This is a genomic window from Staphylococcus sp. HMSC34G04, assembly GCF_001838765.1.
Taxonomy (GTDB): Bacteria; Bacillota; Bacilli; order Staphylococcales; family Staphylococcaceae; genus Staphylococcus; species Staphylococcus epidermidis.
This window is the reverse complement of the sequence record NZ_KV838719.1, coordinates 142,412-199,591: the sequence shown is the minus strand read 5'-3', so window position 1 is coordinate 199,591 and position 57,180 is coordinate 142,412. Positions and strand designations below refer to the sequence as shown.

The 57,180-nt window shown below is 32.0% G+C and carries 53 protein-coding genes, 1 other RNA gene, 1 pseudogene, 1 riboswitch and 3 other annotated features; of the genes and pseudogenes, 3 read left to right on the top strand and 52 right to left on the bottom strand.

Translation table 11 applies throughout. The annotated features are described in order from the left end of the window. Positions 1-63 precede the first annotated feature (63 nt). Together HMPREF3241_RS04445 and cymR are read right to left on the bottom strand one after the other, a co-directional pair. On the bottom strand, positions 64-207 hold the full coding sequence (locus HMPREF3241_RS04445) for an SAS049 family protein (RefSeq protein ID WP_002468519.1): 144 nt from the start codon (positions 205-207) through the stop codon (positions 64-66). A gap of 186 nt (positions 208-393) precedes the next feature. After that, a complete protein-coding gene (gene cymR / locus HMPREF3241_RS04440; protein WP_001830806.1) occupies positions 394-816 on the bottom strand; it encodes a cysteine metabolism transcriptional regulator CymR in 423 nt (140 codons plus the stop codon). A gap of 85 nt (positions 817-901) precedes the next feature. On the opposite strand from cymR, the gene HMPREF3241_RS04435 reads away from it, so the two are divergent. Continuing rightward, positions 902-2,173, top strand: a complete 1,272-nt coding sequence (locus HMPREF3241_RS04435; RefSeq protein WP_002446610.1) for a replication-associated recombination protein A — start codon at positions 902-904, stop codon at positions 2,171-2,173. Positions 2,174-2,344: 171 nt separating this feature from the next. On the opposite strand, the gene HMPREF3241_RS04430 is transcribed toward HMPREF3241_RS04435, so the two are convergent. From HMPREF3241_RS04430 to HMPREF3241_RS04315, 24 genes are all read right to left on the bottom strand, one after another. Next, positions 2,345-3,121 (bottom strand): tRNA threonylcarbamoyladenosine dehydratase, encoded by a 777-nt coding sequence (locus HMPREF3241_RS04430; RefSeq protein ID WP_002475155.1) that lies wholly within the window; start codon positions 3,119-3,121, stop codon positions 2,345-2,347. An 89-nt stretch (positions 3,122-3,210) separates the two neighbouring features. After that, positions 3,211-3,401, bottom strand: a non-coding RNA gene (gene ssrS / locus HMPREF3241_RS04425) — 6S RNA. A gap of 274 nt (positions 3,402-3,675) precedes the next feature. Continuing rightward, on the bottom strand, positions 3,676-5,442 hold the full coding sequence (gene aspS / locus HMPREF3241_RS04420; RefSeq protein WP_002457778.1) for an aspartate--tRNA ligase: 1,767 nt from the start codon (positions 5,440-5,442) through the stop codon (positions 3,676-3,678). 2 nt (positions 5,443-5,444) lie between these two features. Further along, complete coding sequence (gene hisS, locus HMPREF3241_RS04415; protein WP_002446613.1) at positions 5,445-6,719, bottom strand: histidine--tRNA ligase; 1,275 nt, start codon at positions 6,717-6,719, stop codon at positions 5,445-5,447. Positions 6,720-7,090: 371 nt separating this feature from the next. Then, on the bottom strand, positions 7,091-7,966 hold the full coding sequence (locus HMPREF3241_RS04410) for an N-acetylmuramoyl-L-alanine amidase family protein (RefSeq protein ID WP_002446614.1): 876 nt from the start codon (positions 7,964-7,966) through the stop codon (positions 7,091-7,093). Continuing rightward, positions 7,963-8,415 (bottom strand): D-aminoacyl-tRNA deacylase, encoded by a 453-nt coding sequence (gene dtd, locus HMPREF3241_RS04405; RefSeq protein ID WP_002457781.1) that lies wholly within the window; start codon positions 8,413-8,415, stop codon positions 7,963-7,965. The genes HMPREF3241_RS04410 and dtd overlap by 4 nt, the downstream gene beginning before the upstream one ends. Positions 8,416-8,428: 13 nt before the next feature. Next, positions 8,429-10,618: a RelA/SpoT family protein gene (locus HMPREF3241_RS04400; RefSeq protein ID WP_001832683.1), complete on the bottom strand. Its 2,190-nt coding sequence runs from the start codon at positions 10,616-10,618 to the stop codon at positions 8,429-8,431. 513 nt (positions 10,619-11,131) lie between these two features. Then, positions 11,132-11,650: an adenine phosphoribosyltransferase gene (locus HMPREF3241_RS04395; RefSeq protein WP_001832698.1), complete on the bottom strand. Its 519-nt coding sequence runs from the start codon at positions 11,648-11,650 to the stop codon at positions 11,132-11,134. An 18-nt stretch (positions 11,651-11,668) separates the two neighbouring features. Beyond that, positions 11,669-13,942 (bottom strand): single-stranded-DNA-specific exonuclease RecJ, encoded by a 2,274-nt coding sequence (recJ, locus tag HMPREF3241_RS04390; RefSeq protein WP_002446616.1) that lies wholly within the window; start codon positions 13,940-13,942, stop codon positions 11,669-11,671. A 235-nt stretch (positions 13,943-14,177) separates the two neighbouring features. After that, a complete protein-coding gene (secDF, locus tag HMPREF3241_RS04385; protein WP_002446617.1) occupies positions 14,178-16,469 on the bottom strand; it encodes a protein translocase subunit SecDF in 2,292 nt (763 codons plus the stop codon). 349 nt (positions 16,470-16,818) lie between these two features. Beyond that, complete coding sequence (gene yajC / locus HMPREF3241_RS04380; protein ID WP_001830800.1) at positions 16,819-17,079, bottom strand: preprotein translocase subunit YajC; 261 nt, start codon at positions 17,077-17,079, stop codon at positions 16,819-16,821. Positions 17,080-17,094: 15 nt separating this feature from the next. Beyond that, entirely contained in the window at positions 17,095-18,234 is a 1,140-nt protein-coding gene (gene tgt, locus HMPREF3241_RS04375; RefSeq protein WP_070845600.1) for a tRNA guanosine(34) transglycosylase Tgt, read from the bottom strand. A gap of 20 nt (positions 18,235-18,254) precedes the next feature. Then, a complete protein-coding gene (gene queA, locus HMPREF3241_RS04370; RefSeq protein ID WP_002487446.1) occupies positions 18,255-19,280 on the bottom strand; it encodes a tRNA preQ1(34) S-adenosylmethionine ribosyltransferase-isomerase QueA in 1,026 nt (341 codons plus the stop codon). 1 nt (position 19,281) lies between these two features. After that, the gene (ruvB, locus tag HMPREF3241_RS04365) at positions 19,282-20,286 is read right to left on the bottom strand and encodes a Holliday junction branch migration DNA helicase RuvB (RefSeq protein WP_002446621.1); all 1,005 of its coding nucleotides are present in this window, start codon (positions 20,284-20,286) and stop codon (positions 19,282-19,284) included. 13 nt (positions 20,287-20,299) lie between these two features. Beyond that, the gene (gene ruvA / locus HMPREF3241_RS04360; protein ID WP_002446622.1) at positions 20,300-20,902 is read right to left on the bottom strand and encodes a Holliday junction branch migration protein RuvA; all 603 of its coding nucleotides are present in this window, start codon (positions 20,900-20,902) and stop codon (positions 20,300-20,302) included. Positions 20,903-20,914: 12 nt separating this feature from the next. Beyond that, positions 20,915-21,370 (bottom strand): ACT domain-containing protein, encoded by a 456-nt coding sequence (locus tag HMPREF3241_RS04355; protein WP_002457789.1) that lies wholly within the window; start codon positions 21,368-21,370, stop codon positions 20,915-20,917. An 11-nt stretch (positions 21,371-21,381) separates the two neighbouring features. Then, entirely contained in the window at positions 21,382-22,674 is a 1,293-nt protein-coding gene (gene obgE / locus HMPREF3241_RS04350) for a GTPase ObgE (RefSeq protein ID WP_002446624.1), read from the bottom strand. Positions 22,675-22,819: 145 nt separating this feature from the next. Beyond that, on the bottom strand, positions 22,820-23,104 hold the full coding sequence (gene rpmA, locus HMPREF3241_RS04345; protein ID WP_001830822.1) for a 50S ribosomal protein L27: 285 nt from the start codon (positions 23,102-23,104) through the stop codon (positions 22,820-22,822). An 11-nt stretch (positions 23,105-23,115) separates the two neighbouring features. Beyond that, a complete protein-coding gene (locus HMPREF3241_RS04340) occupies positions 23,116-23,436 on the bottom strand; it encodes a ribosomal-processing cysteine protease Prp (RefSeq protein WP_001830797.1) in 321 nt (106 codons plus the stop codon). A gap of 4 nt (positions 23,437-23,440) precedes the next feature. Next, a complete protein-coding gene (rplU, locus tag HMPREF3241_RS04335; RefSeq protein ID WP_001830820.1) occupies positions 23,441-23,749 on the bottom strand; it encodes a 50S ribosomal protein L21 in 309 nt (102 codons plus the stop codon). Positions 23,750-23,761: 12 nt separating this feature from the next. Then, positions 23,762-23,838: a sequence feature (ribosomal protein L21 leader region), on the bottom strand. A gap of 32 nt (positions 23,839-23,870) precedes the next feature. Continuing rightward, positions 23,871-24,392, bottom strand: a complete 522-nt coding sequence (gene mreD, locus HMPREF3241_RS04330) for a rod shape-determining protein MreD (protein WP_002446625.1) — start codon at positions 24,390-24,392, stop codon at positions 23,871-23,873. Further along, the gene (gene mreC / locus HMPREF3241_RS04325) at positions 24,392-25,231 is read right to left on the bottom strand and encodes a rod shape-determining protein MreC (protein ID WP_002446626.1); all 840 of its coding nucleotides are present in this window, start codon (positions 25,229-25,231) and stop codon (positions 24,392-24,394) included. The genes mreD and mreC overlap by 1 nt, the downstream gene beginning before the upstream one ends. Before the next feature lie 391 nt (positions 25,232-25,622). After that, positions 25,623-25,763, bottom strand: a complete 141-nt coding sequence (locus HMPREF3241_RS04320) for a hypothetical protein (RefSeq protein WP_002446627.1) — start codon at positions 25,761-25,763, stop codon at positions 25,623-25,625. An 83-nt stretch (positions 25,764-25,846) separates the two neighbouring features. Continuing rightward, positions 25,847-26,332 (bottom strand): DUF4930 family protein, encoded by a 486-nt coding sequence (locus tag HMPREF3241_RS04315; protein WP_002446628.1) that lies wholly within the window; start codon positions 26,330-26,332, stop codon positions 25,847-25,849. Between the two features lie 163 nt (positions 26,333-26,495). On the opposite strand from HMPREF3241_RS04315, the gene HMPREF3241_RS04310 reads away from it, so the two are divergent. After that, on the top strand, positions 26,496-26,675 hold the full coding sequence (locus HMPREF3241_RS04310) for a hypothetical protein (protein ID WP_002446629.1): 180 nt from the start codon (positions 26,496-26,498) through the stop codon (positions 26,673-26,675). 63 nt (positions 26,676-26,738) lie between these two features. Here HMPREF3241_RS04310 and radC read toward each other — a convergent pair whose 3' ends face one another. The 4 genes from radC to HMPREF3241_RS04290 all read right to left on the bottom strand — a co-directional run bounded on the left by radC (position 26,739) and on the right by HMPREF3241_RS04290 (position 32,216). After that, a complete protein-coding gene (gene radC, locus HMPREF3241_RS04305; RefSeq protein WP_002446630.1) occupies positions 26,739-27,419 on the bottom strand; it encodes a RadC family protein in 681 nt (226 codons plus the stop codon). Then, positions 27,416-28,126, bottom strand: coding sequence for a prepilin peptidase (locus tag HMPREF3241_RS04300; RefSeq protein ID WP_002446631.1), 711 nt, complete (start codon positions 28,124-28,126; stop codon positions 27,416-27,418). The genes radC and HMPREF3241_RS04300 overlap by 4 nt, the downstream gene beginning before the upstream one ends. A gap of 183 nt (positions 28,127-28,309) precedes the next feature. After that, positions 28,310-29,575 (bottom strand): bifunctional folylpolyglutamate synthase/dihydrofolate synthase, encoded by a 1,266-nt coding sequence (locus tag HMPREF3241_RS04295; RefSeq protein ID WP_002446632.1) that lies wholly within the window; start codon positions 29,573-29,575, stop codon positions 28,310-28,312. A gap of 10 nt (positions 29,576-29,585) precedes the next feature. After that, positions 29,586-32,216 (bottom strand): valine--tRNA ligase, encoded by a 2,631-nt coding sequence (locus HMPREF3241_RS04290; protein WP_002490142.1) that lies wholly within the window; start codon positions 32,214-32,216, stop codon positions 29,586-29,588. Positions 32,217-32,258: 42 nt separating this feature from the next. After that, positions 32,259-32,500: a binding site (T-box leader), on the bottom strand. Positions 32,501-32,557: 57 nt separating this feature from the next. Between HMPREF3241_RS04290 and HMPREF3241_RS04285 the strand changes: the two genes are divergently transcribed. Further along, entirely contained in the window at positions 32,558-33,118 is a 561-nt protein-coding gene (locus tag HMPREF3241_RS04285) for a DNA-3-methyladenine glycosylase I (RefSeq protein WP_002457795.1), read from the top strand. Between the two features lie 168 nt (positions 33,119-33,286). On the opposite strand, the gene HMPREF3241_RS04280 is transcribed toward HMPREF3241_RS04285, so the two are convergent. From HMPREF3241_RS04280 to HMPREF3241_RS12075, 22 genes and pseudogenes are all read right to left on the bottom strand, one after another. Then, positions 33,287-34,354, bottom strand: a complete 1,068-nt coding sequence (locus tag HMPREF3241_RS04280) for an AbrB family transcriptional regulator (protein ID WP_070853485.1) — start codon at positions 34,352-34,354, stop codon at positions 33,287-33,289. A 289-nt stretch (positions 34,355-34,643) separates the two neighbouring features. Further along, positions 34,644-35,927: a glutamate-1-semialdehyde 2,1-aminomutase gene (hemL, locus tag HMPREF3241_RS04275; RefSeq protein ID WP_002499444.1), complete on the bottom strand. Its 1,284-nt coding sequence runs from the start codon at positions 35,925-35,927 to the stop codon at positions 34,644-34,646. A 23-nt stretch (positions 35,928-35,950) separates the two neighbouring features. Then, positions 35,951-36,925: a porphobilinogen synthase gene (gene hemB, locus HMPREF3241_RS04270; RefSeq protein WP_002446637.1), complete on the bottom strand. Its 975-nt coding sequence runs from the start codon at positions 36,923-36,925 to the stop codon at positions 35,951-35,953. Beyond that, a complete protein-coding gene (locus HMPREF3241_RS04265; protein ID WP_002457798.1) occupies positions 36,915-37,595 on the bottom strand; it encodes a uroporphyrinogen-III synthase in 681 nt (226 codons plus the stop codon). Before HMPREF3241_RS04265 ends, hemB begins: the two co-directional genes overlap by 11 nt. A 33-nt stretch (positions 37,596-37,628) precedes the next feature. After that, the gene (gene hemC, locus HMPREF3241_RS04260; protein WP_002457799.1) at positions 37,629-38,555 is read right to left on the bottom strand and encodes a hydroxymethylbilane synthase; all 927 of its coding nucleotides are present in this window, start codon (positions 38,553-38,555) and stop codon (positions 37,629-37,631) included. 51 nt (positions 38,556-38,606) lie between these two features. Beyond that, on the bottom strand, positions 38,607-39,419 hold the full coding sequence (gene ccsA, locus HMPREF3241_RS04255) for a cytochrome c biogenesis protein (protein WP_002457800.1): 813 nt from the start codon (positions 39,417-39,419) through the stop codon (positions 38,607-38,609). A gap of 21 nt (positions 39,420-39,440) precedes the next feature. Next, a complete protein-coding gene (hemA, locus tag HMPREF3241_RS04250; protein ID WP_002457801.1) occupies positions 39,441-40,787 on the bottom strand; it encodes a glutamyl-tRNA reductase in 1,347 nt (448 codons plus the stop codon). A gap of 169 nt (positions 40,788-40,956) precedes the next feature. Beyond that, positions 40,957-41,544, bottom strand: a complete 588-nt coding sequence (gene yihA / locus HMPREF3241_RS04245; protein ID WP_002446642.1) for a ribosome biogenesis GTP-binding protein YihA/YsxC — start codon at positions 41,542-41,544, stop codon at positions 40,957-40,959. A gap of 111 nt (positions 41,545-41,655) precedes the next feature. Further along, on the bottom strand, positions 41,656-42,918 hold the full coding sequence (clpX, locus tag HMPREF3241_RS04240; protein ID WP_001830765.1) for an ATP-dependent Clp protease ATP-binding subunit ClpX: 1,263 nt from the start codon (positions 42,916-42,918) through the stop codon (positions 41,656-41,658). Positions 42,919-43,204: 286 nt separating this feature from the next. Further along, positions 43,205-44,506, bottom strand: a complete 1,302-nt coding sequence (gene tig, locus HMPREF3241_RS04235) for a trigger factor (RefSeq protein ID WP_070853484.1) — start codon at positions 44,504-44,506, stop codon at positions 43,205-43,207. Between the two features lie 160 nt (positions 44,507-44,666). Further along, entirely contained in the window at positions 44,667-45,590 is a 924-nt protein-coding gene (locus tag HMPREF3241_RS04230; protein WP_070853483.1) for a pseudouridine synthase family protein, read from the bottom strand. A gap of 16 nt (positions 45,591-45,606) precedes the next feature. Continuing rightward, positions 45,607-46,218: an NUDIX domain-containing protein gene (locus tag HMPREF3241_RS04225; RefSeq protein WP_002476900.1), complete on the bottom strand. Its 612-nt coding sequence runs from the start codon at positions 46,216-46,218 to the stop codon at positions 45,607-45,609. Between the two features lie 418 nt (positions 46,219-46,636). Then, positions 46,637-46,993 (bottom strand): 50S ribosomal protein L20, encoded by a 357-nt coding sequence (rplT, locus tag HMPREF3241_RS04220; RefSeq protein WP_001830839.1) that lies wholly within the window; start codon positions 46,991-46,993, stop codon positions 46,637-46,639. Positions 46,994-47,042: 49 nt separating this feature from the next. After that, entirely contained in the window at positions 47,043-47,243 is a 201-nt protein-coding gene (gene rpmI / locus HMPREF3241_RS04215) for a 50S ribosomal protein L35 (protein ID WP_001830767.1), read from the bottom strand. Positions 47,244-47,270: 27 nt separating this feature from the next. Further along, positions 47,271-47,798 (bottom strand): translation initiation factor IF-3, encoded by a 528-nt coding sequence (gene infC, locus HMPREF3241_RS04210; RefSeq protein ID WP_001830789.1) that lies wholly within the window; start codon positions 47,796-47,798, stop codon positions 47,271-47,273. Between the two features lie 26 nt (positions 47,799-47,824). Continuing rightward, positions 47,825-47,948: a sequence feature (ribosomal protein L20 leader region), on the bottom strand. Positions 47,949-48,005: 57 nt separating this feature from the next. Beyond that, positions 48,006-49,508 carry an amino acid permease gene (locus HMPREF3241_RS04205; protein WP_002474760.1) on the bottom strand — a complete coding sequence of 501 codons (1,503 nt, stop codon included), beginning with the start codon at positions 49,506-49,508 and terminating at the stop codon, positions 48,006-48,008. 205 nt (positions 49,509-49,713) lie between these two features. After that, positions 49,714-49,889, bottom strand: a riboswitch (Lysine riboswitch). A 47-nt stretch (positions 49,890-49,936) separates the two neighbouring features. Beyond that, positions 49,937-51,874 carry a threonine--tRNA ligase gene (gene thrS / locus HMPREF3241_RS04200; RefSeq protein WP_070853482.1) on the bottom strand — a complete coding sequence of 646 codons (1,938 nt, stop codon included), beginning with the start codon at positions 51,872-51,874 and terminating at the stop codon, positions 49,937-49,939. Between the two features lie 352 nt (positions 51,875-52,226). Then, on the bottom strand, positions 52,227-53,147 hold the full coding sequence (gene dnaI, locus HMPREF3241_RS04195) for a primosomal protein DnaI (protein ID WP_070853481.1): 921 nt from the start codon (positions 53,145-53,147) through the stop codon (positions 52,227-52,229). Further along, positions 53,147-54,517 carry a replication initiation and membrane attachment family protein gene (locus HMPREF3241_RS04190; RefSeq protein WP_070853480.1) on the bottom strand — a complete coding sequence of 457 codons (1,371 nt, stop codon included), beginning with the start codon at positions 54,515-54,517 and terminating at the stop codon, positions 53,147-53,149. The genes dnaI and HMPREF3241_RS04190 overlap by 1 nt, the downstream gene beginning before the upstream one ends. Continuing rightward, entirely contained in the window at positions 54,518-54,988 is a 471-nt protein-coding gene (gene nrdR / locus HMPREF3241_RS04185; RefSeq protein WP_001830825.1) for a transcriptional regulator NrdR, read from the bottom strand. It abuts the gene before it with no gap. A 518-nt stretch (positions 54,989-55,506) separates the two neighbouring features. Then, positions 55,507-56,532: a type I glyceraldehyde-3-phosphate dehydrogenase gene (gene gap, locus HMPREF3241_RS04180; protein ID WP_002446650.1), complete on the bottom strand. Its 1,026-nt coding sequence runs from the start codon at positions 56,530-56,532 to the stop codon at positions 55,507-55,509. Between the two features lie 105 nt (positions 56,533-56,637). Then, positions 56,638-57,022 (bottom strand): annotated as a pseudogene (locus tag HMPREF3241_RS12075) (transposase); the annotation flags it as partial. Positions 57,023-57,180: the final 158 nt, after the last annotated feature.

Genomic DNA, 57,180 nt, shown 5'->3' with positions numbered 1-57,180 from the left:
GCTATTTTGCTAGGAATTATGTCCCAGCCTCTTTAACCTTTTAAAATAATTTAGGGGCTTTTTTTATTTATCCTTTTTGTCCTTTTTATCTTTGTTGTCTTCGCCACCTGTATATTCATTTATTTTATCTTTTACTTTGTTAACTTGTTCGTTATCACTATCTTTAAATTTTTCAGCAGCTTCTTTAGCTTTATCCATAAAACCCATAAAATTTACTCCTCTCAGTTATAAAAGTTTATTTATAGCAACAATAAAATGGATTAAAAATGTGAATCCATGATTGCTATGTTTTGTTATAACCTTAAAAAATATTAGTTAAACATTGTAGGCAAAATTATTACGAGTAAATAATAAATGGTCATATCTATGTATCTATTTAACCACTATAAAAATTTAAATATAGAACATATAACCCTCTAAGTCTTCATTCGTATCTTTGTAATCTGCAAGATATTTTAATGTAGTATGATCTAAAACATCTCTTACAGCGTCTCTCATTCTAATCCATAGTTGCTTTTGTGCAGGCGGTTCTGAATCAATACTCTCTACAAACGTAATCGGTCCTTCTAGTAATCGGATAATATCTCCTGCAGTAATTTCTTCTGATGGAACTCTAAGTTGATAACCACCTTTAGCACCTCGAACGCTTCGAATTAATCCAGCATTTCTTAAAGGGCCTACTAATTGTTCAAGATATAAATCACTTAGTTTATTTTCTTCAGCAATTGTTTTTAGTGATACACAACCTTGACCTTCTCTTTTAGCAAGAGATATCATCAATGTTAATCCGTATCTCCCTTTTGTTGATATTTTCATTGTATAACCTCACTTAATTCGAATAGTATCTGTTACCATTCTATCATTTTTTACGTTAATATAATATTAGAAAGGTGTGAAAAATGTGAGTACAGAACCATTAGCCTCTCGAATGAGACCGAAAAATATAGATGAAATTATATCTCAACAGCACCTGGTTGGTCCGAAAGGTATAATAAGAAGGATGGTAGATACTAAACGTCTTTCTTCTATGATTTTTTATGGTCCACCTGGAATTGGTAAAACAAGTATTGCAAAAGCAATTTCAGGAAGTACACAATTTAAATTCAGACAATTAAATGCCGTAACTAATACAAAGAAAGATATGCAGTTAGTTGTCGAAGAAGCGAAGATGTCAGGACAAGTTATCTTACTATTAGATGAAATTCATCGTTTAGACAAAGCTAAACAAGATTTTTTATTACCTCATCTTGAAAATGGTAAAATTGTATTAATCGGTGCAACAACTTCAAATCCTTATCATGCGATAAATCCAGCGATACGATCTAGAGCACAAATATTTGAGCTTTACCCATTAAATCAAGATGATATAAGATTGGCATTAGATAGAGCTATAAATGATAAGGAAAGGGGTTTAAGTACTTATCATCCTATTGTAGATGAAGATGCTATCGAATATTTTTCAACGCAAAGCCAAGGCGATGTTAGAAGTGCATTAAACGCTTTGGAATTAGCTGTACTAAGTGCTCATATTGATGAACAAAACGAAAGACATATTACTTTAGATGACGCAAAAGATTGCTTACAAAAAGGTGCTTTTGTAAGCGATAAAGATGGCGACATGCATTACGATGTCATGAGTGCTTTTCAAAAATCAATTAGAGGTAGTGATGTCAATGCAGCACTCCACTACTTAGCACGTCTAATTGAAGCTGGTGACTTACCTACAATCGTACGTCGATTACTTGTAATTAGTTATGAAGATGTTGGGTTAGCATCACCTAATGCTGGTCAGAGGACTTTAGCAGCGATACAATCAGCTGAACGTCTAGGTTTTCCAGAAGCACGAATTCCCCTTAGTCAAGCGGTAATAGAATTATGCTTATCACCTAAATCAAATTCTGGTATCACAGCAATAGATAAAGCTCTTGGAGATATAAGAAATGGACATATAGGTCAAATACCAGATTATCTGAAAGACGGTCATTATTCAGGCGCTAAAAAGTTAGGACGGGCTATAGGTTACAAATATCCTCATAACTATGAAAATGGTCATGTTGTACAACAGTACTTACCAGAAAAATTAAAAAACAGAGTGTATTATGAACCAAAAACCACATCAAAAAGCGAACAACAATTTAAAACAATTTACGATAATTTACGAAATAAAACATAATTATATTCATTGAAAATATGTAGCGAAGATTAATATGTTAGTTGCAAAAAACCTGGGACAATGGTGATGTCCCAGGTTTTTACAATAAGTTATTGTAGATTTATTTAAACTATGAATCAAATTTTACAAAAAATAGAAGATAGTATTTTTCTTGCAATGAGATAGATGACTTTAATTTAGTCCTTTATCTTTAATTCGCCTTACAGGTATATCTTTTAAAATATCATTGACAACGTAGCTTGCACAAATAAGGCCTACTACACTTGGAACAAATGCATTAGAAGATGGAGGCATTTGCCCTTTTCTATTGATTGCATTTTTATCTCCTACTGTTTCTTTTACGTCCTCGCGTATAACAATAGGGCTTTCATCAGAGAATACTACTTTAACACCTTTACGAATACCAAGGCGTTTTAAACGATTTCTAATTACTTTAGCCATAGGATCAGTATGTGTTTTTGAAATATCTGCAATTTCAAAGCGTGTCGGGTCAGTCTTATTTGCTGCACCCATACTTGAAATTAACTCAATTCCTCTTTCTAAACACTCTTTCATGAGATGAACTTTATAAATGATTGTATCACTCGCATCAATAAAATAATCAATATCATAATTATTAAAAATATCTTTGTATGTTTCCTCAGTATAAAACATATGCAAAGAAGTAACTTTACAATCAGGATTTATTAATTTGATTCTTTCTTCCATTAGCGTGACTTTACTTTGACCAATAGTTGATGTCAGTGCATGGATTTGCCTGTTCACATTTGTAATATCGACATCATCTTTATCTATAAGTATGATGTGCCCAATATTAGTCCGAGCTAATGCTTCAGCTGCAAATGACCCGACGCCGCCAACGCCTAAAACTGCAACAGTCTTATTTTTTAGTAAGTCCAGCCCTTCTTGTCCTATTGCTAATTCGTTCCTTGAAAATTGATGTTTCATCTTTAGCTCCTTTAATTCCAATTCATTATATCTATGCCTCTTTATAATTATTTACACAAAAATACGCAAGACAAAAGTCTTGCGTACCGATAGAGTCCGTTGATGCCGTAGTTATAAATAGCTTGATCATTCGGCCTGCTATATACAGGTGGGTGCCCTGTTTCTCGTTTTGCAAGTCCTCCTATAGAGGCGTGTGCGCTGCGAGAAAACCTATTGGGCTCCCTGATCAAAGAGTGTTAGGCCCAAATAAAAAGCAAACTTACGAACACCACAGATGACTATCTTATGAAATTATCATACCACAATTTAAAAAGAGAAGTAAATTTTAAAGACTTATCATTTAGCTCAAATGTGTATTAATTTTTCATGAATTCTAAACTAGTTCCAAAATTAGAATATAATGTCTGATTAATTATCTTACTCATCGTTGTTTTACATTCATTTCTTACGATTGACCTCTCTGTGCCAATCTCTTAAGAACCATTAAATTAAGGCCCTAGTCCCAACTTGCTTTGTCCGTTGAATTTCTTTGTGAAATTCTCTTTGTTGGGGCCCTAGTGTCTGATTCTTAGTGAGAGTTCTTGGAGTTGTTTATCAGATACTTCTCCTGGAGCGTCAGTTAAAAGACACGTAGCTGATGCTGTTTTAGGGAATGCAATTGTATCTCTTAAGTTTGTTCTATTTGTTAATAACATCACAAGTCTATCTAGACCTAACGCAATACCACCATGAGGTGGAGCACCGTATTTAAAGGCATCTAATAAGAAACCAAATTGCTCTTGAGCTTGTTCATTAGTAAATCCTAAAACTTCAAACATTTTTTGTTGCAATTCACCATCGTGTATTCTTATAGAACCACCACCAAGTTCATAACCATTTAGAACAATATCATAAGCGTTAGCTTGTACATTTTCAGGTTCTGTGTCTAGCTTTTCGATATCTTCTCTTTTAGGTGAAGTAAATGGATGATGTGCAGCTACATAACGTTTTGCATCTTCATCATACTCTAATAACGGCCAATCAGTTACCCATAAGAAATTTAATTTTGATTCATCAATTAAACCTAATTCTTTTGCTAATTTAATTCTTAAAGCCCCTAAACTTTGAGCAACAACATTAGGTTTATCAGCTACAAACATTACTAAATCTCCAGGTTTAGCTTCTGTTAATTGTTTAAGTGTTTCAACATTAGTATCTTCGAAAAATCTAGCAATTGGGCCACTTAAACCATCATCAACAACTTTAACCCAAGCTAATCCTTTTGCACCATATATATTTACAAACTCTGTTAATGCATCCATGTCTTTACGTGTATATTTATCTGCAGCGTCTTTTGCGACAATTGCTTTAATTTCGCCGTTGTTGTCTACAGTATCTTTAAAAACTTTAAAATTCATTTCTTTACCAAGCTGTGACACATTGATAAGTTCCATACCGAAACGAGTGTCAGGTTTATCTGAACCATAACGATCCATAGCCTCTGCATACGTCATACGTGGGAAAGGCCCACTAACGTCTATTCCTTTTACATCTTTAACAACTTTACGTAACATATCTTCACCCATGGCTATGATATCTTCTTGATCGACAAAACTCATTTCAATATCAACTTGAGTGAATTCTGGTTGGCGATCTGCACGTAAGTCTTCATCGCGGAAACATTTAACAATTTGATAATATTTGTCAAAACCACTTATCATTAATAGTTGTTTAAATAATTGTGGTGATTGTGGCAACGCGTAAAATTCACCCTCGTGTACACGGGAAGGTACTAAATAATCTCGCGCACCCTCAGGTGTTGATTTTGTTAATACTGGTGTTTCAATATCGAAGAACCCATTATTATCTAAGTATTGACGGATAGAACGCGTAGTTTGATGTCTCATTTTAAAAGTTTGTGCTAATTCTTGTCTACGCAAATCTAAATATCTATATTTTAATCGAATATTTTCATCAACGTTTACATTTTCTTCATTAATTGAAAATGGAGGTGTTTCTGATTTGTTAATAATCTCAATATTTGAAACTTGAACCTCAACTTGACCTGTTTTGATTTTTGGATTAATAGTTTCAGCATCACGTTTTGTTACTACACCTTGAACTTCGACTACATATTCTGAGCGTACTGTTTCAGCAACTTGCAATGCTTCTTCTGAAAAGTCAGGATTAAAAACTATTTGGACAATACCTTCACGATCTCTTAAATCAACAAAAATTAATCCACCTAAATCGCGTCTGTTATGAACCCAACCTTTTAATGTTACTTTTTCGTTTAAAAATTCTTCTGTGACTAAACCACAATACGTTGTTCTTTTATTCATTTTTAGACTTCCTTTCTATTTTTAAAATAGTTAATTAATTCATCTAATTGCACATTTTCTGTTTCACCTGAAATCATGTTTTTCACACCAATTTCATTATTTTCAAGTTCTTGATCTCCAATTACTACAGTATATTTAGCATTAAGACGATCAGCTTGTTTCATTTGTCCTTTAATTTTTCTGTTTAGATAATCCTTATCTACCTTTATTCCATTTCTTCTTAAATCATTGATTAACTTAACAGCATAACGATCGGCATCTTCTCCCATTGTCACAACAAATAAATCAAAATCTTCACTTACATCTAATGAAATACCTTCTTCATCAAGTGCCATTAATAATCTTTCAATACTTAGTGCAAATCCAATACCTGTTTCATCTGGACCATCTAATAATTGTAACAATCCATTATATCGACCGCCACCACATAATGTAGTGATAGCTCCATCGTATTCTGGATTATCAATCATTAATTCAAAGGCAGTATGAGTATAATAATCTAATCCACGAACTAAGTTAGGATCTTCAACATAAGATATGTTCAAATTATCAAGATGTAATTTAACTTGTTCATAATAAGATTTAGAATCATTATTGAGATAATCTGTGATACGGGGTGCATTTTTTACTGCTTCTTTATCTCTATCGATTTTACAATCTAAAATTCTCATAGGATTAGTGTGTAATCTTGATTGACAATCTGAACAAAATGTATCAATTACAGGTTCAAAATGTTTTACTAATGCTTCGTTATATTCTTTACGTGACTCACTATCTCCAATACTATTGATAACTAACTTTAAGTGTTTTAATCCGAAAGACTCATAAATATGCATAACCATAGCGAGTATTTCAGCATCAATACTAGGGTTTTCCGCTCCTATTGCTTCGACACCAAATTGGTTAAATTGGCGATATCTTCCTTTTTGTTTACGTTCATATCTAAACATAGGACCATTGTAGTAAAGTTTGATAGGTTGATTGGGTTCACCTTGCATTTTATGTTCAATATATGAACGTACAACGGCTGCAGTTCCTTCAGGACGTAACGTTAAACTACGACCTCCTTTATCTTTAAATGTATACATTTCCTTTTGAACAACGTCAGTAGAATCCCCCACGCCTCTTGCAAAAAGTTCAGTACTTTCAAAAATTGGCGTTCTTATTTCTTTATAATTATACAATTCCATTAATGTGTGTAATCGATTTTCAATGTAACGCCATTTAGCAGAATCTTGCGGCAAGATATCTTGGGTACCTCTCGGCATCTTAATCATAAAACTCTCTCCTTTATTATTAAAAAAGATTAAAATAGTCTTTCATTTTCATATGGGTTATAAAAAATTAAAAAGTCCCTTGTATAGTACAAAACTATACAAGGGACGATTCACCGTGTTGCCACCCTATTTGATTATACTTATAAAAGCACAATCCACTCAAAACGCTTAACGTGCGCCATCCGACTTTTAATTAAAAGTACCTCTTCTTGCGTTCAAATTTTTAAATTACTAAGTACAATCTTACAGCCAGGGATTGTATTTCTACGCATTAAATGCTACCTACTTCATTTAAAATTTCAAGAATCATATCGGTTTTACTTATAAAGTTCATCAATAATGATAACGATTTTTAGAATAATTTGCAAGGTCTAGGATGAGAAATATTGTTTTAGACCATCAACAATAGCTTGTTCAACCACCTGTCTATGTAATTGATCATTAATCATAGATTCGTCAGTAGGGTTACTTATATAGCCTAACTCTAACAGTACTGCTGGTATATCTGTCTGTCTCAACACTTGATAATTTTGTTGTCTAGAACCTCGATTTGTCAATAATGCCTTCTTTTGAATTGCAGAATTTAAAGTTTGTGCAAGTGATTCTTGCTTGTCTTTAAACCAATAAACAGTTACTCCATTGGCATTTGAAGAATCAAGCGCATCATTATGTATACTAATAAATGCGTCACCCTTTATATTTCTATCATCCAGGGACACATATTTATCATTGGAACGAGTCATTTTTACATGAGCACCTTCCTTGTTTAATAACTTTTTCAATTCTTTAGCAGTTTTAAGCGTGTAATTTTTTTCGAGACTTTTAGATGGCGTACTACTTGAGGCACCCTGGTCACTTCCACCGTGACCAGGGTCAAGTACAATTGTTTTTCCTTTTAGAGGGTTTGACGAAAGTGATTGATCAGCAGGAATGTTCAAATTCGTGTGCCAACCAGCAACCCAGCCTTTCTCAGTGCCAGCGTGATTTTGAACTTCAATCCATTTCCCTTTTCGATCTATTTTCTTAAAACTTTCGCCTTTATCTATTTTATATATAACAGGATAGGCGGCATTAGGTCCTGTTCTTAACTCAGCATTATCAGTTATAGTAATTTGACCTGTATCTTCATCGCTTAAATTAACAAACATAAAAAGTAAAATTAAAAATATAATAAAAATTGCAATTACTACAAGCGTAAGTCGATTTTTTAGACCATGTTTAGTTAGCCATGAATCTATTTTCTTCATATTATTTTCCCATCCTGCGATTCATAGATCAATGTGACAGGTCCATCGTTATGAATTTCTACATTCATATGTGTTCCAAACTCACCTGTTTTGACAATTAAGCCATAACCTTCTAATTCTTTATTAAATTTTTGATATAAGTCTTTAGCTTGTTCTGGAGCTTTAGAATTTGAGAATCCAGGTCTATTTCCCTTTTTAACATCAGCGTATATAGTAAATTGGGAAACTGAAAGAATTTCTCCTTCGACTTGTTGAATATTTAAATTCAATTTGTCATTTTCATCTTCAAAGAGACGTGCATGAGCAATCTTTCTTGCGATGACTTTTACATCCTCTTCGGTAGAACTTTGACCTACTCCTACAAGTAAACAATACCCTTTATTAATTTGGTTATCAATTGTATCATTCGTAACTCTAGCATTTTTAACTCTTTGTACAATTATCTTCATTTCTTTTGCACCTCTAGTTCCAAACTCTAGATACTGTATAAACGTCACCTAGTTGTTTAATTTTTTCAACGACACGGTACACATCATTGACATTTTTTACCATCACGCTAATATTAATTACAGCATTTTTATCAATGTCTGAACGCCCAGAAACTTTAATCAAGCTTCCAGCAGTAGAATTCACAGCTTGTAATACTTCGTTGAGCAAGCCATTTCTATCATATGCAGTAACCTCTAAATCGACTTGATATTGTTGTGTTGAATCTTTAGATTTTACCCACTCTACCGAAATCAATCGATCTGTTTCATTTTTTATATTTGGACAATCTGTACGATGAACTTTAATCCCGTGTCCTTTAGTGATATAACCAACAATATCATCACCTGGTATAGGATTACAACATTTTGATAACTTGATTAAGACGTTTTCTAATCCCTCAACGTATACACCACTGTCTGTGGTAATATCTTTTTTTATAGGTACAGATTTTGTAACTTCCTGCGCCTCATTTAATGCCTTTTGTTTATCTAATATTCTTTGTCGTTCAGTTAATTTATTGACGATTTGTATTGATGTAACACCACCGAATCCAACAGCTGCGTACAAATCTTCATCATTTGCAAAATGATATTTTTCATTAACGACTTCTAAATTTTTCTCAGTTAAAATATCCTCAACACGGAATCCTTGCTCTTTAATCTCCGCTTCTACCATAAATTTACCTTTTTCTATATTAGAAGAACGATCTTGTTTTTTAAAGAAACTTTTGATTTTACTTTTAGCACTAGAAGATTTTACAATTTTCAACCAGTCTCTACTTGGACCGTAAGAGTGTTTACTTGTACGAATCTCTATAATATCACCAGTTTGTAGAACATAATCTATAGGTACGATTTTACCATTAACCTTAGCCCCAATCATTTTATTTCCTACTTCACTGTGTATTGCATAAGCAAAATCAATTGGTACTGCACCATAAGGTAACTCTATAACATCACTAGCTGGTGTAAATGCATATACCTTATCGCTCTGTAAATCATATTTTAAGGATTCCATAAATTCTTGCGCATCTGCAGAAGTATGGTCAGTTTCAGCAAGTTCTTTTAACCAATTAAGCTTATTTTGAAAATCCTGTGTTTTTTGATTAACTGTCTTACCTTCTTTATAAGCCCAATGTGCAGCAACACCATGTTCAGCGATTTCATGCATTTCGTGTGTTCGAATTTGTATTTCTAAAGGGTCGCCATTGGGTCCAACTACAGTGGTATGTAGTGATTGATACATATTTTGTTTAGGCATAGCTATATAATCTTTAAAACGTCCAGGCATTGGTTTCCATAATGTATGAACTAAACCAAGCGTCGCATAACAATCGTTTATCGAATTAACTATAATACGTATAGCAAGCAAATCAAATATTTGATCAAATTGCTTTTTTTGTTTAATCATTTTGCGATATATACTGTAAATATGTTTTGGTCTACCGTTAATTTCGCCCGAAAGATTCATTTTAGTCATTTCGTTTTTAATTTTATTGATTGCATTTGTAATGTAAGCTTCGCGTTCACTACGTTTTTTCTTCATAAGATTAACGATGCGGAAATATTGGACACTGTCAATATATCTCAGCGCTGTATCTTCAAGTTCCCACTTTATCGTGTTGATTCCAAGTCGATGTGCTAGCGGAGCATAGATTTCTAAGGTTTCCTTAGAGATTCTTACCTGCTTCTCTCTTGGCATTGCCTTTAAAGTTCTCATATTATGAAGCCGATCTGCCAACTTCACTAAAATTACACGTACATCTTTAGCAATAGCAATAAATAGTTTACGATGGTTTTCTGCTTGTTGTTCTTCCTTAGAACGATACTTAACCTTTTTAAGTTTAGTTACCCCGTCTACGATTCGTGCAATTTCTTCATTAAACATATCTTTAACATCTTCAAATGTATAAGAAGTATCTTCAATCACATCATGTAGAAATCCAGCGACAATAGTGGGTCCGTCTAAACGCATCTCTGTTAAAATCCCTGCAACTTGAATAGGATGCATAATATATGGTAAGCCATTTTTTCTAAATTGACCCTTATGTGCCTCATAAGCTATATGATAACTTTTGAGAACATATTCATATTCACTTGTTGATAAATATGATTTAGCTTTATAAAGCACCTCATCCGCGCTATATGGATACTCGTTATTCACTTTAATGACACCCCACTCAATTCATTACTTTCGTTTAGTACTCATGTTGCAAAGATGTTTAACATACCACATGAAAGTACTTATTCATTGTTATTGTATTCATTTTACCATAAATCATTTATAGCTTAAGAAAGTAGAAAGGTTCTACATATATCAAATTATCATGTTCAACTATATAATTGAAACTCATTTATTAATTTTCTAAATAATAGTTTCATGATACTACAATATGACTTACAAATAAATAAATGATGTTAAACTTTAATCACACATTTAAATTTACATTTAAGTTGTCGGTTCCAATTAAAAAATTAAAACACATAATTTTATTTAATATCGATTTAAAACAATGTCCAATTATAAATAGAGATGAATACTTAGCTGATGTTCACAGTAGTTATAAAATAAACTAATATAAAATTGATAATCATTTTAATACATTAAGCTTTTCAAAAAGATTAATGAGCCTGATATTATTTTTTCAGGCTCATAAAAATCTAAATTTTATTATTTTTATTCATCATATGAAATCAAACTCATCACATCATAATCTTTTATTTTATCAATTCCATTCAAATATTTAAGTTCAATAATAAACGCAATACCTACAACTATACCACCTAATTGTTCAACAAGTTTTATTGCAGCTTCAATTGTTCCACCTGTAGCTAGTAAATCATCAGTAATTAAAACTCGTTGTCCAGGTTTAATCGCATCTTTATGCATAGTTAATACGTTAGTTCCATATTCTAAATTATATTCATAACGAATAACTTCTCGAGGTAGTTTTCCTTCTTTACGTACTGGAGCAAAACCAATACCCATTGAGTAAGCAACTGGACACCCTATTATAAACCCTCTGGCTTCAGGACCAACTACTATATCTATATTTTTTTCTTTTGCATATTCAACAATTTGATCCGTAGCATAGCCATAAGCTTCACCATTATCCATTATAGTTGTTATATCCTTAAAGCTTACACCTGCTGAAGGCCAATCTTTTACTTCTGAAACATATTGTTTTAAATCCATTGTTTTTCCTCCTGAAAGCTATGTTAACTTTGATATTATCCATTCTTTTATATTTAAAAAATCATCATAGAGAAGGCGTTCTTCTACTTCCATACGTGCTTGTCTCATTTGGTAAATACGACTATTTTCTATATCTTGTTTATTTGGCGTCGGATTTATCTTAATCAATCCCTTTTCGTCGTAAATAAACTCCAATTCTTTAAAGACTTTAAGCATGAATGTTAATATTTCGGGCTTAATATTTAAGTACTCACAAAGCAGCATACCTTCTTTAATTAAGTCAGTTTCTTTTTTGTTTATTAAAGCTTTGTAACACTTTTTAAAAAGCGACTTGCTAGGGATACCTTCAAAATATATTGACTTATCATGCTGCAGAACTAAATATAGTTGAGAAATTTGTGAATGTTCTAAAGTTTGTTCAATTTCCACCATAGTATTAGGTAAGTCTCTAAACACTATTTTATCATAAGGTCTATCAATAGCCTCACCATAATGATAGTAATGTGAATTGCTTTTTTTGAGTTTCGGATGAATGACATAGGCAACATTTGATTCAGTTTCTTTAAATTGTATATTTTTACGTTTACTACGATAATCCAAAATTTGTAATTGGTCTATAGCAATATCTTTGATGATAAATTGAGGTGTTTGATTACCATTCCATTCATTAATTTGCAATGTTCCTATTATATGAATCGGTTGACCTGCTTCGAGTTCACTTGCTAAATGTCCATGATTCCAAAATAAAGCAGTTAAACCTGAATGACCAAGCGTTAACTTAAGATGTTTATTATCCTGTCCGATTCCTTTTGTTGACTTGACAATTAAATCTCTAACCATAAAAAGAGGACTATTAAAGTCCGTACCAAAAGGCCTTAATTGAAATATATCTTTAATATTTTTAATGTTAATTTCTGTTTCTTCAAGTTGCGCATCCACCTTTATTGAAGGCTCTAATGAAGTGGTAACTGTAAGTTCCTTCATCCACACATTTAGCTCTTTATGTAAACGTTCAATATTATCGATAGGCATCGTCATTCCTGCAGCCATGTGATGACCACCAAACTTATCAATTAACTGTTGATGATCATTTAAAATATCAAACATGGAAACTTGTTCAATCGACCTCGCAGAACCCTTGGCATGATTTTGATTTTTATCAATATTTAAAATTAATGTTGGTAATGCATATGTTTCTACAATTTTAGATGCAACAATACCTAATACACCCTCATGCCAACCCTCTTTGGCAAGTAAAAGAAACAAATGTCCTTGTTTGATTTGTTCCTCTGCTAATATCAATGCTTCATCAGTAATTTTAGATACTATATCTTTACGTTCTTGATTAAAATGTTCAACTTGTTCAGCTAAAAATTCCGCCTCTTCAAATTCATCGGACAATAAAAGTTCAGCAGCTAATGATGCATCTTCTAGTCTACCAACAGCATTTAATCGAGGTCCAATAATAAAACCAATCGTTTCTTCTGTTATTTCATCATTAAAACCCGCTTGATTTAAGATAGCCTTTATGGACGATGGTGTATGACTGTTTAATATCTTTAATCCTTGCTTTACAATATATCTATTCTCATCTGTTAATGATACTAAATCTGCAATCGTACCTATGGCAGCTAATGCTATGAAATGTTGAGGTGGATGCTTTATCAATCCTTGGGCCAATTTATAAGCAACACCCGCACCACATAAATATTTAAAAGGATATTCAAAATTAGGATGCATCGGATGTACAATTGCAAAAGCATCAGGTAAAGTTTCTCCTATTTCATGATGATCTGTCACTATAACATCTACACCTAATTCTTGTATGGTACTTATTTCATGATGTCCTTGTATACCATTATCTACAGTTATTATTAAGGAGATCCCTTCGTCATAAGCATTTTTAAATGCTAATTCATTAGGTCCATATCCTTCTGTAAATCTATTGGGAATATACCACCCCACCTGAGCGCCAAGTATACGTAAAGTAGACACTAGAATTGTAGTAGATGTAACACCATCTGCATCATAGTCACCATATACTAGTATTCGTTCATTTTGATCGATAGCTAATTTAATGCGATCAATCGCTTTTTGCATATCACTTAATAACATATAATCATGACTAATGTTAGTGTCTTTAAATAGATTTTGAATCTCCTGATTATCCACAATATTTTTACTCTCTAATACCTTTTTTACTATGGGTGAAAGTTTAAATTGATCACTACTACTCTCACTTATAAAGGTGTCAGGTTGAGTTATATCCCAATTATATTTTGATTTAATCATTATAATCGTCCTCATTTCCACAGGTCATTATACCGAAATTTTAATGAAATAAAAAGTACTTGCATTTTTTAAAAGAATATAAAGTTACAATTCTTCACAAAACTTTTATCGTTCAGTTTTTTCATTAACTGCTAACTTAATGATTAAACGCTAATACATGAAATCAAGCCAACCAAAGTAGATAATTCACCTTGGTTGGCTTGTAAACTTTTAAAATTATAAAAATGTGAAGAAGTTAAACTAAGATTTTTTCATCGTTAGATTTCTTCTCTTTGTGCACTATTAATTTATTATTTTTTGTCTTTTTAAACTGTCGTTTCTTCAACATGCCCCATAATGGTACAGCAATGAAAATTGATGAGAATACACCAGATAATAATCCAATTAGCAATGCTAAAGAGAAATTAAATATTGTTGGTGCACCTAAAATTAAAATTGAAACTACCACTACAACTACAGTTAACACTGTATTAATAGAACGTGTCATAGTTTGTCTAATAGAGCGGTTGACTATATCATCAATTTGATCAGTATGCGTAATGACTTTAACTTTATGCAGATTTTCTCGAACACGGTCGAAAGTTACGATTGTATCATTGATTGAATAACCAACGATAGTTAATACTGCTGCAATAAACGTTAAATCTACTTCTATTCTAAACAAACTAAAGATTGCAATGATGATAAATACATCATGTAATAATGCAAGTACAGAAGATAGGCCCATACGCCATTCAAATCTTAGTGAAACATAGATAATAATACCTATAGAAGCAAGTATTAATGCAGTTACAGCATTTTTAGCAAGTTCTTGGCCAATGAGAGGTGAAACGGTATTAATTTGTGGATTATCTCCAAATTCAGATTTCACCTTAGCACTTAATTTATTGTCTTCCTCACGTGATAAATCTTTTTTAAACTGAACTGTGGCATTTTTATTTCCACTACCATTAATCTGTATTTGATCTGGTTCTAATCCAGCTGATTTTACAGTTTTCTCAACCTGTGCTTGTGTTATAGCATTTTTAGATTGAATATCTGCTCTTGTTCCGGATGAGAAATCAATACCTAAGTTTAATTTAAATATCGAAATGATAATCAATCCAATAATTACAATTAAAATACTAAGTGAAATAAGTGGCTTAGCTAATTTAACAAAGTTTAACTTTTCATATGATGTTTTTAAATCATGTACATCTTTACCTTCATTAATATCATGTCTATTCTTCTTCTTAACACCAAATAACCAGTATTGTTTTTTAAAGAAGTTTGAAGATACCAGTAATGATAACAACCCTCTTGATAAGAATACTGCGGTTACAAATATCATTAAGATACCTAAGAGTAACATCGTTGCGAAGCCTTTGACTGAACTTTCTCCAAAGAAGAAAAGCACAGCCGCAGCAATGACAGTTGTTAAATTGGAATCAAATATAGTTAAGAATGAACTTTTATTTGCTTTAGAATACGCTTGTTTAAGCGTGCGTCCAATTCTTAGTTCATCTTTAATACGTTCATACATAATGATATTGGCATCGACAGCCATACCTACACCTAAAACTAATGCCGCCAATCCAGGTAGAGTTAATACACCTGATATGAAATTGAATGCGACTAAAGTTAAATAAATATAAGCGGTTAAGGCAATGATTGCAACTAAACCAGGCAAACGATAGAAACCAAGCATAAATAAATAAATTAATGCTATACCTACAATTGATGCAAACATGGTCTTATCTAAAGCATCTTGACCAAATTGTGCACCAACAGAGTTAGAGTAAATTTCTTTTAAATCAACTGGTAATGAACCGGCATTTAATAACTCGGCTATTTGTTTAGCTTCTTCAACACCTTTTTTACCATTGAACCCACCTGAAATTTCAACACTACTAGAATTAATAGGTTGGTCTACACTCGCTGCAGATATAAATTTAGGCTTTTTACCTTCTTGTTGCTTTTTAGCTTCTTTCTTGTAACTATCGCCTTTTTCGAAATCTAACCAAACTACCATGACATTGTCACGTTTTTTAGAAATCTTTTCAGTTACTTTCTTAAATTTATCTTTACTTTTTACTTTAAATGTAACTGTTGGCTGATTAGTTTCTTGTTTAAATTCTTGTTTAGCAGAGCCTTGTTTAATGTCTGAACCAGACATTAAAACATGATCTTCAGCATCTCTAATTGTTAAATTAGCTTGTGTCGATAATAATTTACGCGCTTGTGCTTGATCCTTTATACCTGCTAATTGTACACGAATTCGATTAGGATCTTCGATTTGTATTTTCGGTTCTGATACACCTAGAACATTTACACGATTTTCTAATGTTTGAGATGTAGCCTGAAGTGCTTTTTTATCAATTTTATCTCCTTTATTTAAAGGATCTACTTGGAAGAGGACTTCAAAACCACCTTGCAAATCTAGACCTAAATTAACATTTTTAACTACATTCTTATACGTCATACCCATTCCAGTGAATAGTAGAGCTACGAGGAGTATGAATGCAATTATTCTACTCGTTTTCTTCACATGAACACCTCATTATTTACTTATGTATCTAGAATACTCGATGAATAAATTATCGTGCAAGTTAAAATGATATTACGTTCACTTTAACGGACTTACTTATATTAACATACTCATAGAAATAGTGAAATTATTGTCTAAAAATGCAACAATTTTATAATAATTTTTCTATTTAAACAATGCTAAAAAAACCTGAGACAGAAATTGTCCCAGGCATTCTTAACATTATAATAATCAATACAGAAGTTAAAATGCATTTATCTTATTCATTTAAGACTAAAATACCATTACAGTAGAAAGATAAAATATTCCATAAGCTATTTATCCCCTACATTTAGGTATCAATCTGTATTTATGAAGGGTCTACTTGTTTTATTGCTGGTTTTTCAAAAGTCATTTCTGTTCCATTACTATTTACAGTAATGATTACAGAAGTTTCATCTACAGCTTTAATAGTTCCTTTAATACCACCGATTGTAGTAATCTTTTGACCCGCTTCTACACGGTTAATCATTGCACGATGTTCTTTTGCACGTTTTTGTTGTGGTCTTATTAATAAGAAATACATTACAACCAATAATAAAATTGGTATAATCAATGAAGTTAATTCCATTTTAGTTACTCCTCTTTAAAAGTTTTTAGGGTTTTCTACATTTAATCCATATTGTTCAAAGAATTCATCTTTAAAATCTAAAAGACGGTCTTCTCGAATGGCTTGTCTAATATCTTCCATTAATTTTAGCAGAAAATGTAAATTATGAATAGTAGTAAGACGGATACCAAAAGTCTCTTCCGCTTTAACTAGATGTCTAATATAAGCTCTTGTGTAATGTTGACATGTATAACAGTCACATTGTTCATCAAGTGGTCTTAAATCATCTGCATATTTAGCGTTTTTAACAACTAATCGACCATTTGATGTCATACAAGTACCATTTCTAGCAATTCTAGTAGGCAATACACAATCAAACATATCCATACCCCTAATGCTACATTCAATCAAAGCATCAGGAGAACCTACTCCCATTAAATATCTAGGTTTATCTTTCGGCATAAATTGTTCTGTATGTTCAACCATGTCATACATAACAGGTTTTGGCTCACCTACAGACAGCCCTCCTATCGCATACCCTGGAAAATCAAGACTGACAAGTTCTTTAGCACTTTGTTCTCTTAAATCTTTGTATTCTCCGCCTTGAATAATACCGAACAGTGCTTGTTCTTCAGGGCGTTGATGTGCTTTTAAACATCTGGCTGCCCATCGAGTTGTACGTTCGATTGAATCTTTGACGTACTCATATTCAGCTGGCATTGGTGGACATTCATCAAATGCCATCATAATATCAGAACCTAAATCATTCTGTATTTGCATAGACTTCTCGGGACTCAAAAATAGCTTTGAGCCATTAGTATGGTGTCTAAATTCTACACCTTCTTCAGAAATTTTGCGCAAATTACTTAAACTAAATACTTGGAAACCACCAGAATCTGTTAAAATTGGACCGTCCCAATTCATGAATTTGTGTAATCCCCCAGCGTGCTTGATAATATCATTTCCTGGTTGTAACCACAAATGATATGTGTTTCCTAATATAATCTTTGCTTCTATGTCTCTTAATTCTTCCGGGCTCATTGTTTTAACTGTTGCTTTTGTCCCAACCGGCATAAACATTGGTGTTTCAAAAGATCCATGCGGTGTATGTACAATTCCTAATCTGGCACCGGATTGTTTACATGTTTTTATATGCTCATATGTCACTGCAGGCATATGTTAAACCTCACATTCTTTTATATAATTAACATTGCATCTCCAAAGCTAAAGAATCGATACTCCATTTCAACAGCTTTATGATAAGCGTTTAAAATATATTTTTTACTGCTAAATGCTGAAACTAGCATGACTAACGTTGACTTGGGTAAGTGGAAATTAGTAATTAACCCATCTATCGCTTTAAACTCAAAGCCAGGATAAATAAAGATATCAGTCCATCCACTTGTAGCAACAAATTGAGGATGATCACGACGTATCGTTTCTAATGTACGCGTTGATGTTGTCCCAACTGATATCACACGCTTACCATTTTCTTTTGTTTGATTTAATAAATCAGCCGTTTCTTGTGTCATTTGATAATACTCACTATGCATTTCGTGATCATCGATATTATCAACACTTACGGGTCTAAAGGTTCCTAATCCAACATGTAATGTAATAAAGGCAATATGAACCCCTTTTTGTTCAATTTTATTTAATAAATCATCAGTAAAATGTAAACCTGCTGTTGGTGCAGCTGCTGATCCACTTTCTTTAGCATAAACCGTTTGATACCTATCAGGATCATCTAATCTTTCTTTAATGTATGGAGGTAATGGCATCTCACCTAATTCATCTAAGCGTTCTTGAAGTATACCCTCATAATGTAGACGCATAATACGCCCGCCCTGTTCGAGTTCCTCAATACACTCAGCAACGATTTTACCATCTCCAAAATTTAGACGATGACCTTTTTTAATTCTCTTTGCAGGTTTAAGTAAAACTTCCCAATCATTACCTTCAATTTGGGTGAGCATTAGCATTTCAACTTTAGCACCAGTTTCTTCTTTTAGGCCAAATAATCTAGCAGGCATAACACGTGTATCATTAAGAACTAATGTATCACCTGGCTCAAAATAATGGATGACATCTCTAAAATGTAAGTGTGTCATCTCACCAGTATCTTTTCTAAGAACTAACAATCTACTTTGGTCTCTGTTTTTTAGTGGTGTTTGTGCAATGAGAGACTCTGGCAAATGATAATCGAAATCTTCGATATTCAAATTATTTCCTCTTTTCGTTAGTAGTATTAAAGTGTTCAAAGGCTAAAGCAGTTGCTTTTCTCCCACGTGGAGTCCTTTCCAAGAAACCTTTTTGGATTAAGAAAGGTTCATATACATCTTCTATAGTCACTCGTTCTTCACCTATTGAAACTGCAATTGTATCTAATCCAACAGGACCACCGTTGTACTGATTAATAATACAATTCATCATTTTATGGTCGATGTAATCTAAACCTTGTTGATCGACCTGCAATAATTGTAATGCTCGTTTAGTCGTTTCAATATATATCTGATCGTCTTCATTTACTTGTTGGAAGTCTCTTACACGTTTTAGTAACCTATTCGCTATCCTAGGTGTACCTCTAGAGCGACGAGCTAATTCTAAAGCACTTTCCTTATCGATGTCCGTTCCAAGCACCTCTGCAGTTCTCGTGATTATTTCCTTTAAATCATTTTCATTATAGTACTCTAATCTAAGATGCACACCAAAACGATCTCTTAACGGACCCGTCAAACTACCGGCTCTTGTCGTTGCTCCAACTAATGTAAAAGGCGGCAAATCTAATCGAATGCTTCTTGCTTCATCGCCTTTACCAATAATGATATCTAAGAAAAAGTCCTCCATAGCAGGGTACAGAACTTCTTCAACAACACTACTTAATCTATGAATTTCATCGATAAATAACACATCACCTGGCTGTAACCCAGATAATATCGCTGCTAAGTCACCTGGTCTTTCTAAAGATGGTCCTGAAATAGTACGAATATTTACATCCATCTCATTAGCAATGATATTTGATAAAGTCGTTTTACCTAGTCCTGGAGGACCAAATAACAAGACATGATCGAGAGGCTCTTGTCTAAGTTTGGCAGCCTTGATAAAGACTTCTAAATTACTTTTTATAGAGGATTGACCTATATACTGCTTTAATTGTGTTGGTCTTAGTGATAATTCCAAGTCAGTATCTTCATTATGAAATTCTTGATCGACCATTCTTTTATCCATTTGACTTCCTCCATTAAGAAACTAGTGTTTGTAGTCCTATTTTAACGGCTTCATCCACACTATTCACATTATGTTTGTTGAGTGATTTTTCTACTTTACTTAATTCTCGTTTAGAATAGCCCAGTGCTTGTAAAGCTAATAGTGCTTCAGATATAATTTGATTTTGCTCATTACCATTAACTTGAGTTTGTAATAAATCGTCACTATTTTCTTCAGTAATTGTAACCTTCCCTTTTAAATCTAACACAATTTGTCTTGCAGTTTTCTTTCCTATCCCAGGAAATTGTGTTAAATAAGCATCATTTTCATTTTCTATAGCTAATTTAACTTCATATGGTGTACTTGAAGCAAGTATCGCCAAAGCGGATTTAGGTCCTATACCAGTCACTTTTATTAAGCTAAGAAACATTTCTTTTTCCTCTTCATTGATAAAGCCATATAGTAATTGGGCATCTTCTCGTACAATTAGTGAAGTATAAATTTGGACTTCTTTTTCAAGATATTTTTGAAAACGATACGAATTAGGCGTTTGTATTTCATAACCTATGCCACATGTCTCAACTACTACATGTGTAGGGAACAATTGAGATAATGTTCCTTTAATATATGCATACATGTCAGTACTCCTTTACATAGTCATACTTATTAAGTCTACTTTAGTTACATGATTTATCTCTCTTAATGATTCAATGACCTCGTCAATGGATAAATTAGAATTTCTCGCATTCAAAGATAATGTGATTGTCGCTTTATCTTCAATTGGAACACTTTGATGTATTGTCAAAACTGATAATTTAAGTTGCGAGATTGCATTAAGAACTTGGGCTAACATTCCAACAATATCATTTACATATAAAATCAAAGTAAATTCTCTTTGATCTAATATTTTTTCATCTACTGGAAATATTGTCTCTCTGTATTTGTAAAATGCACTTCTAGAGAGATTGAATTGTTTTACAGCATCATAAATGGACAAATTCGAATTATTTTTTAAAGCATCCTTAACTTTTAAAGTTTTGATGACAGATTCTGGTAGTACATCTTCTCTAATTAAATAAAATTTTCGATTGTCTTTATTGTCCAATTTAGACACCCCTATTCGACAAATTCAAATTCTCCACCTAAGATTCTAACAATATCACCATTGCTACAACCTCTCTCTCTTAAAGCATCATCAATACCCATTGACCGCATTTGTCTTGCAAACCTTCTTACAGCTGGATCACTATTGAAATCAGTCATTTTAAACATTCTTTCAATAGCATTGCCACTCACTACATATGCGCCGTCATCATCTCTAGAAATAGTAAATTTATCTGCTGATGGTGTGTGTTTATATAATACACGATTAACACCTAAATTCTCATCTTCTTCAACCGAGAAGTCAACATCTTTAACTTCCTCGAGCTTATCAGCAATTTGATATAATAATTGATCAATATTGTCTCTCGTAATAGTTGAAACAGGAACGACTGTCACATCATTATCTAATTGTTCCTTAAAAAGTGACAAATTCCCTTGTGAATCAGGTAAATCCATTTTATTTGCTACTATAATTTGCGGGCGATCTTCTAAGCGTTGTTTATAATTTATTAATTCTTGATTAATAATTTTATAATCATCTAATGGGTCTCGACCTTCTGACCCACTCATATCAATCATATGGACAATCACTTTAGTTCGTTCAACATGTCTTAAGAATTGATGTCCAAGGCCGACACCATCAGAAGCGCCCTCAATTAATCCTGGTAAATCTGCCATAACAAAACTTCTATGATCAGGCGTTGAAACGACACCTAGATTAGGTTTTATTGTCGTAAAATGATAAGCACCTATCTTAGGTTTCGCTTTAGAAACTATTGAAAGCAATGTGGATTTACCTACACTAGGAAAACCTACTAATCCAACATCTGCTAACAATTTCAACTCTAAAGTTACTTCTAATTCTTCGCCTGGCTCACCATTTTCACTAAAATCAGGTGCAGGATTTCTAGGGGTAGCAAATCTTGAGTTACCACGCCCGCCACGTCCTCCTCTAGCTACAATAGCACGTTGGCCATCTTCAACCAAATCTGCAAGCACTTCTTCACTTTCAACACTTTTAATAATTGTACCTGGTGGTACTTTTAACACTAAGTCTTCCGCATTTTTACCATGCATGTTGCTACTTTGACCATTTTCGCCTTTTTTAGCTTTAAAATGTCTTTGATATCTGAAATCTAATAAAGTTCTCAATCCTTCATCCACCTCAAATATCACAGAAGCACCTTTACCACCGTCGCCACCAGCTGGACCACCAAAAGGTACATATTTTTCTCTTCTATAAGCAGTGATGCCATTACCTCCATCACCAGCTTTTAGAGATATTTTCACTTGATCGACGAACATATATCTCACCTCTTTTACTCCGAAATTTTCATCTTATTAATTATATCACTATACATAATGATATAAAAACTATAGTCAATAAGTATTTTTATCTAAACAAAATAAAACACCAGAAGTATTCACTTCTGGTGTTTACTAGACAAAATTATTCAGCAACTGCGTATACAGAAACTTGCTTTTTGTCGCGACCTTTGCGTTCAAACTTAACAACGCCGTCGATTTTAGCGAATAATGTATCATCGCCACCACGACCTACATTTTCACCAGGGTAGATTTTAGTACCACGTTGGCGATAAAGAATAGAACCACCTGATACATATTGACCATCAGCACGTTTTGCACCTAAACGTTTAGACTCAGAGTCACGTCCGTTTTTTGTAGAACTTACCCCTTTTTTAGATGCGAAGAATTGTAAGTTTAATTTTAACATCGGGATACACCTCACTTATAATTTAATTTGATATTTTCATTATATTCTTCTTCTATCGTTTGTAAAGAAACTAACATTGCTTGAAGAATTAATTGAGCTTCTTTGTTATTCGTATCAACACTTCTTATATGAAAATATCCGCCGTCATCTTCATAGTTGATATCTGGCTTCTCTGATGTTAATCCCATTATAGCATTAACACTTCCAAATAAGACTGCTGATGCTCCTGCACAGACAATATCATGACCATATTCACCATGATTTGCATGACCATCCATGACTACATCTGTGACCTTACCTTCGTCATTAACCGTAATATCAACAGTAATCATACGATTATGCGTTGATTTTATCGATAGTTAATTTAGTATATGGTTGACGATGGCCTTTTTTACGTTTAGAGTCTTTACGACGTTTGTAAGTGAAGACAGTAATTTTTTTACCGCGTCCTTGTTTATTAACTGTCGCAGTTACTGATGCACCTTCAACTGTTGGAGCACCAACTTTAACTGAGTCGCCACCTACAAATAAAACTTTATCAAAAGTGAAAGAGTCACCTTCGTTAGCATTTAATTTTTCAACGTAGATTTCTTGACCTTCTTCTACTTTGATTTGTTTTCCACCTGTTTCAATAATAGCAAACATACTTTGCACCTCCTATATAATAAGTCACGCCATATACAGGTGACAATATGATTGTACTTCAACCTGTATGTGAGCGGTTGTATGTAGCTTGAAACTACTCAACTACTGCATCTTACCATCACTAAGCCTTACTGTCAATTGTGTTTTTTATTTTTTTAGTAAATTTAATAATAATAGGAAATAACATAATTAGTAGTAAAAAATTAATGATGAGAGTTGGAATAAGTCTTAATAATACAAACTCTATTAAATTAAATTCAATGAAACCTATTACTCCATAAATCATAGCCACATATATTTCTAAAAATACTGTGGATAATAAAATGATAAAAAATAATACAGAATAATCACGATAAAAGATCTTAAAAAATTTATCAACTATAACAACTAAAATGATATATCCAAACATATATAGACCATATATACTTCCGAAATATAAATCAGTTACTATTCCGAAGAAGAAAGCTAAAGACATAGCAACGCCAAAACCTCGGTAAACAGTCATGATAAGAATGTACATGATAGTTAAATGTGGTACAAAAATAATATCAATTTTTCCGAAATGCATGGGGATGGTAAGCCCTATAATGGTATCAATATAAAATAGAAGTATTCCTATTAGAAAGTAATAAAAAGTACGCATTAATTATCACTACCTTCATTAGGAATAGTACTAACATCACGTTTAGCAACATATACATGAGTTAAATCTGTCATATCAGCTCCAGTTTTGACCCGTACTTGTTTTGCAAGCCCGTATTGATCATTTTCGACTTTTGTTACTTCACCTATATACAACCCACTAGGTAATTGATCTGCTAATCCACTTGTTACTACTTTATCTCCTTTTTTAACGCTATCTTTGTTATTAATATCACTTATGATCAATTCTTCGTTTTTATTGTCGTATCGATCAATTAAACCAAAAATATTCTTAGTACCGTGGTGAATATTAACAGATAATTTTCCTGCCCGAGTATGAGTGGAAATAAGGTCTACTTGTGATGAAAATTGATTAACTTTGGTTACTCTTCCAACTAATCCTTCTGATGTCATGACGGCCATATTATTTTTTATACCTGCTTTAGAGCCCTTATCTATTAATATCGTATTCATCCATTGATCTGGGTTTCTCGCAATAACTGTAGTAGAAATAGGTTCATATTTTGATAAATCTTTGATATCAAGTTCTTTTTTATATTTCTTATTTTCTGATTCTAACTCTTCATTTTTAGCTTCAAGTTGTTTGATTTTATTTTTATCCTTTTTTGAGCTTCCTTTTTCAAATAAATTACCAATAGATCCAGTAACAAATTGAATTGGATAACTAATAACTCTTTGTCCAAATGATACAGAGTCTCCTACGTATTGTTCAGGTGGAGATTGGGTCTGAGAACGTATCGATAACCCTATTAATGCAATAAAAATAATCATTGCACACAAAACGACAATGAGCTTGTTATTTCTAAAAAACTTAAGCACCCAGAACACCTCTATATGACTAAAATTAGTATCTTTATATATTTTATATTACTCATTCAGTTAAATAAAGCACTAACTTTCCGAAATTGATTCTATTTTATTATTTGCCACTTTAGAACTAACATTAACTAATCTAATTAATAAAATAGATAGATTAAACGAGCTTTGGAAAACGGCACTAAATCTTGATATAACTAGACTTCAAATAATTTTTCAGTATAATCATTAGCTGTCAGAACATAAAAGTACCTGGAACAAAATTCATCGTCCCAGGCTTAACACAAAGATCAAGATTTTATTTTTATTAAAATGATAAAAATATTTATATCATTCTAAAATGAGCAATTTTACTTACTGTATTACACTTACTGATTCACTTTACTTTGATAAGCTATTCTTTATCTTTCTTATTTGAAGACTTCTCTTTCTTTTCATCCTCACTATAAAGTGTTTCTTCTTTTCTCCAGCGAGCAAAAAGATTTTGCGCTTTTGCTTGTTCATTAGCTTGTTTTTCTTTCGATTGTTCAGCCATTTTGAATCACACCAACCTTTATAAATAATCTATATAAACCCTAACGTATTTAAAACTGGTTTTCAAATGAATCATTCCTATTGTTATTGATAGGCTTCAATTGGCTTCAAATTAATAGGTTGCTTTAATTGATTTAAGTCTTCGTTCATTTCGAATTCAGTATTATAAACTCGGATATAATCATCACCAAATTTATAAATAATAAATTCATCACCTTGTTGACCAGCAAGATATTCGTCATTGAATCCCATACGTTCTAATCCTGAAACAGACATAAATTCTGCCTTATCAATCATATTAAAAACTGTCTTGATTTGACTTGCTGGAACATTATTGATGATATCATTATCTTTTAAAATGTAACTTTTATCGTTACTAGGCTGTGAATAGAGTGTATTATTTTTTTGACTCGCTTTTTGTGTGATATTTTGATGATGATTGTTCATATCATTAAGTGGGTTCCATTCTTGATTTTTGAGAAATGGTGCATGTTGAAGAGCTATATATATAATCAATATTATCGCTATTACTGCAATAATATTTTTTATAACACTAAAGATATACCTCATACGAACCCCCCTTTACAAATCAAATTTAGTATAATTTAAAATATTTTTCATTACATCAGACTATAGCCGTATAGATGATGTATCTATAGACCGATGGCAAATCTGTTAATATAATATATAATACTACATATACAATATAAGTGATTTAAGGAGGTTCAACACAATGAGCATTTTAACGATTATTTTAATTGTTTTGCTAGTCATCCTCTTATTTAAAGTTGGATTATCTATATTACGCTTTTTGATTTCAGCTGGCATTGTTTTGTTATGTATCTATTTAGGTTATCAAGGTGTATTATGGTTATTTGAGCATTTTCAAAACTTTTCAGGTTTTATTCAATAATAAATGATAAGTTAGCTATACAAATTTTTTAATTAAAATTGTTAATGTATTAAGCTAGCTTTTTTATTCATCAAAATACCCCGCTTCGACTAAACTCGTAAATTTATTATCACCAATAATAATATGATCAAGTAAATTTATACCTAATATATCTCCGCACTCTTTAAGTCTATAAGTTGTAGTAATATCCTCTTTCGAAGGTGTTACATCACCTGAAGGATGATTATGTACAACTATTATTGAATTAGAAGACTCTCTTATTGCAATATTAAATACTTCTCTTGGATGAATAATCGAACTATTCAATGTGCCTTTATATACCCAAGCTTGTTTTGTGACTATATTTTTTGAGTTAAGTAAAAGTACAACAAAATGTTCTTGCTCTAAATCTTTCATTGTCGACATCATCAGACTAGCAACATCACTAGGATGTGTAATCTGTACTTTGTCTAAAGTGCTTGTAGAATTAATACGTTCACCTAGTTCAAATGCAGCCTGCAATATTACAGCTTTATAAAGTCCAATGCCCTTTATTTTCAGTAGATCATTGATAGACATTTTTTTTAAATCTCTAATTGTGGATTGTTGCTTCAATAATTCGTTTGCAATGTCTATACTAGAAAATCCTTTTCTACCAGTGTTTAAGAGAATTGCTAAAAGTTCAACATTAGATAGAGTTTTAGCGCCATATGTAATTAAACGCTCTCTAGGTTTTTCATGCAGAGCCATTTCATTTATTCTCAATAAAATTCTCCCCCTAAAAGAAATAAAATGTGACGATAAACTAATGAAGTTACTACGAATGATATGAATATAAATGGTATTAAAGGTAAATATTTAATATCTTTAAAAGAAAAAAATTTTAAAATTATGGCAAAAATCCCCCCAATAATAAACGTAAATACAACAATAAAAAAGAAAAAATTTAACGGAAATATAAGTCCCAATATGTTAAAAAGCAATATGTCTCCATACCCTATAAATTTAGATGCGAATAGATAAATGACATGTGAAATCAAAAATATCATTACAAAATTACCAAAATAGGTTTGGGTTACGAAAACGGATACGATTGTGTAGACAAATAAGAGTCTTAAATCTATATGCATTGAGTGAATATCGTAAAGACACATCGTCAGTAGAAACAGGAAAGTTGTTAAAAATAATATGAAGTGTATATTAAAATGAGTAGGATAAAAGAAGAAAATTGCACTAAACGAAACGAATTCTCCGATTAAATATAACCGTTGTAATGGTTGATTACAACAACGAGATTGTCCACGAAGTTTTAAAAAACTTATAATAGGCAGTAAATCTAAGGGTTTAATGATAGTATGACAAAAATCACAGTGAGACCTTGAATAAAGATATTGAAGTTTTACTATATTTTGATTGCAAAATTGATAAAGAAAACTAAATATAATGCTACAAGTATAGGCAAGTAATAGCATATATCACACTCCTCAATATTTATTATAAACAGTCTTAAATAAAAGTAAATATGAGGGGAATTTTACAATTCATTCGTGAGTATGTCTTTTTTCTATACTTTAATAAACATAAATTATTAAAGAAGATTATAAAAAGAAAGAGTGAAACTTACAGTTTTAACTGCAGTTGTCACTCTTTTGAATTTAATTAAAATTAATTTTTGCTTTTACCTCACTGATGAAGTATAAACTTCCAGTAATAATCAGCCCATCACCTTCGTAATTTTCAATAAAATCAACATAATCATCAATTAAATGTAAATTATCTAATTTCAATTCTTCGGCAATTTCTTCTTTAGCTAATGCTTTTGGAAACTCAAAATCTGCTATATAGAATTTTGAGGCAATATCATTTAATTTGTTAATCATACTATGAATTGGCTTTCCTTTAATGGCAGAAAATAAAATATCAATTTTATCTCTTCCATAATAATGTCTAATTGTGTCTACTAACGCATCAACACTTTCATTATTGTGAGCACCGTCAACAACCATTAATGGTTGTTCTTTTACTTGTTCTATTCTACCTGTCCAGTTCACAGATTCTATACCGTCTATCATTTTATTAAAATCTAGTTCTATAATTTGTCTTTCATTTAATTCAATGAGAGCAGTAATTGCAAGTGCTGCATTTTCCTTTTGATGTTCCCCTAACATATTAAGAATGATAGTTTCTAATTCATAATCTTTATACCGATATGTGAACTCATCATCTTGGGAGACAACGGTAATCTCCCGATCCAATTCGATTGGTTTTGCGTTTTGTTCTAGCGCGTAATCCCTCACATACTTTAAAGCATCGTCATTTTTCACCGCATAAACAATCGGTATATGTGGTTTAATTATAGCTGCCTTGTCTTTTGCGATATCTAAATAAGTTGTACCTAAGATATCTGTATGGTCAAGTCCTATACTTGTGAGTATGGATAGCACAGGTTTAAAAACATTCGTCGAATCATTTTTTATTCCTAAACCTGCTTCAATTACCACAAAATCAACAGGATTTATCTCACCAAAGTAAAGGAACATCATTGTTGTTATAATCTCAAATTCAGTAGCCCCACCTAAATCTGTTTCTATCTCTAAGGCTTCACTAACAGGTTTAACTTGTTCAACTAATTGAACAAGTTCATCGTTCATAATTGGTACACCATTTAAACTGATACGTTCATTGAAACTTTCGATAAATGGTGAGGTAAATGTTCCGACTGAGTATCCGTTCTCAATTAATGCGGTTCTCAAGTATGCAACAGTTGAACCTTTACCATTTGTTCCACCCACATGAATACCTCTTATTTTATGTTGGGGATTATTTAATTGTTCTAGCATCCATTCCATACGTTTGACGCCAGGTTTGATACCAAATTTAGATCTTTCGTGTATCCAATACAAGCTGTCTAGGTAATTCATGATCATGCTCCTATGCCTTTAATTGTTCAATTCTTGATTTAACACCATTATATTTTTCTTGATAATGTTGTTGTTTTTCTTTTTCTTCATTAATTATTTTTTCTGGTGCTTTATTTACAAAATTCTCATTGGATAACTTTTTATCTACTCTATCTAACTCGCCTTGTAATTTATCTAATTCTTTTTCAAGTCGAGCAATTTCTTTGTCCATATCAATAAGACCTTCTAATGGCAGAACTACCTTACCAGCAACTACTACAGATGTCATTGCTTTTTCTGGAATTTCAATCTCAGTATCAATAGTCAATTGACTTGGATTACAGAATTTGTGTAGGTAACTTATGTTATCCATAAGTGTTTGTTTAATCTTTTCATCTTTAGTTTGAATTAAAATCGGTATTGCTTTAGATAACGGTGTATTAACTTCAACTCTTGATTGACGGACAGACTTAATAATTTCAACTAATTGTTCCATTGTTTGTTTACTTTCATTAAAGATTAATGCTTGATCAACAGTTGGCCAGTTAGCTTTAACAATTGTTTCTCCATGGTGTGGAAGACTTTGCCAAATTGTTTCTGTCACAAAAGGCATAAATGGATGTAACATTTTCATTATTTTATCTAAAACATAACTAAGTACTGATCGCGTCGTTTGCTTTTGAGATTCGTCCTCGCCATTCATAGGTATCTTGCTCATTTCAATATACCAGTCACAGAACTCATCCCAAATGAAATTATAAAGTGCACGACCTACCTCACCAAATTCGTATTTGTCACTTAATTCGGTTACTGTAGATATCGTTTCATTTAATCTAGTCAATATCCATTGATCTGCTAATGACAAATTACCACTTAGGTCTATATCTTCGACTTTAAAATCTTCACCAATATTCATTAAACTAAAGCGCGCAGCATTCCATATTTTATTAATGAAATTCCAAACTGATTCAACTTTTTCAGTAGAATATCTCAAGTCATGACCTGGTGAAGATCCTGTTGCTAAAAAGTAACGTAGACTGTCAGCGCCATACTCGTCAATAACATCCATCGGATCAACACCATTACCTAATGATTTACTCATTTTGCGTCCATCTTCAGCTCTGACTAAACCGTGGAGTAATACATCATTAAATGGTCTTCTATCAGTAAATTCTAATCCTTGGAAAATCATACGGGCTACCCAGAAGAAAATGATGTCATAACCAGTAACTAATGCATTTGTCGGATAATATCGTTTAAAATCATCAGCATTTGTGTCAGGCCATCCTAATGTTGAAAACGGCCAAAGTGCACTTGAGAACCATGTATCTAATACATCCTCATCTTGTATCCAATTCTCGATGTCTTCAGGCGCTTCTTCACCAACAAAGACTTCACCTGTGTCTTTATGATACCAAGCAGGTATTTGGTGTCCCCACCATAGTTGACGTGAAATCGTCCAATCTCTAATTTCTTCCATCCAGCGATTGAATGTATTTTCAAATCTACCTGGGAAAAAGTCAATTCTATCTTTTGTATTTTGATTATCCAAAGCTCTTTGTGCCAAAGGTTTCATTTTTACAAACCATTGTGTGGACAAATAAGGTTCTACAATTGCACCAGAACGTTCAGAATGTCCAACTGAATGTGTATGTTCTTCAATTTTTATAACAAGATCTTGTTCTTTTAAGTCTTTAACAAGCTGATTTCTACAATCAAATCTATCCATCCCTTTGTATTTATCAGCTTTTTCGTTCATCTTACCATATTCATCCATGACTATAATATTTTCTAATTGATGTCTTTGACCAATTTCAAAGTCATTAGGGTCATGTGCCGGAGTAACTTTCATCGCTCCTGAACCAAATTCAATATCAACGTATTCATCAGCTAAAATAGGTAACTCTCTTCCTACAATAGGTAATATAACTGTTTTACCAATCACATCTTTATATCTTTCGTCATTTGGATTTACAACGATAGCAGTGTCACCTAACATAGTCTCAGGACGTGTAGTAGCTATTTCTATATATCCATTCCCATCAGCATAAGGATATTTAAAATGATAAAAAGCACCTTGGACATCTTCATGAATGACTTCAATATCTGATAAAGCTGTTCTTGCTTTAGGATCCCAGTTAATAATTCTTTCGCCACGATAAATAATACCTTTATTATATAAATCAACAAATACTTTTCTTACCGCTTTACTTAAACCATCATCTAACGTAAAACGTTCTCTGCTATAATCTAACCCTAAGCCAAGTTTAGCCCATTGTTGTCTAATAAATGTTGCATATTCTTCTTTCCAATCCCATGCTTGCTGTAAAAATTTCTCTCTTCCTAAGTCGTGTCTGGATATACCTTGTTCATTAAGTTTTGCTTCAACCTTTGCTTGAGTTGCTATACCAGCATGATCCATACCAGGCAGATATAAAGTATCGTATCCTTGCATTCTTTTCATTCTAGTTATTATATCTTGTAATGTAGTATCCCACGCATGACCTAAATGTAATTTACCTGTAACATTAGGGGGCGGAATTACAATTGTATATGCCTCTTTAGATTTATCTTCAGATGGTTTAAAGTAACCATTACTTACCCATTCCTCATAACGACCCTTTTCAACTTCTCTTGGATCATATTTTGGTTTCATTTCCATATGTCTACCTCCTAAAAAATAAAAGAACATCCATCCTATAAAAAATAGGACGGATGTTCTGTTCCGTGGTACCACCTATATTCAAGAAGAAATAATTCATTCTTTTCTTCAAGCACTTAAGTCTATGATTAACGCTCATACACGCTTCTACCTACTTGTCATCTATGTTTCAATAGAAGTTATAAAATAGGGCTACCTTCAGACTTAATCATTTACATATTCACAGCCACCATATGCTCTCTTTAAAATGATATAAACTTACTCTTCCCAAATAATATATTCTTTTACCCATTTATATTACAATGGATATTAAAATAAGTCAATGTATTGGAGATGAATTTATGAACGAATGTGCTTTTAACACAACTGATCCCACATATCTAGAGTATCATGATTATTATTGGGGACAACCAATCTATGATAGCAAAGAATTATTTAAGCTAATGGCTCTTGAATCACAACATGCAGGTTTATCATGGTTGACAATATTAAAGAAAAAGGAATCGTATGAACAGGCATTTTACAACTTTGAACCTCAATTTATCGCACAAATGACTGAAAAGGATATTGATCATTTAATGAAATTCCCAAACATTATTCACAATCGTAAAAAATTAGAAGCAATTGTGAGCCAAGCGAAGGGATATTTAAAAATTGAAAAAGACTATGGTAGTTTTAGTAAATTTTTATGGTCCTATGTAAATCATCAACCCATAAATATGGGTTATAAAAAACCTAGAGATCGTAAAAAAGTTGATCAACGAGCTACTCAATTATCAAAAGATTTAAAAGCATATGGTTTTAAATTTTTAGGTCCAGTAACCGTGTTCTCATTTTTAGAAGCTGCTGGATTGTATGACTCACATCTTGAAGGATGTCCATTTAAACCAAATCATGGGTGAAACATAGCTAATAGTTGGTCTATGGGTATTCAAACAATATGAGTTTTTTCACACATACTAAAAGTTTACAACGTTTAATTTATCCAAATTTCACTTTTAAATAATTACATTTGCTCGCAAATATTTTCAAAGTTTTATTTAAAAAACGTATAACTCAGGTCATTAAAATCATTTTTCATTTAATCTAATATTAATAAAATAACCAATTAGTGGCGCAATGACAAATAATATAAAAAATATTCTAAAAATGTGATAGCTTGAAATCATCGCTACATCAGCTCCAGTAGCCATAGCCACTAAAACTATTTGACTCATACCTCCTGGTGCTGCTCCTAAAAACAATTCATTGATGGATTCATTAGTAATCAAATGGATTCCTATTATCATTATAAACGTTGTGACTATGAGCATTATATTTTGAAAAGCTATTGCTATTGCAATTCTTCCCTTTAAATCACTCATTAAGTTGGCAATCTGTAATCCAATACGTATCATATAAATAAGTTGCGCTGTGGCTAACAACCAATGATCTAGTGAAAATGTTAAATGTGTTGTCATATTCCATATAATTAAAACTATTATAGGTGCTAATAATTGTTTAGTGGGGAAGTTAATTTTTGACATTCCTATATAGATGATACCCACCATTGAGAATAAGATGATTATTTGCCATATATTTAATGTCTGAGAAAGTGCGGGGACTTCCATTGTAAGATGATTCATTTCATGATGTTTATCCCGAAAAAAATACGAAATAAGTGGTACTAAAATAACAACAAATATTACACGTGATGTCTGTGTTAAACTCACAACTAATATATTTGCTTTCTTATTTTCTTCTGCCATCACTAACATTTGGCTTAGCGCAACTGGTATAACACTTAAAATTGCCGTTTCTAAATTTACTTGTGCAATTTTCTTAAAAAAGAATGCAATTATCAAAGCCAATAAAATTAGTAGGATAGTGACAAAAACGATAGTTGACCAATTTTTACTTATGTCTTTAATCACTTGTTGTGTGAATGTAGAGCCAATTTGAACTCCAAGTAATATTAAACCGATTTGACTTAACCAAAATGGCCATCGTATTTTTAATTTTAATACTTTTACACATAATAACGCCGCTAATATTGGTCCAAACATAAATGGCAAAATCACATGTAGCATTTTTAATAATAGACTTAACATAATAGCAATTAATAATATGATTAAATTATTAATAAAATTCCGATTCAAAATACCACTCTACTTTCGTTAAAAGTAAGTCGAAAAAAATTTATAACTTTATTTAAATAAAAGAGTAGAACAAAATGCATCTTAAATTCCTTTTCACTATCGAACCCCAACTTGCTTTGTCTGTTGAATTTCTCAGTGAAATTTTCTGTATTGATGACATAAAATAGCTTTAAAATTTGATATAAGTGCATCTTCAATTCAGTTATAAACTACTTATAAGTTAAGAAAGTCCAGGACATTGATTTTTGCCCTAGACTCAATTAATTTAAATAATTATATTTTAAAATTATCACACAATACGACTTAATGCATTATCAAATGCTTGAATAGTTTTCTCAATATCATCTTTAGTATGTGCAGTTGATAAAAATGTTCCTTCAAATTGTGAAGGTGGTAAGAAAACACCTTCCTTAGCCATTTCTCTATACATATTACTAAATAATTTTAAATCACTTTTATTCGCTTCATCAAAATTTGTTACAGGCCCCTCATTTAAGAAGTAACCAATCATTGAACCAGCGCGATTTACTGTGATTGGAACATTGTGCTTAGCAAATACCTCTTTTAATCCTTTTTCAAGTATATCTCCTAGAGAATTAAAATACTCATAAGATTCAGGAGTAAGTTGACTCAATGTTTCATAACCACTAGTCATGGCTAAAGGATTACCTGAAAGTGTGCCGGCTTGATAAATAGTCCCAACAGGAGCAATGTAATCCATAATTTCTTTTTTACCACCAAAAGCTCCAACGGGTAAACCTCCACCTATCACTTTTCCTAAACAAGTTAAATCAGGTGTTACACCAAAGTATCCTTGCGCACAATTGTAACCTACACGGAAACCAGTCATCACTTCATCAAATATAAGTAATGCTCCATATTCAGTAGTAATATCTCTTAAACCTTGTAAAAATCCATTCACTGGAGGCACTACACCCATATTTCCAGCAACCGGTTCTACAATAACACCAGCAATATCATCGCCATATTTTTCGAACGCTAATTTAAGTGAATCTAAATCATTATATGGCACCGTGATAGTATTTTTAGCAATACCTTCAGGGACGCCTGGTGAATCAGGTAAACCTAGTGTTGCAACACCTGATCCTGCTTTAATCAGTAAAGAATCACTGTGTCCATGATAACACCCTTCAAATTTTATAATTTTATTACGTCCTGTATAACCCCTAGCTAAACGAAGTGTGTCTAAAGTAGCTTCAGTTCCTGAGGAAACCATTCTTACTTTTTCAATTGAAGGTACACGGTCAATCACAAGTTCAGCAAGTTTATTTTCTTGAAGTGTTGAAGCGCCGAAGCTTGTACCTTTATCAACTGCTTCATGTAATTTGGATATAACTTGTTGATTTTTATGTCCAAGAATTAATGGACCCCAACTTAGCACATAATCAATGTATTCATTTCCATCAATATCATATATTTTAGATCCTTCACCATGATCCATAAAAATAGCTGGTGTGTCTACTGATTTAAATGCTCTTACGGGACTGTTAACACCACCAGGCATTAATTTTTCAGCATGTTCCATTGCTTTAATAGATTTTTCAAAACTCATCATATGACCTCCACAATTATCATCTATTTATCTAAATAACGACAGATATCTTTTGCAAAGTAAGTAATTATTAAATCAGCACCTGCACGTTTCATAGATATCATTTGTTCCATAACAATTTTCTCTTCATCTATCCAACCATTTAGCGCTGCTGCTTTTGTCATACTATATTCTCCACTAACATTGTATGCTACAACTGGCACGTTCGTATTATTTTTTACATCTCTAATAATATCTAGATAACTTAAAGATGGTTTAACTATCATCATATCACAACCTTCTTTAAGATCACTTTCCAATTCTCTTAATGCTTCTAAACGGTTTGCAGGATCCATTTGATAGGTTTTTCTATCCCCAAATGAAGGTGCTGAATCTGCAGCATCTCTGAATGGACCGAAAAAGCTTGAAGCATATTTAATACCATAACTCATGATAGGAATATTTTGATATCCCGCTTGATCAAGGCCTTCACGAATTTCAGCAACAAAACCATCCATCATATTGCTTGGAGCAATGATGTCAGCTCCAGCTTCAACTTGAGAAATAGCTGTTTTTACAAGTAATGGAAGTGATTTATCATTGTCTACATCATGCGTATGATCGTCAATAACGCCACAGTGTCCGTGATCTGTGTATTCACAAAGACAAGTATCTGCCACAATAAGTAAATCCTTATATAAATTCTTGGATATTCGTGTCGCTTCTTGAACAACTCCATTATGATCATATGCACCAGATCCGATGTCATCTTTTTCATTTGGCACACCGAAGAACATAATTGCTCTAATACCTAAATCATATGCCTCTTTAATCTCTTCATGCAATAAATTTAAACTAATTTGGTATACACCTGGCAATGATTTAATTTCACTTTTTATATCATCTTGCTCAACTACAAATATTGGATATATTAAATCTTCTTTTCTGACATGAGTTTCTCTTACTAAATCACGCATTGTCTTAGATGAACGTAATCTTCTATGTCTATCAAATTTCATTTTGTTCCCTACTTTCTATAATTTTATCAATAAGTGAATCTAATGTTTGTTTATTTGCAACTTTTACAGATGCATTGAATTTTAAAATGGTCCTAGCAGTTTGCTTACCGATAGCAAAATAATGATCAAATTCAGGCACATTGTCCCCTTTGAAATAAAATTCAACTGCAGATGAACTTGAAAAAGTCACTGCGTCTATTTGATGTTTTCTAACAAGGGCCTTAACTTGACTTATATTTTTAAAATTTGGTACTGGTCTATATAAATCTATTTTAACGATTTCATTATATTTGCTCAATTGTTGAACTAATTTTGGACGTGCTTTTTCACTTGAGGGCAATAATAAATGTTGTTCTCTAATCTTAAACTCGTCCAAAAAGCCTTCTTGCGAAAAATCACGTGGCACAAAGTCGACACTAATACCTAGTTCATTACAATACTGAGCTGTTTTATCACCTATAACAGCTACCTTTTTAACTTTAACGTTTTTTAAATAAGGATAAAAGTATTTTACTGCGTTTTTAGACGAAAAAATAAGCCAGTCGTAGCTATGATCAAGCAATTTTTCATTAAAATGAAGTTGTTTTAGTTGGATAAAAGGCTTGTGGATAATATCAACTAAATGACTATGAACTTCATTCGTCTGCGTCATAACTATAACTGGTTTCATAAACTTGTTTCACCTCTATAATAGAGTTTAGTATTATTCTGCTTCATTTAACTTTTTAATTATGTCATAAGCACCTTGTTTTTTAAGTACTTGACTCACTTCTATACCTAATTGTACAGGATCAGAACCCAATGTTGTATGTTCGTATCTTTCCTTACCATCTGGAGACATAATCAGTCCTGTAAATTCAATTTGGTTATCTTGAACAATTGTTGCATATCCACCTATAGGAACCTGACAGCTGCCATCCATTTCTGATAGAAAAGTACGTTCAGCAGTCACACATTGTGCTACATCATGATTGTGTACTTTAGTTAGTAAATCTAAAAGTTCTTTGTCATCACTCCTACACTCAATACCAAGTGCACCCTGACCTATAGCAGGCAGTAATACATCTCTATCAAGATAAGTCGTAACAATATTATCTGACCAACCCATGCGTTTTAATCCAGCGGCGGCTAATATAATTGCATCGTAATCTTCAGTCTCTAATTTTTTTAATCGAGTATCGATGTTTCCACGAATCCACTTAATTTTTAAATGTGGGTATTTTGATAAAATTTGAGCGCCACGACGTAAAGAACTTGTACCTACAATGCTACCTTCAGACAATTCTTCTAATGGAATATGATTTTTGGCTATATAGGCATCAAAAGGGATTTCTCTGTCAGGAATACATCCTAATGTGAGACCGTCAGGAATTATACTTGGTACATCCTTTAGTGAATGTATTGCCATATCTATCTCTTTGTTAAATAATTCATTTTGAATTTCCTTAACAAAAAGTCCTTTACCTCCAACTTTGGATAATTGTTTATCTACAATTTTGTCGCCTTTAGTTACAATTTCTTTTATTTCAATATCCAAAGACGGATCGATAAATTTTAATTTATCAATAAATTGTTGACTTTGTGTTAGCGCTAACTTACTTCTTCGCGACCCAACAATTAATTTACGCATACGTTAAATGCCTCCTAGATACCGATTTTTATATGAAAAACAGGTTATTTCTTACCTAAAATGAGTTAAAAAGAATAGATTAATCATACACAAACAAAATAATATAATGTTAAAATAGATAAGATTTCTTTGTGATATCCATTTTTTTATTCTAATCAAAATATAAACACCATATAATAAAGTAATAATTGATGAAAATATTACTTTTGGATCTATAAATATCCTTTTACCGACTGCAAAAATCCCCCATTGCGCACCTAAAATTGTACTTAATATAAGGATAATCCATGCAACAAGTGTAGAATAGAAAACGATTGTTTCTAAAGTAGCAACACTACCAATTCTAAAGTAATTTTGATCGAAATTTTTCTCCTTTAAATTTCGATATTGAATAATATAGAGTAATGAATTTACAAATGCGATTGCAAAAAATGCATAACTTAATACTGCAAGTGCTATATGAACAAGTAATAACTCATTAATTACTGCAACTTGTTGAATTTGCGTTTGATAATGTTCAGGCTGAAATGTATTTAAAGTCATTAGGATAAATCCTATCAAATTAAGGAAAAAAACGGAAAAATTCATTACTTTAATCAAATTCAATATCAACGAAATTGATATAATAATCCATGTTAAAGAGAAAAAAACGTCAAATATAGAACCTAGTGGCACTTGTTTAGTATGAATAAAAAAAATAGACAAAGAGATTGTTTGTAAAACCCAAACAATCCCTAATGAATAAAAACCTACAGTTCTAGTCTTATAATTTTTATTAATGAAATCAACAAAGTAACATATAATACTAAACAGATAAATCATTAATATGATTTCATGAAATCTAATTAACAGGGTTTCTTGCATATCATCACCAAATTAATATGCTTATTCAAAACTAAATATTCGATGCGCTAAGATTTCCTTTGCTCTACTCTCTTTTTCTAACTTTGCTTTTTCACGAGGATCTTCGGCTTCAATATCAAATATGTTTTGAAATAGCTCTAATTTTTCATTACTTTTTTTATCAGTACTTAATTCCTTAGCCTGTTTGATAGGATCTTTTAACATTTGATTGATAATACTTTTTGTATGTTTCGAAATGACTTTACGTTCTCTTTCAGAGAGATTTGGCAATTTACGATCAATACTTTCCATAGTTTCTGCTTGGATATTCATAGCTTTTTCACGTAAAGCTCTGATTACAGGTACAACGCCAAGCATATTAACCCATTCATTGTGTGAATCAATCTCCTCAGGTATTTGTGCTGCAATAGTTTCAGCAGCTAATTGACGTTCTCTTAAATTGGCATCTACCAAATCTTTCAAATCATCAACATCATAATTAAAAATATTTGTAATTGCATCAATACCTGGTTCAATGTCTCGTGGAACCGCAATATCAATCAGAACTAATGAATCCAGTTTTCTAGTTTCTGAAATTGTTTTCACCATAGAATTAGTGATGATATAGTCTTTAGCACTTGTAGAACTAATTACTATATCTGTAGTTTCTAATAAAGATGGTAATGCTGAAAGCGAATCATATGAAACATTGTGTTTTTCGGCTAAAATTTTAGCTTTAGACAATGTCCGATTAACAATTGTTACACTTGAAATTCCAGAACCTAAAAGATTTAAGAGTGATAATTCACCCATTTCCCCCGCTCCAATAACGACAGCATGTTTACTTTTTAATTTTCCAAATACCTTTTTAGCTAATTCAACAGCAGCATAAGAAACACTTACAGCATTATCTGCAATGTCTGTTTCACTGTGTGCTTTTTTAGCAAAAGTAATCGCTTGTTTAAATAGATGATTAAAAATCGTTCCAGTTGTACCAGCATTTTGTGCTAAGAAAAATGCATCACGCATTTGTCCTAAAATTTGTGTTTCACCAAGCACAATTGAATCCAAGCCAGAAGTGACACGCAATAAATGTTCAACTGCATCGTCCCCCACTTTAACTTCCGACATATCTTTAATATCATCTACTTCAAATCCAAAAGAGCGCGCTAAAAATCTTTGTATATAATAACGTCCTGTATGAACTTGATCAACAATAGCGTATACTTCAGTACGATTACATGTAGATAAAATGACATTTTCTAAAATTGCTTTAGTTTCATATAAATCTTCATGTGCTAATCGTAAGGCATCATCTCTAAAAGCAACTTGCTCTCTTAATGTTACATCAGCTGTTCGATGATTTATGCTAATTGCAACAAAATGCATTTATAACGCCCTCCATATACTAACAATAAAACAAGTATAACACATTTAAAAAGATGTTTAAGTGGAATGCTTAAATAAATTAGAAAGATTATAATCTACATTCAATTTTTTGTCAAAATAACGACATTTTTTTATTGTGGTTATAATACTTTTCTCTAATTGAAAAAGTTTATATATATGTTTCAATAAAGTTCCAAATTTCTTGCTGTTTACTATTCTTAATTGAAGAATAGCTTATAATATTGTCTCCAGGCTCTAATTCTAATTTGTCTTTTATTCTTTTGATATGCTTTTGTACTTTTCCTTTAGCAATTTTATCTTCCTTAGTACATATTACAAGTGTTGGTATATCAAAATGTTTAAGATAATTGTACATTAGCACATCATCTTCAGTAGGTTGATGCCTTAAATCAACAAGTTGAATAACAAGTTTTAAATTCTCTCGTTGTGTAATATATTCTTCAATCATTTTACCAAATTTTTCTCGTTGAACTTTACTTACTTTAGCGTATCCATATCCCGGTACATCAACAAAAATAAGTTGTTCATCTATATTATAGAAATTCAATGTCTGTGTCTTACCAGGTTGTTGTGACGTTCGCGCCATATTTTTGCGCCCAATCATACTATTAATAAATGTAGATTTACCTACATTTGAGCGTCCACTTAACGCTACTTCTGTTAAACCAGTGTCAGGGTACTGCGCTTTTTTAACAGCACTTATAATTAAGTTGATATTATTTGGATTTATATTCATAAACTTCCTCTTTCTTATACTATTTTATAATTAACTTTAACATTTTTTTCTATGTTTACATATAAAAAAACTGAGTCACAATTCACGTGACTCAGTATTAAATCAAATTTTTTAAGCAGATGTCTTATTCTTATTAATTAGATTTCCTTCATCATCATATAATTCAGGCTCAATTTCTTCATTAATCGTTTGTTCAGTAATGACTACTTTACTTACATTTTCAGAAGAAGGTACATCATACATGATGTCAATTAATGCTTCTTCTATAATTGAACGTAATCCACGCGCTCCAGTTTTACGTTCGATTGCTTTTTCACTTATAGCAGATAGAGCCTCTTCAGAAAACTCTAATTCCACATTATCTAACTCTAGCATTTTAGTGTATTGTTTAACTAGCGCATTTTTAGGTTGAGTTAAAATATTTTTAAGTGCAGCAACATCTAAAGTTTCAAGATTAGCAACTATAGGTACACGACCAATAAATTCTGGAATTAATCCATATGATTGGAGATCCTCTGGACGAATTTGTTCCAGTAAAGCTTCTTCATCATATTTATCTGCTTCATTACTAGCAAATCCTATCACTTTTTCTCCTAAGCGTCTCTTAATGACTTCATCGATACCATCAAAAGCTCCACCTAAGATAAATAATATGTTTGTCGTATCAATTTGAATTAATTCTTGATTTGGATGCTTTCGACCACCTTGTGGCGGTACACTAGCAGTTGTACCTTCTAAAATTTTAAGCAATGCTTGTTGTACACCTTCACCAGACACGTCGCGCGTGATTGAAGTATTTTCAGATTTACGCGCAATTTTATCAATTTCATCGACATATATAATACCTTTTTCAGCTTTATCAATGTCGAAATCAGCAGCTTGAATAAGACGTAATAAGATGTTTTCTACGTCATCACCTACATAACCTGCTTCAGTTAAACTTGTAGCATCAGCAATTGCAAATGGTACATTTAGTGTTTTAGCTAGTGTTTGAGCTAATAATGTTTTACCGCTACCAGTTGGCCCAATTAATGCGATATTACTTTTTTGTAATTCAACATCGTCTTCATTTGGACCTAATTGTTGAATACGCTTATAGTGATTATATACAGCAACTGCTAATGATTTTTTGGCTTTTTCCTGACCAATGACATATTCATTGAGGTGATCCATAATTTCTTTAGGAGTTGGTAATTCCGTAAATCCTTCAGACGTATTTTGTGCTAATTCTTCTTCAACGATTTCTGAGCACAATTCAATACATTCATTACAAATATAAACGCCACTTCCTGCGACTAATTTTTTCACTTGATCTTGATCTTTACCACAGAAAGAACATTTTAAATTTTCTTCATCTTCATTGAATTTGAACATTCTTTTTTACACCCCTATTCCATAAAGACTATACTAAAAAGCATTTTACAATGCAACTTAACATATTTACAATCAAGATGCTTAAATAACTTGGAGCGGGACTGAAATCTTATTCTTAATGAATGATTTCATTGTCCCGCCCCTAAATTTCATTTAACATCAACAATAATAAATCATAATGATGCTATATTAAGTTGTCAATCTATACAATTGACACTGCCTATATTTCATTTAACTTATAGACAATTGACTAATTTAATATTAAGCATTCATTTAATGAACGATACTAGTCTTCTTTAGTAACTTCAACATATTTCGCGTTATCTCTTAATAAATCAATAACTTTTTGAATGCGTACATCATTTTTAACAATATCTGTATTACCTAAAGTAGATTTAATATCTTCTACAGAAATGTTAAATTGCTCGCTCATTTTTTCTAATTCTTTATCAATATCTTCATCAGATACTTCAATATTTTCTTCATCAGCAATCGCAGTTAACGTTAAGTTTGTTTTAACGCGTTGTTCCGCATCGTCTTTCATTTGGTCTCTTAGTTGTTCTTCGTTTTGACCAGAGATTTGATAATATGTTTGCAAATCTAAGCCTTGTTGTTGAATTCTTTGACCAAATTCTTGAATCATACGATCTAATTCAGTATTAATCATTGCTTCAGGAATATCAATTGAAGCATTTTCTGTTGCTTTATTAATAGCTTCTTCTTTTTCAGTATTTTCCGCTTCAGTTGCTTTCTGTTCACTTAAACGTTTGCGGAGATTTTCTTTATATTCGTCCACGTTTTCAGCATCAGAATCTAATTCATTAGCGATTTCATCATTTAATTCTGGTACATCTTTGAATTTAATTTCGTTGACTTTTGTTTTAAATGTAGCTTCTTTACCAGCTAATTCTTCAGCGTGGTATTCTTCTGGGAATGTTACAACTACATCTTTTTCATCGCCGGTTTTCATTCCTTCTATTTGTTCTTCAAAGCCAGGAATGAATGATCCAGAACCAATTTCTAGGTCATAACCTTCAGCTTGTCCACCATCAAATTCTTCACCATCAACTGAACCTGAGAAATCAATGTTTACTGTGTCACCGTTTTCAACAGCACCATCTTCTTTAACAACCATTTCAGCAAGGTGACTTAAACTATGGTCGATTGATTCTTGTAATTCTTCATCAGAAAGGTCAGTTTCTTGCTTTTCAATTTCTAATCCTTTGTAATCACCTAATTTAACTTCAGGTTCAACTGTAACTGTAGCTTCAAAAATGAAATCTTTACCTTTTTCGATTTGAGTTACATTAACTTCTGGTTGTGCAACTGGATTAATTTCTGTTTCTTCAATTGCTTCACCATAAGCTTCAGGTAATAAAATATCCACTGCATCTTGGTAAAGTGCTTCTACACCAAAACGTTGCTCAAAAATTGGACGAGGCACTTTACCTTTACGGAATCCAGGCACATTAATTTGTTTGACCACTTTTTTAAATGCTTGATCTAATGCTTTATTTACTTTCTCTGCAGGAACAGTAACAGTTAAAACGCCCTCATTACCTTCCTTTTTTTCCCAAGTTGCTGTCATGTATAAATACCTCCATGATTGACTAATTTATTTTTTCAACTTCCCTATTATAGCATAGGTTTTTAGCGTTAACAAACTTTGAAAACGAAGGGTTATTCAAGTTTATTTTCAACGATTTCTATATTAAAATTCTTTTTCTCAATTTGCAACAAATTAAATTTTACATTTCATTATCTAATGATTTAATGAATTGTAAAGTATCATTGTTACAGCCATTTATATCTATACCAATTAATTGTTTGAAGTAAACATCATATGCATCTATCCAATCATCAATAGTGTATAACGACTCTATATCTATAGGATACATGAGTATAGAATGATTATTCATCATATGCTGTGCTTCTTTTAAAATATGCAATGCTCCATCTTCTAATCTATTCATTACGACAGGAATGACCTTGTCTTTTATCGTCGTATGCTCAATGCCACTTAAATGATTAGGGTTGACATTTATCGTTTCACCATATTTATGGATTGTAATTGTATGAGAATATTCAGCAAATCTTAAATATTCCAACATTAAGCTCACTAAATTTTTAGGTAAATCTATAGAAATTAATATATTCGCTACTGATTCTTTAAAATTATAATGCCCATTATCAATAAGTTGTAATATTAAAGATGTTTGTTCACGTGTGTTAAGGGAACCGAAATCTGATAAAGATGAGGACAATGCCTTTCTATCTTCATCTAGTCTCGAAATCGCATATTCTTTAAGTGGAAAAAGTTCCATTCTGGTTTTATGATTTTTAACTTCATCGATAATTTGATTAATTACTTCAACTGCTTCATTAAATTGACCTAAACCATTCAGACTTTTAATATAATATATCATCAATTCGTCATAACAGTTGAATCCACGTTTTAACAAAATAATTGCCTCTTCTCGTAACTCTAAATAAGCATTCAATTGTAAAAGCATCCGGCATTTCTTTAGTGCAATCTCCTCGTTAAGGTCGAAATGCTGTTCATATATATTAAACAATTGATACATCTTTTCAAAATCTGCATTTCTTTCTGCATCATTTATTTGCTTAATCATTTTACTTTTAGACTGTGGAAAAGGTATAATATCAGCCATTAATTTAGCACTCCAATCATGATATATCTTGAAGAATTAATGCACTCCATGTTTCAAAATCCTCATAGGATTGAATGTCGCCTTGTTCTATCCATTTAATTTTTAGCGTATCAGTTTCTTTAGCTTCAACATCGTTTGAATGCACAGTGATTTTAAATACGACGCCCATATGAACTTTACCCACATCATTGTCATCATCATTTATAAAACCTAAATATTCCATATTTTGAGATTTATTATTACTTAATCCTACTTCCTCTTCTAATTCTCTTTGAGCATTAACTCTTAAAACTTCATTAATAGAATCAGCTCCAACAACATCGTTCATATGACCACCAACACCGATTGATGACTGACCATGTAACCGTTCTTCTCCACCACCAGAAAGACGTTCGTAAATAAGGATTTCACCCTTCTCATTTTCTAGTAGGCAATATGATATTAATTGTTTAAACGATGGATCATCTTCCATATCACCACGTCTTTTCACTTCATATTTATTTAACGCGCTAAAAATTTCTTTTCCTTTGAAATTATTTTTATGTAAAAAACCATTAAAAGCATTCTTATCTTTGTTAAATAAAATATCTCTGTTTACAACAATTATTTGTTCATCAAATTTAGACATGATTATCTCCTTTTAGATATAGTATACTATCAGTCATTTTAGCAAAAATTATCATTTTTTGCGATTGAATATATGTATATGTAAAACGATAAAAGCACCATTATATTCATAATTAAAATAAGACATAATCTTACATTGTTGATATTATGAAAATTTTAACAAAGTCACATTATATACCTTACTGTCATAACATGATTGCAAATTTATCTTTTTTTAGTTATTGACTTCGTAGATATTGATTGTTTCAAAGCATGATTTGAAACAAACTTGTATTATGAAATGACCAAAAAAATAAATTATGTCCGTTATTACATCAGGGTATTGTACTCAATATTTAAATGCTTTTAAATAATATATTAACAACAAGCATATAAAAAGACCTGAGACAAAGATTATTGTCCCAGGTCTTGTATAAATATTATTTTAAAGCTTCTTTAGCTTTTGATACTAATTCAGCGAAAGCTTTGTCATCTGAGATTGCAATTTCTGATAACATTTTACGGTTAATATCAATCTCAGCTTTTTTCAAGCCGTTCATTAAACGTGAGTAGCTAATGTCATGTTGACGTGCAGCCGCATTAATACGTGTAATCCATAATTTACGGAAATCACGTTTGCGTTGACGACGGTCACGGAAAGCATATTGACCTGATTTCATTACTTGTTGTTTAGCTACTTTATATAATGTATGTTTTGAACCAAAGTAACCTTTAGCTAATTTAATCGTTTTTTTACGACGTGCTCTTGTTACTGTTCCACCTTTAACTCGTGGCATAATAAATTCCTCCTTAGATGATCTCTATCGTATATATTCGTTTAAAATCTTATTTTTTGTATGCTAATAATTGTTTAACACGTTTCATATCACTTTTAGAAACTAACTTAGCTTTACGTAATTGACGTTTTTGTTTAGTATTTTTATTTGCGAATAAGTGAGATGTGAAAGCTCTAGAACGTTTTAATTGACCTGAACCAGTTCTTTTAACACGTTTAGCTGCTCCACGGTGAGTTTTCATTTTAGGCATGATTCATTTCCTCCTATAATTTAACATTTATTTTTCGTTGATAGGCGCTAACATAATAAACATTTGACGCCCTTCCATTTTAGGCTTTTGTTCAACAGTTGCAATATCTTTACATTCATCTGCAAATTTTTCTAACACACGTTGACCAATTTCTTTATGTGTAATCGCACGACCTCTGAAACGAATTGAAACTTTACATTTATCGCCTTTAGATAAGAACTTGCGTCCATTTTTCAACTTAGTTTGGAAATCATGTTCTTCAATAGTTGGGCTTAAACGTAATTCTTTAACGTTAATGACTTTTTGTTTCTTCTTCATTTCTTTTTCTTTTTTCTGCTGTTCGAATTTATATTTACCATAATCCATTATTCTCGCAACAGGTGGTTTTGCATTTGGTGCTACAACAACTAAATCTAAATCCACACGTTCAGCCATTTCTAAAGCTTCACGTTTAGATTTAACACCAATTTGTTCACCATCTTGGCCTATTAAGCGTAGTTCTTTTGCACGAATTTTCTCATTAATTTGAGTTTGATCTTTTGCTATGGTTGACACCTCCCAGAATTTTACGAAATTGTTCCAAGCAAAAAGAAGAGCGAGTATAACTACCCGCTCTTCTTAGACACAATAAATGTGTAACATGATTGACCTGCCAACTGCTTCAGCGTCGCCACAGGTGAGAAGCGGGTGCTTCTACTTGGTTCGTTTCGTATTCAACGTTAATAATCATATCAATATTTATTGTTTAAGTCAAACTATTTTTTAATTATTTTTATGGTGTCTTACTTCTTCCATCGAAACATCTTGCCTTAAGTCAACTTTGTTTAGAGGAATCTTTTTAGTTTTATATCTAAATTTATGATAAAAGAAGAAAATTAAGAATACAGGTATTCCCATGTAAGTTATAAAAAATCTATTCATATCAAAGTTACCTGTTTTAATAAAATCTACATCTTGTCCAATGATAACTATTACACATAAAATACCTGCAAAAATCGGACCAAATGGGAATAACTTCGCTTTATATTTTAATTTTGATTTATCATAATTTTGTTTATCAAATGCGCGTCTAAATCTAAAGTGACTGATTGCTATACCAACCCAAGCAATAAAACCAGTCATTCCGCTAGCAGCTACAATGTATTCATATGCATCTCCACTTAAATGTTGCAATGCGAAAATAAGAATGACTAGTACTCCAGTTGCAATTAGAGATACATAAGGTACGCCACTTTTATTTGTTTTTCCAAAAGAATTATAAGCTAATTTATCTCTACTCATTGAATATAACATTCTTGTTGAAGCATACATTCCTGAGTTACCTGCTGATAATACACTTGTTAATATAACAGCATTCATAAATGAAGCAGCAAAAGCTAATCCAGCATTCTTAAATACTAATGTAAAAGGTGAAGTAGCTATACTATCACCACCGCCCATTAATGCCTTACTATCATATGGAATCAACATACCAATAATGAAAATAGCTAGAATGTAAAATAAAAGTATACGCCAAAATACTTGTTTAATCGCTTTTGGAACTGCTCTTTCTGGATTTTCAGATTCACCTGCTGTAATACCAATAAGTTCAGTTCCTTGGAATGAGAAGCCTGCGACTAGAAATACACCAAGAATTGATAGCAAGCTACCTCCTAAATTCCCACCTAGTATTGGCCCATCTCCTTTTGTAAACGTATCAAATCCTACAAATTCTCCACCCATAATCCCTAAAATAGTTAAGATACCAATTCCTATAAATATGATGACTGTAACTACTTTGATAAGTGCGAACCAATATTCACTCTCTCCATATACTCTAACGGATAAAGAATTAAGCGCGAAAATAATAATAAGGAAAATACAACTCCAGACCCAAGCTGGTATACCTTGCATAGGGGACCAATATTGTATAACTTGCGCTGCAATAGTAACATCAGCTGCTACTGTTATCACCCAGTTGAACCAATAATTCCATCCTAAAGCAAATCCTAGTGAAGGATCGACAAAGCGTGTAGCATAAGTACTAAATGAACCTGACACAGGCAAATATGTCGCCATCTCCCCTAACGACGTCATTAGAAAGAACACCATCGCTCCAATAACTGCATAGGCAATCAAAGCACCCAATGCACCTGCGTCATGTATAGCTCCACCAGAAGTCATGAATAGACCAGTTCCTATACATCCCCCAATGGCAATCATTGAAATATGTCTATCTTTTAATCCTCTTTGAACACCGTCATTTTGTTTATTATTCTTTTTCATAGAAGCTCCCTTTCCTTCATAAGTAGAGGCTAACTTGTTACCACATCAATGCATATCATTGTTGTAGATAAATTTGGTATAGATGATATAAAAGTGAAATAATATTAATATCATTTTACTTTTATATCACTTGTCTTTATATCTGTATCAATAATGTGAAAAGTGGTTACATACCTTTAAGATATGCAACCACTAATGTTTATCTATATAAGGTAGCACATCACATAAAGTGACAGTACAACTTCTATTCGAAAGTTGTCCCAACAATGCTAACTTATGGAATTAACATCATTTCGGCATTATTACCTTTCACTTATTCAACACATGTCCCATACGACTTCTGATAAGTTAGTCATTAATAATGCAACCTCTAACTCTATTTATTATATTAATTTGTAATATACATGATATACTTTATATTTTCAAGTTTATCTATGCTTTTTTAAACGGATTTCATCAATAACATTCCAAATAAATTCATCTTTTTCAACTGATTCTTGTTTTTCAGAACCATATTTTCTTACATTTACTTCTTGATTCTCTACTTCTTTGTCACCTACAACAATTTGATAAGGTATTTTTTTCATTTGAGCTTCACGAATTTTATATCCCATTTTTTCATTACGGTCATCAATTTCAACGCGGACACCTTGCGATTTTAGTTCATCTTGTAAAAGTCTTGCATAATCATAATGTAAATCTACATTTACAGGAATAATTTCAACTTGCATTGGCGCCAACCAAGTTGGAAATGCACCTTTTGTTTCTTCTGTTAAAAATGCAACAAAACGTTCCATAGTAGAAACTACACCGCGGTGTATAACTACAGGACGATGTTGTTCTCCATCTTGACCAATGTACGTTAAGTCAAAACGTTCTGGTAAAAGAAAATCAAGTTGTGCTGTTGATAGAGTTTCTTCTTTTCCCATAGCTGTTTTTACTTGAACATCTAACTTAGGTCCATAGAATGCTGCCTCACCTATAGCTTCTTCATAAGTTAAACCTAATTCATCTGATGCTTCTTTAAGCATGGATTCAGCTTTTTCCCACATTTCATCATCATCAAAATACTTGTGCTTATCTTCAGGATCTCTATAACTCAATCTGAAGCGATAATCTTCAAAACCAAAATCTTTGTACACATCCTGAATCATATTAACTACACGTTTAAATTCTTCCTTAATTTGATCAGGTCTAACGAAAATATGGGAATCATTCAATGTCATTCCTCGAACACGTTGTAAACCTGATACTGCACCACTTGCTTCGTAACGATGCATAGTACCCAATTCAGCAATACGTATAGGTAATTCGCGATAAGAATGGGGTTTATTTTTATAAATCATCATATGATGTGGACAGTTCATTGGTCTTAAGACCATCGCTTCGTCTTCATCTAACTTCATTGCTGGGAACATATCTTCTTGATAATGATCCCAGTGACCAGATGTTTTATATAAATCAACATTGGCTAATACTGGTGTGTAAACATGATCGTATCCCATACTTACTTCTTTATCGACAATATAACGTTCTATTTCCCTACGTATTGTAGCACCATTTGGTAACCATAATGGTAAACCAGCACCAACGAGTTGATTGTTTGTAAACAATTCTAAATCTTTACCAATTTTACGATGATCACGCTCACGACGTTCTTCCAACATTTTTAGATGTGCTTTCAAATCTTTTTTGTCAAAGAATGCTGTACCATAAATTCGTTGTAACATTTTATTATCACTATTTCCACGCCAATAAGCACCAGCTGTAGATAATAGTTTGAACTCTTTAATTTTAGAAGTTGAAGGTACGTGTACACCTCGACAAAGATCAGTAAATTCACCTTGAGTATAAAGTGTTACGCTCTCATCTTCAGGAATTGCATCAATAAGTTCTAATTTATAAGGGTCATCCTTGAAGAAGTCTTTTGCTTTTTCTTTACTAACTACTTCTCTTACAATTTTATGATTTTCGTTCACAATTTGTTTCATTGTTTTCTCAATTTTATCAAAATCATCCGATGAAACCTTATCATCCATATCAAAATCATAATAGAATCCGCCTTCTATTACAGGACCAACACCAAATTTAACGTCTCCGTATAAACGTTTTAATGCTTGTGCCATTAAATGAGCTGTTGAATGACGAAGTACTTCTAACGCTTCTTCACTCCCAGGCGTAATAATTTCAATAGCTCCATCTTGTTCTAAAAGGCGTGTTAAATCTACAAGTTGACCATTGAATTTTCCCGCAACTGCTTTTTTTCTTAATCCTGGACTAATTGATTGAGCGATGTCTTCTGTAGTAGTCCCTTTATCAAATTCTTTTGTATTACCATCTGGAAATTGAATATTAATTTGATCCATATTTTTTCCTCCTATTTAATAAAACATCTGATCGTTGGCTTATTGAATAAATTAACTTTACTGAGCATAAAAAAACTCGTCCCTAGCAAGGGACGAGTTTGTCGTGGTACCACCCTAGTTAAGTATATGAATAGCATACGTGACCAGTCATATACTATACTTTACATAAGATAACGGTCTTGAGCCGGATATTCATTACAAATATCAATATTAACGAAGTAGTAATAATTTAATGTGTTAGCCATATTCTCATCAATTAATGACTTTCTGTGTAACAGAGATTAAATTATCGTATCTTCAATAGTTTCAACGATTAAGATTTATCTCTATTATACACCACATACTATAAAATTCAATTGTTTCTAAAATTTTTACCAGTCAAATAATAAGGTGTGGATAAAGTCTTAATTCTTTCAATAATTCGTGCTGCTTTAGTCTTTTCAGTGCCATCTCTAGTTATTGAAAGATGATGCTCAAGTTCACTATAATTAAAGTTAGAACTAAAAAATGTAGGAAGTTCATGTACCATTCTATAATGTAATAAAGGACCAATCACTTCATCTCTTACCCACGGTGTGACTTCTTCTGCGCCAATATCATCTAACATCAAAATATTAGCTTCTCTCACACGTTGTAATTTTTTCTCAAAACTACCGTCTTTAAAGCCACCTTTTAAAGTGCGAATAAATTCTGGTAAATATACAATTGTTGATGAAATCTTTTGCGATTTAAGTTGATTTGCAATAGCACCCAATATGAATGATTTTCCTGTACCAAAAGGACCATATAAATATAATCCCTTTACTTTTTCATCGTTAGTAATTGCTGTACAGATTTGATCAGCTGCCATTGCTACATCAAGTCTCTCTCGATTATTCATATAAATATCTTTGAGCTTTGCATGAAGTGTATCTCTTTGCATATGGTGAGATGTAATAAGTTGTGAATCAAATCGTTCCTCATCATGTTTAATTTTACACGGGCAAGGTAGATATCTAATTTTGATTCTTTCATTTTCAATATATAGTTCAGGAACATGTCCTTTTACAAAATTCGGACAATCATCATAGCGATGACCATCATAGACTTTTTGTTGATCTTTATACTCTTGAAGAACATTTAAATCTTCGTCTATCATCTCATTAGTTATATGACTACGATTTTTCTCAAGAAAATGTTTAACGTCAGTATCATTGATTACATCTTGTTTTATTTTTTGTATACGTTTATCTAGATTTTGAGAATCGCCCATGATATTTCTGAAACTTTTCATTAGTTATCTTCCTCCTTCCACTTTTGATTTAACTTTTCAAGAAATGCTTGTCGATCTTTTTCAAGAGTGTCATCATTTATACCTTTATTATCTTCTTGATTGTCCCTATTTTGAAGCCATTTAGGCGTCTTTTCTTTGGATAAAAATTGATTTTGTCTTCCACGATTGTTCTGCCGTTTATCATTAGAATGTGTTTCATAATTTTTAGGTTGATTAACTTGTAATGCGTATTCATATGCTTGTTTGGCATTTGAAATACCAATTTTCTTCCAGTTAGAAGCAATTTCGAAAATATAAGATTTTGGCAACTTCATATCTTCTTTTAGCATAACAAACTGTAAAAGTATATTGATTACACCAAAATTCATTTTTTCACGGTTAATCAATTCTTCTATCATACTTTTTTGCGACTGTGTAGGTTCTGAATCAGACCAACTTGCTAACATATCAATCGGACTTGTTTCATCTAGCAGTTGTAACCAATCATTTGTAGTATCTTTTGCGTGTCGATCTTTTTTTTCATCGTTAGTTTTATGTGTTTGATGCTCTAATTTAGGCAATTGATTATCATGTTCAATCAGATAATAAGTTCTAGCTTGCTTACGCATTTCTTCAAAAGATAACTGTTGTGCACTGGTAATGGAGCTTAATATAACATTTTTCATGCCATCTTCAGTAATCCCATAAAGCGTCGCAAGTTGTATAATCAAATTCTTAGCTTCTTTATCGATAATTTCATTACTAATAAAATGATGGTTCAACATCTGTCTCAACATTTCAAAATCAAAAGTTTCATTAGATAAATCTATACCATTATAATGTTTGATTTGCTTTAAATTAATTTGATCTGAAACATTGACCTTTTTAGGTACATTGAATACTTCTGTAAATTTTCTAGTGGTCTGTTGATATTTGCTTAAATCTTTCTCATCTTTTTCGAAATAAGATTTAAGTGCTTGATAACGTTTTTTATCAACCTCACTAAATAAAAATACTGATAACATAGGATCATTAAAAAATTGATAGGCTGTTGGAGGCTGAATTAACTCATAAACAAAGTGAGAATACTTTTCTTCATGCCTTACAAATGTTTTAATCAATCCAATAGCCTCTAAATTGTCCATTTGCTCCCTAAAATCTAATAAGTTAATTTTTAGTTCATTCATGAATATATAATGCGTTAACCCGAGTTGTTGACTTTCGTCTATGAATTGACTCATAAAATGATAGAGTCCTATTGATTCAACTCCAATTAAAGGGGTAAATAGTCGATTTAAAATATCTAAATGTTGTGAGGTGAATTCGAAATGTGTAATCACCTCAAATCCATCTTGTGGTTTTAGACCATATTCATAGGTTTGTAACCCCATCTATTTATCACTCCGTTTATTATCACTCAAGATACCTTGCATTGACTCTAAGAGTTGATCAACATCTTTGAATTCTTTATATACAGATGCAAATCTTACATAAGAAACTTGGTCAACATGCATTAATAAATTCATAACATGCTCGCCAATTTCTCTAGAAGAAATTTCAGTTTGTCCTTCATCTCTAAGTTGCCACTCCACTTTATTAGTTATGTCTTCAAGTTGTTGATAACGCACTGGTCGTTTCTCGCAAGATCTTACTAAACCATTTAATATTTTTTCTCTTAAAAATTGTTCTCTAGTTCCATCTTTCTTCACTACTATTAATGGACTTACTTCAATATGTTCAAATGTTGTAAAACGCGTTCCGCAATTTTCACATTCTCTTCTACGTCTAATCGCATTGGCCTCATCTGCATGTCTAGAATCAACCACTCTGGAATGTGTAGAATTACATTTTGGGCATTTCATATATATCACCCTCCCAAGTTTGATCACCGTACATTATACTATAAAAGTACTGTGTAAAAAAGAAAGGTCAATTACAACTATAAATGAAAGAATGTAATGATACATTGATACCACCACTATGTGTAAAAAAGGAAAATATATCTTATAAATAAAGGTTTTAGTGTACTATGTTATTTATTAAAAATATTACATTTTAACGTGATTAAACATTTTAAATGAATTTCAATCATTTAAGTGTACTACACAATTTTATAAATACGACCAAAAGTACCATTATTAAATTACAATTGAAAGATGATTCGTTAAAATCACCTCATTTCAAAATCATCTCAACTTGATTAATAAATAATGACTATGGATTATTTTTCTATAAAGAAAGTATCTAGTAATATGTCTAAAGCTAATTGGTTATCTATAATAACATCAATGGTGCTTCAACTTTGTTTAGGGCTATTTGTATATAAATAAACCTGAGATAATATGGCTATCTCAGGTTTAGTGCAAGTATAAATATTCAGTTAAATGGCTTTTACCATTGCTTTATCATCAATTAATTGTCCAATTTTGTCAGCTACTTCAACAACTCTATTCGAATAACCCCATTCATTATCATACCAAGCGATAACTTTCACCTTATTTTGTCCCATAACCATCGTAGATTGAGAATCAATAATAGCTGAATGAGGATTTGTGTTAAAGTCTACAGAAACTAAAGGAGCTTCTTCAACATCAAGAACACCTGTTAAATCGGCATTTTTAAATGCGTCATTAACTTGTGTAACTGTAACATTCTGTTCTAAATCAACAACTAAATCAACGAGAGAGACATTTTTTGTTGGTACTCTTAAAGCCATTCCATGAAGTTTACCTTCAACTTCAGGTAATACTTCTTTAAGTGCTTTAGCAGCACCTGTTGAGGTTGGAATAATACTTTCATTACAAGAACGTGCTCTTCTTAAATCTTTGTGAGGATTATCAATATTTTTTTGATCATTTGTTATCGCATGAACTGTTGTCATCAGACCATTTATGATTCCAAATTTATCATTGAGGACTTTTGCAACTGGACCGATACAATTAGTAGTACAAGATGCATTACTAAAGATATCGTATGTATCAATATCAAGTTGATTATCATTGACTCCTTTAACAATCATTTGAACGTCTCCACCTTTAGACGGTCCAGTGAGTAATACCTTTTTAGCACCTGCATTAATATGAGCAACTGCTTTATCTCCGTGATTAAATTTACCTGTAGCTTCTATAACAACATCAATATCCATCTCATTCCATGGTAAATTTTCTGGATTGCGATCAGAAAGTAATTTAATTTCATGTCCATTCACTTTAATACCACTTTCTATCGGTTCAACTTTTTTATCATAAACTCCATGCGTCGTATCATAATTAAGTAAATGTGCAATTGTTTCAGGTGGATAACTAGCGTTAATCGCTTTCACATTTAAATTTTTATTATTTAGTGCTATTCGTAACACCATTCTACCTATTCTACCCATACCGTTAATTGCAATATTCGTTGCCATTCAAAGCACCCCTTGTTTTATATGTTATACTTTATGGAAATAGTATAACATATTCAATTTTAAATGAAAGCGTTTACCGACAAATTTATCTATAAATATAAATTAAGCTTTATCATTTATAAGATTTTGATTCAAACATTGACTATGGAATTGAATAAATAAGGATTCTAATAAAACATCTACTTTTGTATTTACTCTATATCGATTAATCGTTTTATAAGAAGAATTTTGAATTTGTGAAAACCACATCATTCGAATACTATCATTAAGAAATTTTTCTACCCGAAAATACAGATTATGTGTAGGCATATAACACTACTTTCAACATCATATTGGGATGCTATAATGTTGCGCAACGATGCGGTCTGAATTCAGTATCGGGAATTGTTTCAACAATATCATTCGCATATTGTGACATATCATGTGTGGGAATATGTACTGAAGTTTCCTTTAGTAAAGTAAGTTGAGTCATATTATAATCTTTATACATAAGGTACCTCGTTAATTTAGTTTAGTGGTATTTGTTAAATTATACGAAAGGACCTTATTTTTGAAAGTATTTCAATGTTAAATTACATATAAATACAAAGTATTTGGGCGAAACTCATGAGAAAATAGGACAAGCTAAAGACTACAGGATGAAGCTGT

Coding starts and splice junctions, on each gene's coding strand:
- HMPREF3241_RS04445 (WP_002468519.1), bottom strand. CDS start 207: ATGGGTTTTATGGATAAAGCTAAAGAAGCTGCTGAAAAATTTAAAGAT.
- cymR (WP_001830806.1), bottom strand. CDS start 816: ATGAAAATATCAACAAAAGGGAGATACGGATTAACATTGATGATATCT.
- HMPREF3241_RS04430 (WP_002475155.1), bottom strand. CDS start 3,121: ATGAAACATCAATTTTCAAGGAACGAATTAGCAATAGGACAAGAAGGG.
- aspS (WP_002457778.1), bottom strand. CDS start 5,442: ATGAATAAAAGAACAACGTATTGTGGTTTAGTCACAGAAGAATTTTTA.
- hisS (WP_002446613.1), bottom strand. CDS start 6,719: ATGATTAAGATGCCGAGAGGTACCCAAGATATCTTGCCGCAAGATTCT.
- HMPREF3241_RS04410 (WP_002446614.1), bottom strand. CDS start 7,966: ATGAAGAAAATAGATTCATGGCTAACTAAACATGGTCTAAAAAATCGA.
- dtd (WP_002457781.1), bottom strand. CDS start 8,415: ATGAAGATAATTGTACAAAGAGTTAAAAATGCTAGAGTTACGAATGAT.
- HMPREF3241_RS04395 (WP_001832698.1), bottom strand. CDS start 11,650: ATGGATTTAAAACAATATGTTTCAGAAGTAAAAGATTGGCCTTCAGCA.
- recJ (WP_002446616.1), bottom strand. CDS start 13,942: ATGATTAAATCAAAATATAATTGGGATATAACTCAACCTGACACCTTT.
- yajC (WP_001830800.1), bottom strand. CDS start 17,079: ATGGAATTAACTTCATTGATTATACCAATTTTATTATTGGTTGTAATG.
- tgt (WP_070845600.1), bottom strand. CDS start 18,234: ATGCCTGCAGTGACATATGAGCATATAAAAACATGTAAACAATCCGGT.
- ruvB (WP_002446621.1), bottom strand. CDS start 20,286: ATGGATAAAAGAATGGTCGATCAAGAATTTCATAATGAAGATACTGAC.
- ruvA (WP_002446622.1), bottom strand. CDS start 20,902: ATGTATGCATATATTAAAGGAACATTATCTCAATTGTTCCCTACACAT.
- obgE (WP_002446624.1), bottom strand. CDS start 22,674: ATGTTCGTCGATCAAGTGAAAATATCTCTAAAAGCTGGTGATGGAGGT.
- rpmA (WP_001830822.1), bottom strand. CDS start 23,104: ATGTTAAAATTAAACTTACAATTCTTCGCATCTAAAAAAGGGGTAAGT.
- HMPREF3241_RS04340 (WP_001830797.1), bottom strand. CDS start 23,436: ATGATTACTGTTGATATTACGGTTAATGACGAAGGTAAGGTCACAGAT.
- rplU (WP_001830820.1), bottom strand. CDS start 23,749: ATGTTTGCTATTATTGAAACAGGTGGAAAACAAATCAAAGTAGAAGAA.
- mreD (WP_002446625.1), bottom strand. CDS start 24,392: ATGCGTACTTTTTATTACTTTCTAATAGGAATACTTCTATTTTATATT.
- HMPREF3241_RS04320 (WP_002446627.1), bottom strand. CDS start 25,763: ATGGCTGAACAATCGAAAGAAAAACAAGCTAATGAACAAGCAAAAGCG.
- HMPREF3241_RS04315 (WP_002446628.1), bottom strand. CDS start 26,332: ATGAGGTATATCTTTAGTGTTATAAAAAATATTATTGCAGTAATAGCG.
- HMPREF3241_RS04310 (WP_002446629.1), top strand. CDS start 26,496: ATGAGCATTTTAACGATTATTTTAATTGTTTTGCTAGTCATCCTCTTA.
- HMPREF3241_RS04300 (WP_002446631.1), bottom strand. CDS start 28,126: ATGCTATTACTTGCCTATACTTGTAGCATTATATTTAGTTTTCTTTAT.
- HMPREF3241_RS04295 (WP_002446632.1), bottom strand. CDS start 29,575: ATGAATTACCTAGACAGCTTGTATTGGATACACGAAAGATCTAAATTT.
- HMPREF3241_RS04290 (WP_002490142.1), bottom strand. CDS start 32,216: ATGGAAATGAAACCAAAATATGATCCAAGAGAAGTTGAAAAGGGTCGT.
- HMPREF3241_RS04285 (WP_002457795.1), top strand. CDS start 32,558: ATGAACGAATGTGCTTTTAACACAACTGATCCCACATATCTAGAGTAT.
- hemL (WP_002499444.1), bottom strand. CDS start 35,927: ATGAGTTTTGAAAAATCTATTAAAGCAATGGAACATGCTGAAAAATTA.
- hemB (WP_002446637.1), bottom strand. CDS start 36,925: ATGAAATTTGATAGACATAGAAGATTACGTTCATCTAAGACAATGCGT.
- HMPREF3241_RS04265 (WP_002457798.1), bottom strand. CDS start 37,595: ATGAAACCAGTTATAGTTATGACGCAGACGAATGAAGTTCATAGTCAT.
- hemC (WP_002457799.1), bottom strand. CDS start 38,555: ATGCGTAAATTAATTGTTGGGTCGCGAAGAAGTAAGTTAGCGCTAACA.
- ccsA (WP_002457800.1), bottom strand. CDS start 39,419: ATGCAAGAAACCCTGTTAATTAGATTTCATGAAATCATATTAATGATT.
- hemA (WP_002457801.1), bottom strand. CDS start 40,787: ATGCATTTTGTTGCAATTAGCATAAATCATCGAACAGCTGATGTAACA.
- yihA (WP_002446642.1), bottom strand. CDS start 41,544: ATGAATATAAATCCAAATAATATCAACTTAATTATAAGTGCTGTTAAA.
- clpX (WP_001830765.1), bottom strand. CDS start 42,918: ATGTTCAAATTCAATGAAGATGAAGAAAATTTAAAATGTTCTTTCTGT.
- tig (WP_070853484.1), bottom strand. CDS start 44,506: ATGACAGCAACTTGGGAAAAAAAGGAAGGTAATGAGGGCGTTTTAACT.
- HMPREF3241_RS04230 (WP_070853483.1), bottom strand. CDS start 45,590: ATGGCTGATATTATACCTTTTCCACAGTCTAAAAGTAAAATGATTAAG.
- HMPREF3241_RS04225 (WP_002476900.1), bottom strand. CDS start 46,218: ATGTCTAAATTTGATGAACAAATAATTGTTGTAAACAGAGATATTTTA.
- rplT (WP_001830839.1), bottom strand. CDS start 46,993: ATGCCACGAGTTAAAGGTGGAACAGTAACAAGAGCACGTCGTAAAAAA.
- rpmI (WP_001830767.1), bottom strand. CDS start 47,243: ATGCCTAAAATGAAAACTCACCGTGGAGCAGCTAAACGTGTTAAAAGA.
- HMPREF3241_RS04205 (WP_002474760.1), bottom strand. CDS start 49,508: ATGAAAAAGAATAATAAACAAAATGACGGTGTTCAAAGAGGATTAAAA.
- thrS (WP_070853482.1), bottom strand. CDS start 51,874: ATGGATCAAATTAATATTCAATTTCCAGATGGTAATACAAAAGAATTT.
- dnaI (WP_070853481.1), bottom strand. CDS start 53,147: ATGAAAAGTTTCAGAAATATCATGGGCGATTCTCAAAATCTAGATAAA.
- HMPREF3241_RS04190 (WP_070853480.1), bottom strand. CDS start 54,517: ATGGGGTTACAAACCTATGAATATGGTCTAAAACCACAAGATGGATTT.
- nrdR (WP_001830825.1), bottom strand. CDS start 54,988: ATGAAATGCCCAAAATGTAATTCTACACATTCCAGAGTGGTTGATTCT.
- gap (WP_002446650.1), bottom strand. CDS start 56,532: ATGGCAACGAATATTGCAATTAACGGTATGGGTAGAATAGGTAGAATG.